Genomic DNA, 56,891 nt, shown 5'->3' on the forward strand with positions numbered 1-56,891 from the left:
GTGCGCGTCGCCCAGCGGATCCTGGCCATGGCCGCCGCAATCTGGCACAACCACCGCACCGGCCAACCCGTCACCCGATCACTGACCGCCTATGACCACTGACCGTGTTCGGAATCACTCGTCTAGGCGCGCTCACCGGGAGGTCTCTTGCGTGCCAGGTGACCGGAGCGAATAGTGGGAACATCGCCCGTCTGCAGGGAGCCCGGCATGGTCCTTCTCGGCCGTAAGCTCCCCGAGGCCGCTCCCGAGCGGCGGCCCCGGGGCTCGGTGTTCGTGTCCTGGCTGACCACCACCGACCACAAGGTGATCGGGTACATGTACCTGATCACGTCGTTCGCGTTCTTCCTCCTGGCCGGCCTGATGGCCATGGTGATCCGCGGTGAGCTGGCCGAGCCGGGCCTTCAGCTGGTCAGCAACGAGCAGTACAACCAGATGTTCACCATGCACGGCACGATCATGCTGCTGATGTTCGCGACCCCGCTGTTCGTCGGGTTCGCCAATGTGGTCATGCCGCTGCAGATCGGGGCGCCGGACGTGGCGTTCCCTCGGATGAACATGCTGAGCTACTGGCTGTTCCTGTTCGGCGGGCTGATCCTGTTCGCCTCGTTCGTCTCCCCGGGCGGCGCCGCGAGCTTCGGCTGGACGGGGTACACGCCCCTGAGCAGCGCGATGCGCACCCCGGGCGTCGGCGGCGACATGTGGATCATGGGGCTGGTGCTGTCCGGCTTCGGGACGATCCTCGGCGGCGTCAACTTCATCACCACGATCATCGGGATGCGCGCCCCGGGCATGACGATGTTCCGGATGCCGATCTTCACCTGGAACGTGTTCCTGACCAGCCTGCTCGTGCTGATGGCGTTCCCCGTGCTCGCCGCCGCGCTGCTCGCGCTGGAGGCCGACCGCAGGCTCGGCGCGCACATCTACGACGCGGCCACCGGGGGAGCGCTGCTGTGGCAGCACCTGTTCTGGTTCTTCGGCCATCCCGAGGTCTACATCATCGCGCTGCCGTTCTTCGGCATCGTCACCGAGGTCATCCCCGTCTTCAGCCGCAAGCCGCTCTTCGGCTACTTCGGGATGGTCGGCGCCACCATGGTGATCGCGGGCCTGTCGATGGCGGTGTGGGCGCACCACATGTTCGCCACCGGCCGGGTCCTGCTGCCGTTCTTCTCCTTCATGTCGTTCCTCATCGCGGTGCCGACCGGGGTGAAGTTCTTCAACTGGGTCGGGACGATGTGGCGGGGCAACCTCACCTTCGAGGCGCCGATGCTGTTCTCCATCGGCTTCCTCGTGACGTTCCTGTTCGGCGGTCTGACCGGCGTCATCCTGGCCTCGCCGCCGCTGGACTTCCACGTCCACGACTCCTACTTCGTCGTCGCGCACTTCCACTACGTCGTCTTCGGGACGGTCGTCTTCGCGATGTTCGCCGGCTTCTACTTCTGGTGGCCGAAGATGACCGGGAAGCTGCTCCACGAGGGCTGGGGCAAGGTCCATTTCTGGACGCTGTTCATCGGTTTCCACACGACGTTCCTCGTCCAGCACTGGCTCGGCGCGGAAGGGATGCCGCGCCGGTATGCCGACTATCCGGCCGAGTTCACCACGCTCAACCGGGTCTCCAGCGCGGGCGCGTTCCTGCTCGGCGTCTCCACGCTGTTCTTCATGTACAACGTGTATCGGACGGCGCGCCACACGGCCCCGGTCGAGGCGGACGATCCGTGGGGTTACGGCAATTCCCTGGAATGGGCGACGTCCAGCCCGCCCCCGAGGCACAACTTCACCTCGATCCCGCAGATCCGCTCCGAGCGTCCCGCCTTCGACCTGCACCATCCGAAGCTTGAGGGGAGCCGGCCGGCGGTGGGGCGGAGCGAGTCCGGCGGCTAGGGGCCGCGCGGCCCGGAGGTGGTCCTCGCCGTGGTCGCGGCATTCCTCCGTCCGGTGAGCCATTGGCCGGATCGGGCCATTGACCTGCCCGGTTGCCATAACGCAAAGGCAACAATCTGCACTGGTGAGACAAATCAGGCGAGTGTTTCGTCGGTGCGTGCGCTACTTTCAGCGCCACGCCGCGGTGACCTGTGTCACAGTGGCGGCGCACGGATCGCCGTGGACGAGGGCGGCGCCGGCACTGGGGAGGCGTGATGACCCGGCGAGCACGATCGGTCAGGACCAGGATCGTCATCCTGCTCGTCCCGCCGATCACCGCGCTGGTCGTGCTGTGGGTGTTCGCCGCGGGCACCACGCTCGGCGACACCCTGCGGCAGACGCGGTCCCGGACGTTCACCGACAAGGTCATCCGGCCGACCGACGCGATGATCGGCGCGCTGCAGGACGAGCGGCGGATGTCGCTGTCCTACCTCGGCGACGACTCCACGATCGGCCGGTCCGGCTTCGACGCCCAGCGGGCGATGACGGACCGCGCGAGGGCGGCGTTCCGCCGGTCGGCGGCGGACCCCTCCGTCCGCGGCGCGGCCCGGCCGGAGACCCGGCGGCGGATGGTGGACCTGGCCGCCTCCCTGGGCGAGCTGGGGTCGGTCCGAGACTCGGTCGACCGGCGGCTGATCAACCGCGCGCAGGCCCTCGGCCGCTACACCGCCTTCATCGACCTCGCGGCGGAGATCTACGACGAGACCCGCTCCCCCGACGAGCGCATCGTCCGCGACACCCGCGTCCTCGGCACCCTGGAGCGCGCGAGGGAGAACCTGACGCGCGAGGACGCGCTCATCACCGGCGCGCTGGCCGCGGGCAGGCTGACCGAGGACGAGCACCGGCGGCTGGTGGAGCTGTCCGGGACGCGCGAGTTCCTCTACGGCGACTCGGCCGGGGCCCTGGCGGACGCCGACCGCCGGCGCTACGAGGCGATCATCGCCGGGCCGGAGTTCACGCTGTTCCGCCGGCTGGAGACCCGGCTCGTCCAGTCCGGCCCGACCGACGGCCGCCCGCCGGTCGACGTGGGGGCCTGGCACACCTCGACGGAGTCGGTGAACGCGCAGCTGGCCGGGCTCTCCTCGCGCATCCGCACCGCCACCGCCGCGCGGGCCGCGCAGCAGGCGGACGCCGTGCTGCTCCGGCTCACGCTCGCCGGGGGCCTCGGGCTCCTCGCCGTGGTGGTCGCGATCGTCGTCGCGGTGCGGACCGGGCACCGGCTCGTCCGGGAGAGCCGCGACATCGCCGGCGCGGTCGCCGCCTTCACCCGGGACCGGATCCCGGAGATCACCGAGCGGGCCCGCCGCGGGGAGGACGTCTCCGACGAGGAATCCGAGCCGCGGCCGTCGTTCGCCGTGACCGAGATCGGCAGGATCGACGCGGCGTTCACCGAGGCGCGCCGGGCCGTCGTCCGGGCGACGACGGGCGAGGCGGCCGCGCACAAGCGCCTCAACGACGTGTTCGTCACCCTCGCCCGGCGGAACCAGTCCCTGCTGCAGCGGCTGCTCGGCCTGCTCGAAGGCATGGAGCGCGACACCGAGGACCCCGACGCGCTGGAGGCCCTCTTCGAGCTCGACCACCTGGCGACCCGGATGCGGCGGCACGCCGAGGGCCTGGTCATCCTGTCCGGGCGGCCGTCCGGGCGGAGCTGGCGGCACCCGGTCCGGCTGATGGACGTGGCGCGCGCGGCGGCGTCGGAGGTCGCGGACTACACTCGGGTCGAGGTCGTGCCGATGGGGCGGACCGCGCTGTCCGGCCGCGCGGTCGCCGACACCATCCACCTGCTCGCCGAGCTGATCGAGAACGCCGCCGTGTTCTCCCCGCCGACCACCCGGATCCGGGTGACGGGCGGCGAGGCCGCGCACGGGTTCGCGATCGAGGTCGAGGACCGCGGGCTCGGGCTCGCCCGCGAGGAGATGGAGCGGCTGAACGGCCTGCTCGCCACCGACCCCGAGCTCGACTTCGACGACTCGGTGCGGCTGGGGCTGTTCGTCGTGGCGCGGCTCGCCGCGCGGCACGGCATCACGGTGACGCTGCGGCCCTCGTCCTACGGCGGGGTCGTCGCGATCGTCCTCATCCCGCACGCGCTGATCGTGGAGCCGCCGGACGCGGGGGAGGCGGACGGCTCCGGCGAGCACCGGGCGCTGGTCGCCGTGTCCCGCACCGCGGAGGCGGTCGGGGACGGGCACCCGCGGGCGCCCGCCGTCCGGCCGGGGCCCCCCGCCGCCGAGCGGCCCGCCCTGGAGAGCGGCCGGAGCGAGGCCGGGGACGGGCCGGCCGCCGGGGGCGAGCCCGCGCTGCCCAGGCGGCGGCGGCAGCAGAGCCTCGCCCCGCAGCTCCGGGAGGAACCGCAGGAGCCGCCCGCGGAGTGGGGCGACCGGGCGCCGGAGGCCGCCGGGCGCCTGCTGTCGAGGATGCAGAGCGGCTGGCTCCGCGGCAGGGCCGACGAAGGGCCCCAGCCGCCGCCGGGCCCCGGCGGTGAGTGATGACCGGGGAATCCGACGACCTGTGGGTCGACGAGCAGGCCGGACCTGTCGTGCGGCCGTTCGCCGTCGCCCGGGGCCGCACCCGGCAGCGCGGCGCGACCCTCGACCTCATCGCCGTGGTCGTCACCGCCGAGGTGCCGATGCCGGATCCGTGGACGCTCGGAACCGAGGACGAGCGGATCCTCGAAATGTGCATCCGGCCGCGGGCGGTCGCCGACCTCGCCGCGGACCTGGCGCTGCCCGTCGGCGTCGTCCGGGTGCTGCTGAGCGACCTGCTGGACCGCGGGCTGGTGAACGTGCGGATGCCGGCGGTGTCCCGGACCGGGACCGCCGACCCGCGTCTTCTCAAGGAAGTGATCGATGGTCTCCGTGCGCTGTGACCCGACCCGGATGAAGGCCCTCCTCGCGGGCGCCGCGCTGCTCGCCGCGCTGGGCGCCGCCGGCTGCGGCTCCTCCCCGGACGGCCTGCTCACCACCGACGCGCCGGGGGTGACCCGGGAGCCCTGCCCGCACGCGGTCAACAAGGACCACGGCTGCATCTACCTCGGCACCCTGTCCGACCTGACCACCGGGCCGTTCACGGCGATGGGGGTCCCGATCACCAAGGTGCAGCGCGCGTTCTGGGACCGCGTGAACCGGCAGGGCGGCATCGGCGCCTACGACATCGACGTCGTCACCTACGTCCGCGACAACCACTACGACCCGCGGGTGCAGGTGAGCGCCTACAACGAGATCAGGGGCAAGGTGCTCGCGCTGGCGCAGACCCTCGGGTCGCCGGCGACCGACGCGATCCTCGGCCGCCTCCGCGCGGACGAGATGATCGCGCTGCCCGTCTCCTGGACGTCGAAGTGGGAGTTCGAGGACAACATCCTGGAGTCGGGGGCGTCCTACTGCTTCGAGGCGATGAACGGCGTCGACTACGGAGCCGACCACTTCGGCGCCAAGAGCGTGATGGCCGTCCACTACTCCGGCGACTACGGCGACGACGCGGCCGCGGGCGCGCGGATCGCCGCCGAGGCGCGCGGCCTGTCCTTCATCGACGTGCCGACCGTCCAGGGGGCGCCCGGCAAGAGTGCGGCGGCGCAGGAGGAGGCCGTGCGCGCCATCCTCGCGCGCGACCCCGACCTGGTCGTCCTGACCACCAGCCCCGCGGACGCGGCGGCCATCATCGGCGCGACCGTCCGGCGCGGCTACCGGGGGAGGTTCATGGGCGACAACCCGACCTGGGCCAAGGGCCTCCTGCGCGACCCCGCCATCGGCGCGATGAAGGAGCGCTACCTGCAGGTCGCCCCGTGGAAGCCGTTCGCGGCGGACTCGCCCGGCCACACCGCGATGCGGCAGGCGCTCGGCCGGGTCGAGCCGGACGACTCACTCACCACCGGGTGGGTGGTGTCCTACCCGCTGAAGGCCGCGCTGGAGCGCGCGGTCGAGGCCGAGGACCTGACGCGCAAGGGGCTGCTCGCGGCCGTCCGCGGGATCCGGCACGTCGACTACGAGGGCATCCTGCCCGGCGTGGCGGGCAACTCCGCCGGCTCGCCGGACGCCTCGGCGTTCCGGCAGTCGGTGATCGGCCGGCCGGACGAGCACGAGTTCACCGGCATCAAACCGATCACCGACTTCGCGGCCGGGCCGACCGCCAAGGCCCACCGCCTGGACGGCCCCTGCTACAGCGCCGGGTGACCCGCGCCCCGGTCACTTACCGGAGCGGATGCGGTCGACGGCGAGCTGCGCGACGCGGACGGCGGCGCCCGGGTTGAGGCGGGCGCCGCGCCAGGCGATGCGGCCGTGCGCGGGCGCGACGATGAGGGCCTGGTTCCTGGCGACGCCGCGCATGATGTCGCGGGCCAGCCTCTCCGCCGTGTAGAGGCGCGGGGACGCCTTCGCGATGTCGCCCGTGGCGTCCCCGCTCAGCGGCGTCTCGGGAAGGTCCGGGTTGACGTTGTGCAGCAGCGGGGTGTCGACGAAGCTCGGGCACACGACGCTGACCTTGACGCCGCGCCCGGCGGCCTCGGCGCGCAGGCCGAGGGACAGCCCGACGACGGCGTGCTTGGTGGCGGTGTAGGGGATGCCGATCGGCATCGGGACGAGCCCGGCGAGCGAGGCGGTGTTGACGATGTGGCCGCGGCCCTGCTCCAGCATGATCGGGTAGGCGGCGTGGACGCCGTGCACGACGCCCTTGAGGTTGATGTCGATCGCCCGGTTCCAGTGGTCGAGCGTGAGCTCCTCGGCGAGCCCGCCGATGGCGATGCCGGCGTTGTTGAACACCAGGTCGAGCCGCCCGTTGTCGGCCTTGACGCCCTGGTAGAGGGCGGCGACGGCGCCGGCGTCGGTGACGTCGAGCGCGGCGGGCACCGCCTTGCCCTTGCCGAGCGTGTTCAGCCTGCCGGCCACCTGGGCGGCGCCCTCGGCGTTGATGTCGCCCACCACGACGGTGTCGCCGCGCGCCACCAGGGACGTGGCGATCGCACGGCCGATGCCGGACGCTCCTCCGGTCACGATCGCGATGCTCATTGCGCGCTCCGCTCGGATGAACCGCGGGACCGGGCTCGGGGGGGAGTGAACCCGGCCCGCGGCAGCTAATTGGATTTGTCGTGTAATTGCGGGATTCTATGGGGTGGCGCTCGGCGCCGGATACTCACGCGGCGACGGAGCGGCGCTGTCCCGGCTCGTCCCAGATGCCGAAGGCCTTCCACACCCGCCGGTTCACCGGGTCGATCACGCCCAGCTCTGCCATCAGGTCGCGGATCTTGCCGACCGAGTTGGCGATCTCCGCCTGCGACGCCTCGTTCTTGTAGGCCGCGCGGACGACGTCCTTCGGGATGCCGAAGTGCCGCACCATCGGGCCGGGCGGGGACAGCATGATCCGCGCCATCACGCCGAGCACGACCGGGGTCGCGGCGCCGAGGAGCCGGCGGCGCAGCGGGCTCATGTTCGGCACCCGGTGCTTGAGGTAGTGCCGGGCGAAGGAGATGTGCCGGGCCTCCTCCGCGATGTGGATCTTCATGATCGTCTCTTCGAGCGGGTGCTTGATGTGCCCGCCCTTGAGGGACTTGCGCTGGACGTAGTCGATCGGGTCCTCGCCGCCGAGCACGAACACGAAGAACATCTCCGTGCTGATCAGCGGGATCCACGGGGCGGCCTGCGCGACGAAGCTGAGCGAGCGCGGCATGCCGCGGACCGGCATCTCCGTCCGGTTCACGAACTCCTGGAACATCATCCCGTGATGACATTCCTCGGTCGTCTCGTGGTAGACGTACCGGAACTCCGGGCGGCCGTTCGGCAGCCGGTAGGCGTAGTTCAGCAGCCCGCGCTTCAGCAGGTTCTCGAACTGCAGGCCGATCTTCATCGCGGTGGCGACGCGCCACAGCCCGATCTGCGCCTGGGTCTCCGGCGGCTGCGCCTGGTACCAGGCGGTCTCGCCGAGCCGGTCGAACGGCGGCAGCACCCAGCGGGGGTCGTTCTTGTCGACGACGAACTCGGGATCGTCCCAGGGGATGTCGGCGTAGGCCTCCCAGTGCTTCTCCACCGACGCCTTGTTCAGGCGGTCGATGACGCCGAGGTACGACTTCTTGTCCTTGACCTGCTCGCGGACCTCGTCGGCGAGTTCGGTGGGGGCTTTCGGCATGTGAGGCGCTCCCTCGGGGGTGGTGCGGCGGCCTGGGCCGGCTAGGTCTGGGGGTCCGGTCTGCCCTGCTCGGGGACGATCAGCTGGGCGACGTCCTTGACCTGACGCAGCACCGCGGCCTGGTGGCCCTCGGCGTCGTCGTCCAGCGCGTTCTGTATCGAGAGGCCGACGAACATCGCGAACACGCCGCGCAGCATGGTCGGGACGAAGTCGGGCGGAAGGGTGTTGTCGGGGAACAGCCGCTCGAACGTCTCCAGGATCACCTCGAGGATCCGCTCGTTCAGATCGCGGCACAGGGGCCGCAGCTCGTCGTCGGTGCGGGCCGCCACGGCCAGTTCCGTGAGCGCCTTGGCCGGACGGCCGCGGAACACCTCCCAGAGGAGGTCGAGCGCGCCCGACACGTTGCGCCGCTCCGGCGGGAGCACCGCGAACGCGGTCTCGTACGCCAGGCGCTGCGCCTCCAGCAGGTGCTCCAGCGCGGCGGCGACGAGCACCATCTTCGTCGGGTAGTGGTGCTGCTGCGCCCCGCGCGACACACCGGCCCGCCGCGCCACCTCCGTGGTGGACGTCCCGGACCAGCCGAGGTCCACCAGGCACTCCATGGTGGCCTCCAGGAGGCGGGCCTGCGTGCGCGACCTGCGTTCCTCCTGCGTCCGGCGGCCGGACGGACCGCGCCGATGACGTCGGCGGCTGCTCACTGACACGCCTCCGACGGTACGAGCGCGGAAACAAGCAAGCAAGCCTGCATGTATGTTGCCCCCGTCACAATTGGACATCGAGTCTTATTGATCTCCGTGTACCGCAGCGGACGTATCCGGGCGGGCCGCGATGCGTCCGGGGGAGCAGGGCGGGTGCCTCTCCTGGCCCGACGACGTACCCCCGACCGCGGGACGACGATCCCGGGCATGGGAAACGCAGCAGAGGCAAGGCAAGCGATCGGCGAGGGCGCGGCGGCCACCGAGGGCGGCGCCCGCACCGTCGGACTCACCAAGGTGTACGGGACCGGGACCACGGCGGTCCGGGCCCTCGACGACGTCACCGTGGAGTTCCCGGCCTGCCGGTTCACCGCGATCATGGGCCCGTCCGGCGCCGGCAAGTCCACCCTGATGCACTGCGTCGCGGGGCTGGACGACGCGACGTCCGGCAAGGTCTACGTCGGCGGCCAGGAACTCGGCGCCCTGACGGACCGCCGCCTGACCCGGCTCAGGCGGGAGCGGATCGGGTTCGTGTTCCAGGCGTTCAACCTGCTCCCCACGCTCACGGCGCACGACAACATCGTGCTGCCCCTGACGCTGGCGGGCAGGAGCCCGGATCAGAAATGGCTGGACACCGTCGTCCGCGTCCTCAAACTGGGGGACCGGCTGGCGCACCGTCCGTCCGAGATGTCGGGCGGCCAGCAGCAGCGGGTGGCGCTGGCGCGCGCACTCGTCACCCGCCCGCAGATCGTGTTCGCGGACGAGCCGACCGGCAACCTCGACTCGCGCACCGGCGCCGAGGTGCTGGCGCTCCTTCGCGACGCCGTGGACGACCTCGGCCAGACGGTCGCGATGGTCACCCACGACCCCGTCGCCGCCGGGCACGCCGACGCGGTGGTGTTCCTCGCCGACGGCCGCGTCGTCGACGTCATGGAGGGCCCCACGCCCGACCGGGTGCTGGACCGCATGCGAGGGCTGGGGGACCACCGATGATCGGGCTCGTCTTCAAGGAACTGTGGGGGCGCAAGCGCCGGATGGCCGGCTCCCTGGTGGCGGTGTTCCTGGGAGTGACCTTCCTGAGCGGGACGCTCGTTCTCGGCGACACGCTCGCGGCGAGCATCGACGGCTACGTCTCCAGTGCCTACGGCAGGACGGACGTGACCGTCCAGAACGAGACCAGGGTGAGCGACGCGCCGTGGGGCGGGCGCGGGCAGATCGACGCGTCCGTCCTGGACAGGGTGCGGAAGGTGAACGGCGTCGCGAACGCCGAGCCGACCATCGAGGGATCGGGCCAGCTGCTCGCCAAGGACGGCACGACCATCCAGTCGCGCGGCCCGCGGACGGCCGGCAACTGGATGACCGACCCGAAGCTCAACCCCTACCGGCTCGCCGAGGGCCGCGCGCCCCGCGCGCCGGACGAGGTCGTCATCAACAAGATGTTCGCCGACGAGGGAGACCTGAAGGTCGGCGACCGGACGGCCGTGCTCACACCGGAGAAGGTGCCCGTGACCGTCGTCGGCGTCAGCATGTTCGGCGACGAGGAGGCGTTCGGCGAGACGTCGTTCACGGCGTTCTCCCTGGAAGGCGCCCGCCGGTACGTCGCGAAGGGGACCGACCGCATCACCGGCGTCGCCGTCCGCGCGGAGGACGGCGTGAGCCAGGACGAGCTGGCGTCCCGCATCAGGCCCGTCGTGCCCGCCGGGGCGGAGGCCGTCACGACCGAGGCGCTGGTCGAGGAGGGCATGAGCCTCGTCCAGAACGGCTTCCTTCGGGTGTTCCGGGTCGTGCTGGCCTCGTTCGGCGGGGTGGCGCTGCTCGTCGCGGCGTTCAGCATCCACAACACGTTCGCGATCACGGTCGCGCAGCGCACCCGCGAGTCGGCGCTGCTGCGCGCCCTCGGCGCCGGGCGCCGGCAGGTCCTCACCATCGTCGGCTTCGAGGCGCTGGTGATCGGCGGCGCCGCCACGCTCGCCGGGCTCGCCGGCGGGATCGGGTTCGCGGCGCTGCTCCGGCAGCTGTTCACGCGGTTCCGGATCGGGATCGAGATGGAGGGGCTCACGGTCGCGGCCACCTCGGTCATGATCGCGGTGCCGGTCGGGCTGCTGGTCACCCTGGTCGCGGCGCTCGGCCCCGCGCTGAAGGCGTCCCGGACGCCGCCGCTGGCCGCGCTGCGCGAGACCGCCGCCGAGGCGTCCCGGCCGTCGGAGACCCGCGTCATCGTCGGCGGCGTCTTCGCCGCGGTCGCGATCGGCACCGTCGTGTTCGGCGCGGTCACCGAGCAGATGGCGATGGCGGCGGCCGGCGCCGTGGTGACCGTGGTGTCGATGGTGGTGCTCGGTCCGGTGGCGGCCCGCCCGGTCGCGATGCTGATCGGCGGTCCCGCGGCGCGGCTGCGCGGCGTCCCCGGGACGCTGGCGCGCGACAACGCGTCCCGCAGCCCGGCGCGCACGGCCGGCGCCGCGACCGCGCTGATGATCGGCGTCGGGGTCGTGACCCTGATGACGGTGTTCATCGGGTCGCTGCGGGCCTCGCTGGAGGACGGCGTCGCCGGCTCGTTCAAGGGCCCGATCGTGGTGGACTCCGGCGGCAACGAGACCGGAGGGTTCAGCACGTCCCTCGTCCAGGAGGCGGCGAAGCTGCCGCAGGTGAGCGACGTCGCGGGACTCGGAACCGGCAGCATGCGGATCGCGGGCGACGCGTCCACCGTCAGCGTGGCCGACCCGTCCAGCCTGCGGCGCGTCCTCGACCTGGACGTCACCGCGGGAGGCTTCGGCGGCGCCGGCACCTTCGCCGTGTCGAAGAAGGCCGCGGACGACCACGGCTGGCGCGTCGGCACCGCGGTCGGCGTGACGTTCGAGGACGGCGCCTCGCAGAAGCTCACCGTGGGGGCCGTCTACGACAACACCGACCTGACCGGCGACTACCTGGTCCCGCGCACCGCATGGAACGCGCACACCAGGCAGCCGCTCGACACCAGGGCGTTCGTCGAACTGAAGCCCGGCGCGTCGGTCGCGTCCGCCCGCCAGGCCCTGGCGGCCGTCGCCAAGCCGTACGGGGCGCCCGACATCGAGTCGCGGGACGAGTTCGTCGCCGCCCAGACCGAGGACATGGCCGGCTTCATCTCGGTCGTCTACGGGATGCTCATCCTCGCCATCGTCATCGCGCTGCTCGGCATCGCCAACACGCTGTCGCTCGCCGTCCACGAGCGGACCCGCGAGCTCGGCCTGCTCCGCGCGGTCGGCGGGACGCGCCCGCAGATCCGGTCGATGGTCCGCTGGGAGTCGGTCATCGTGGCGCTGTTCGGCACCGGCGGCGGCCTCGGGCTCGGGGTGTTCCTCGGCTGGGGCCTCGGCGCCGCGCTCGGCAACCCGTTCGCGCCGCCCGCGGTGCAGCTCGCGGTCATCGCGGTGGTCGGCGCGATCGCCGGAGCGCTCGCCGCGATCCGGCCCGCCCGGCGCGCGGCGCGGTCGGCGATCCTGTCCGCGATCTCCGCGCCGTGACGCGTCCGTCCCCGTTCCCTCCCGCCCGCGGAGGGGACGGGGCGCGTCCAGGCCCGGTCACAGGGGCCCGGGCCTGTCGCGCGTGTCGCGGGCGCCTCCCCGTTATGGTGTGTCCATGCAGGTCAACCAGTCGGGCAAGCTGACCAACGTCTGTTACGACATCCGGGGGCCGGTCCTCAAGCGCGCCAAGCAGCTGGAGGCCGAGGGGAACAACATCCTCAAGCTGCACATCGGCAACCCGGCCCCGTTCGGGTTCGAGGCCCCGCCCGAACTCCTCCAGGACATGATCCGCAACCTGCCGGACGCGCACGGCTACAGCGACTCCAAGGGCATCCTGCCCGCCCGCCGCGCCATCGTGCAGCGCCTGGAGGACGACGGCGTCCCGGGCGTCGACGTCGAGGACGTCTACCTCGGCAACGGCGTCTCCGAGCTCATCGTGATGACCCTGCAGGCGCTGCTCAACGACGGCGACGAGGTGCTCATCCCGGCCCCCGACTACCCGCTGTGGACGGCGTCGGTCTCGCTCTGCGGCGGCACGCCCGTCCACTACCTGTGCGACGAGGACGACGGCTGGCAGCCGAGCCTGGACGACATCGAGTCCAAGATCGGCGACCGGACCCGCGCCCTCGTCATCATCAACCCGAACAACCCGACCGGCGCCGTCTACTCGCGCGAGGCGCTGTCGCGCATCGTCGAGGTCGCCCGCCGCCGGAACCTGATCGTCTTCGCCGACGAGATCTACGACCGGATCCTCTACGACGGCGCCGAGCACGTGCCGATCGCGTCGCTGGCCCCCGACCTGCTGTGCCTCACCTTCGGCGGCCTGTCGAAGAACTACCGCGTCGCGGGGTTCCGGGCGGGATGGGTGGTGCTGTCCGGGCCGAAGGAGCACGCCGAGTCCTACATCGAGGGCCTCGACATCCTCGCCAACATGCGGCTCTGCCCGAACGTCCCCGGCCAGCACGCCATCCAGGCGGCGCTCGGCGGCCACCAGAGCATCGACGACCTCGTCCTGCCGACCGGACGCCTCGGCGAGCAGCGCGACCGCGCCTGGAAGCTGCTGAACGACCTGCCGGGCGTGAGCTGCGTGAAGCCCGAAGGCGCCCTCTACGTCTTCCCGCGCCTGGACCCGGAGATGTACCCGATCGAGGACGACATGCGTTTCGCCCTCGACCTGCTGGAGCAGCAGAAGCTCCTCGTCGTCCAGGGCACCGGGTTCAACTGGCCGTCCACCGACCACTTCCGCGTCGTCACGCTCCAGTACGCCGACGACCTGGAGGACGCCGTCGGCCGCATCGGCGAGTTCCTCAGCACCCGCCTCCGCTGACGCCGGCCCGGTTCAGCCCTTCTCCGCGGCGGCGTCCAGTCGGCGGAGGGCTCCGCGCACGACGTCCGGGTCGGTCGTGGCCCAGAACGGCGGCAGCGAGTTCTTCAGGAAGCCGCCGTAGCGGGCCGTGGCGAGCCGCGGGTCGAGGACGGCGACGACGCCGCGGTCGTCCATCGACCGGAGCAGCCGCCCGGCGCCCTGCGCCAGCAGCAGCGCGGCGTGCGTCGCGGCGACCGCCATGAACCCGTTCCCGCCGCGCGCCGCGACCGCCCGCGACCGCGCCGACGACACGGGGTCGTCGGGCCGCGGGAACGGGATGCGGTCCATGATGACCAGCTGCAGCGACGGGCCGGGGACGTCCACGCCCTGCCAGAGCGACAGGGTGCCGAACAGGCAGGTCCGCTCGTCCTCGGCGAACCGCTTGACCAGCAGGGACGTGGAGTCCTCGCCCTGGCAGAGCAGCGGGTGGGTCAGATGGTCCTTCAGCTCGTCGGCGGCCTGGCGCGCCGCCCGCATCGAGGAGAACAGGCCGAGCGTGCGCCCGCCCGCCGCCTCGATCAGCTCGGTGATCTCGGTCAGGTACGCGTCGGGGAGGCCGTCGCGGCCGGGCTGCGGCAGGTGCCGCGCGACGTACAGGATGCCCGCCTTCGGATGGTCGAACGGCGAGCCGACGTCCAGCCCGGACCACACGACCTCGGTCTCCTCGCCCTTCTCCGTCGCGGTCTGCGCGAGGCCCTCCGCGGCGGTCTTGGCGTCGCGCGGCCCGCTCTCGTCCAGCGGAGGCAGGCCCCACTGGCGGGCGAGCGGCTCGAACGACCCGCCCAGCGTGAGCGTCGCCGACGTCAGGATCGCGGTGCGCTGCTCGAACAGCGTCGTCCGCAGCAGGCCGCCCACACCGATCGGCGCCACATGCAGCGCCGGCGGCCTCTTCGGACGCCCTTCCTGGACGAACGGCTTCTCCAGCCACACCACGTCGAAGCGCTGCGCCATCTCGGGCTGGAACGCCTCCAGCATCCGCACGGCCGTCTCGTGCATCTCCTCCAGCGACGACCGCGCCGCCTTGCGCGCGGCCATGTCGCCGGGGTCGGCGTCCTTCTTCTCCGGCCCGAGCGCCGTGATGCACGCGTGCGCGGCGTCCCGGACGGCGGCGAGCGTGTTGCCGAGCGCCGGCGGCAGGACGTCCATGCGTCCGGCGGGCATGTCCTCCAGAAGGAGGCCGAGCCCTTCGGCCGACTCCTTCATCCGGTCGGCGATGCCCTCCTCGATGAGGCGCCCGCAACGCCGCGCCGCCGTCTCCACCCCGGCCGCGCTCAGATCGCCGGTCGCGACCGACGTGACCCGGTCGACCAGCTCGTGCGCCTCGTCCACGATCACCACGTCGTGCTCGGGCAGGACCTGGAACTCCTCCAGGGCGTCGATGGCCAGCAGCGCATGGTTGGTGACCACAATGTGCGCCTCGCCCGCCTCCGCCCGCGCGAGCTCCGCGAAGCACTCGGTGCCCTGCGGGCACCGCTGCGCACCCAGGCACTCCTTCGCCGTGACGGCGACCTGCCGCCACGCCTGCTCGCTCACCCCCGGCACGAGCTCGTCACGGTCGCCGGTTTTGGTCTCCTCGGCCCACTCGTTCAGCCGCTTGACCTGCCGCCCGAGCGTGGAGAGCTGCTGCGGGTCGAACAGGCTCGGCCCGCCGTCCTCTTCCTCGGGCACCCCCGTCTGCACCCGGTGCAGGCACAGGTAGTTGCGGCGGCCCTTGAGGATCGCGAACTCGAGCTCCGTGCCGAGCATCGGCCCGAGCGCCTCGGCGAGCCTGGGCAGGTCGCGGTCGACGAGCTGCCGCTGCAACGCGATCGTCGCGGTGGAGACCACCACGGTCGTCTTGTTCTGCACGGCGTACCGGATCGCCGGGACGAGGTAGGCCAGCGACTTGCCCGTCCCCGTGCCGGCCTGGGCGGCGACGTGCTCGCCGGACTCGATCGCCTTCTCCACAGCCCGGGCCATGCTCACCTGCCCCGGGCGCTCGGCGCCCCCGATGGACGTGACGGCCGTGGCGAGAAGGGTCGCCATGTCCGGAATCTGGGTATCGCTGTCGGTCAGCAGATCAGGGGCGGGCACGTCGCCCAACGCTACCGCCCCCGGCCGACACCCGCGCCCCGGTAGCCCGCAGTCGGCGCCGCCGGTTTCCGCCGCTTCCCGCCGGTCCGGAGTTATCCACAATCGCGGGACCGCGCTCGGGCGGCGCACCGCCCCTGCGAGTGTCGAGCCATGACACCCCTGGTGATCCGCTCCGCACAGGACGCCATCGCGGCCGTCCCCTACCTGCTCGGCTTCCACCCGTCCCGCAGCCTCGTCGTGATCGGCTTCGAGGGCCGTTCCGGCGGCACGTGCGCGATCCGGCTCGACTTACCGTCCGGCGGCGCCGGCCGGGTGGCCGCCCTCCTCGCCGCGAACGGCTTCACCCGCTCCCTCGTGCTCGGCTACGGCCCGGCCGGCGAGGTGGCCGCGGCCGCGACCCCCATGCGCGCGGCGCTGGCGGCCGCCGGCGTCCCCGCGGCCGAGGCGATCCGCGTCGCCGAGGGCCGCTGGTGGTCGCTGACGTGCGACGGTGACTGCTGCCCGCCCGAAGGCACCCCGTACGACATCTCCGCCAGCGCCGTCGCCGCCCAGGCGACCTTCGCCGGCCACGTGGCCCTCGCCGACCGCGCCGAGCTCGTCGCGTCGGTCGCCCCGCTCCGCGACCCCGCGATGCACCGGGCCACCGAGCGCGCCGAGAAGCGCCGCCTCGCCCGCCCCCGCGGCGACGCCGAGGACGACCTCGCCTCCGTCCTGGCCCTGCTCGCCCACGTCCGCACCGGCATCCGCCCGACCGACGACGAGGTCGCCTGGCTCGGCCTCCTCCTCACCGACCTGCGCATCCGCGACGAGGCCTGGATCCGCATCGACGAGGACGCGCCCGCCGCCGACATCGCCTTCTGGCGCGACATCGTCCGCCGCGTGCACGAGAACCACGTCCCGGGCCCCGCGTCCCTCCTGGCCTTCGCCGCCTACACCGCAGGCGACGGCGGCCTCGCGAACGTGGCCCTGGAACGCGCCCTCGACGCCGACCCCGCCTACTCCATGGCCGTCCTCCTGCGAGAGGTGATCCACGCAGGCATCCCCCCGTCCAAGCTCCGCCTGGGCATGAACCCCGACCAGCTCGCGACGGCCTACGACACCCACACCCACCGCAAGGCCGGGTAACCCGAGCCTCCACACGGCCCGTGTAGGCGTGCCGCGCTCGGAGGCGGCGTCCTGCCCGTCAGCTCGTTCAGGACACCCCGGTCCGCGCCGGTCGGGGAGGGCGGGTCAGGGGGCGACGGCCTGGCCGGGGGTGCCGGGGTCTATGCGGCGGTCGCGGTTGCGCTCGTTCCAGGCGCGCATGCGGGGCGGGTAGCCCACGATCTGGACGTCGTAGATGGGCAGGCCGAGGTCGCGCGCCACCTTGGCGATGACCTTGGGGGAGCCGACCCGGCGGCGGGTCCACTCGCCGTCGTGGGCGATCGCGACCGCCGTGGTGTCGGTGGCGAAGGTCTCCGGCTCGACGAAGAACTCCACGCCCTGCCGCGACCGGGCGAACGCGATCAGGGCCTCGATGTCGGAGTCCGTCGCCTCACGGTCGAGCCTCGTCACCGTGGGTCCGCGATGCCTGCGGATCCCGAACCGATCCCGGAACCTCATCGCCCATCCCGTCGCCTGTGCCGCCGGATTGTGGTGTACGACGATAACGACACCCGCGCGGCACGGGTTCCCGACACAGCGGCGGCATCCCCGGCGAGCAGGGGGCCGAGCCTTAGACTTGCGGCCTTGGGGGATCATCATCGGGGGGATCGATGGACGGGCTGGACCTCGTCCGGCGGGGGGCCGCCGCCGTGCTCGCGGCCTCGCTGGCCGGGTTACTCAGCACGCTCACCCCCGCTCCGAAGCAGGCCGGGCTCGTCGCCGCCACGAGCGCGGCCCCGGAGCGCCGGCCGGCGAAGCCGGCGAGGCCCACGGCCCCGCCGAAGCCGCCGCCTCCCGACTGCGCACGGGCGAAGTGCGTGGCGCTGACGTTCGACGACGGGCCCGCCGAGAGCACCGGCGAGCTCCTGGACATCCTGGCCGCCCGCCATGTGAGGGCGACGTTCTTCCTGATCGGCGAGAACGTCGCGGAGCATCCCGAGCTCGTCCGGCGCGAGGCCGCGGAGGGGCACGAGGTCGCCGACCACAGCTACACGCACGCCGATCTCGGGCACGCGTCGCGCAAGGAGATCCTGTCGGAGCTGAACCGCACGCAGGACGCGATCCGGCGGGCGTCCGGCGTCACCCCGGTCATGCTCCGGCCGCCGTACGGGTCGACGTCCGGCCGGCTGAAGAAGATCACGCGGAGCCTCGGGCTGGCGCAGGTGATGTGGACGGTCGACCCGCTCGACTGGGAGCACCGCGACACCCGGCACGTCGAGAAGACGGTGCTGAAGGCGGTGAAGCCCGGCTCCATCGTCCTCCTGCACGACATCCATCCGACGACGGTGAAGGCCGTCCCGAGGATCGTCGACGAGCTGGCCGGACGCGGCTACGTGTTCGTCACGGTGCCGGAGCTGTTCGGCGGCCGCCTGACCCCAGGGGAGGAGTACGTCCAGCTGAATTCAGGGGAGCCTCAGGGTCTTCCCTGATACCTCGGCGGCCCGCGCCCGCCGAGCATGAGAGATATGAACAGCAGCTACGCGGCGGGGGATCTGCGGGTCTCGGACGCCGAGCGGGAACCGGTCATCCAGAACCTCCAGGACGCCTACGCCGAAGGGCGCCTCGATGAGGACGAGTTCGACATGCGCGTTCAGCTGGCGATGACGGCCAAGACGCGGCGCGACCTCGGCGCGGTCACCCACGACCTGGTGCCGGCGCCGCGCAAGCAGCCGGCCGCCGGGGACGGGGAGCCCCCGACGGGCGAGGACAGGATGCTCGCCGCGGCGGCCCACGTCGTCGCCGTCCCCACGCTGTTCGTCGGGCCGCTGTTCCTCATGCTGCTGAGCGGCAAGCGGTCGGAGTACGTCCGCAGGCAGGCCGCCGAGGCGGTGAACTTCCAGGTGACGCTGCTGCTGCTCACGATCGTCACGTTCGGGATCGGCGCGGTGGCGTACGCGGTCGCGTGGGTGCTGTCGGCGATCGCGGCCGTGTTCGCGGTGACCGGCAACACGTTCCGCTACCCCTGGATCCTGCGCCTGGTGAAGTGACCCGGCACGCCCGGCCGAGGGAGCCGGGCGCCCTTTCTGGTTTGTCGGCGGGTGCCTCCGGGGAAGTGTTGACGTGGCCGCTCTGTACGCGGTTCCGTCGCTCCAGGAGATGAATAGACGCCGATGTGTACGCCCGTGGCTTTATTCCCCTGCCTACCTGTGACTCCCCTAACGTCCGAGTTATGTGGACCGTGCATGGGATGATCGATTAACTAGGCGAGGGAGGGGCAGCAGATGACGGAGCTTGCGGTCAGGGGCGATCACCAGCGGGCGGTGGAGGCGCTCCGGAGGTCCTACGCGGCGATCCCGGCGGGCACGCCGGTGCGGCTGGCGAAGCGGACCTCCAACCTGTTCCGGTGGCGCGACCCCTCGGAGGCTCCCGGGCTGGACGTGTCCGGGTTCGACAAGGTTTTGACCGTCGACGCGGACGAGCGGACCGCCCAGGTCCAGGGCATGACGACCTACGAGGACCTGGTCGACGCGACGCTCCCGCACGGGCTGATGCCGACCGTCGTCCCGCAGCTGAAGACCATCACGCTGGGCGGCGCCGTGACCGGGCTCGGCATCGAGTCGACGTCGTTCCGGGACGGGCTGCCGCACGAGGGCGTCCTGGAGTTGGAGGTCCTCACCGGTGACGGGCAGGTCATCACCGCGACCCGCGACAATGAGCACGCCGACCTGTTCTACGGTTTCCCGAACTCCTACGGAACGCTCGGCTACAGCCTGCGGTTGAAGATCGAGCTGCGTCCCGTCCGCCCGTACGTCCGCCTCCGCCATCTGCGGTTCGGCGACGCGGCGGAGTTGGCCCGCGTCATGAGCGAGATCACCGAGACCGGGACGTTCGAGGGCGAGTCCGTCGACTTCATGGACGGCGCGGTCTTCGGCGCGAACGAGCAGTACATCACGCTCGGCTTCTTCGCCGATTCGGCGCCCTACACGTCCGACTACACCGGCCAGGGCATTTACTACCGGTCGATCCAGGAACGGTCGGTCGACTTCCTGACGATCCGCGACTACATCTGGCGCTGGGACACCGACTGGTTCTGGTGCTCGGGCGCGTTCGGCGTTCAGAACGCGGCCGTCCGGCGTCTCTGGCCGGACAAGTACAAGCGCTCCGACGTGTACCGCAAACTGGTCGCCTACGACCGTCGGTACCACATCGTCGCTCGCGTGGAGCGTTGGCGCGGCCTGCGCCCGCGCGAGGACGTCATCCAGGACATCGAGGTGCCGACCGAGCGGCTCCCGGAGTTCCTGGAGTTCTTCCACGACAAGGTGGGCATGAGCCCCATCTGGCTGTGCCCGCTGCGCGCGAAGGAGCGGTGGCCGCTGTACCCGCTGGACGTCGGCCGCTCCTACGTGAACGTGGGGTTCTGGGGGACGGTGCGGATCCCGCCCGGCCAGATCCCCGAGTACCACAACCGGCTCATCGAGCGGAAGGTCGCGGCGCTCGACGGCCACAAGTCCCTCTATTCCACCGCCTTCTACGGCCGGGACGAGTTCTGGCGGTACTACGACGGTGAGACCTATAGGCGGCTCAAGGGGACGTACGACCCCGGCGAGCGGCTACTGGACCTCTACGACAAGTGCGTGCGCGGACGCTGACCAAGCGCCCGCCGGATCGGGGGAGCCCGCCGCCGGTGGCCACCGCCGCCCGGCCCGGGACGGAGAGACAGGAGGAAGAAGATGACGCTGGCCAAGGTCTTCCAGCGGCTGGCCGGGGCTGAGGCGCCAGTGGAGTTCACGGCGTACGACGGTTCACGGGCGGGGGTTCCCGGCGCCGACATCCGGTTCGACGTGCGCTCGCCCTACGCGGTGTCGTACCTGCTGCACTCGCCGGGGGCGCTCGGACTCGCCCGCGCCTACGTCACCGGCATGATCGACGTCAACGGCGACATGATCACCGCGCTGACGACGATGCAGCAGGTGCTGAGCGACGTGACGGCGGCCGACAAGGCGCGCATCGCCGGTGCCGTGATGGGCGACCCGCTGCTGCGCGGCGCGATCTCGCGCCGGCTGGACCCGCCGCCGCAGGAGGCGCCGTTCAGCCGGATCCCGTCGTGGCTGCGGCACTCCAAGAGGCGTGACGCGCGGGCGATCTCCCATCACTACGACGTGTCCAACACCTTCTACGAGTGGGTGCTCGGCCCCTCCATGGCCTACACGTGCGCGTGCTACCCGCGTGAGGACGCGACCTTGGAGGAGGCGCAGTGGGCCAAGCACGACCTCGTCGCCAGGAAGATCGCGCTGCAGCCGGGGATGCGGCTGCTGGACGTCGGCTGCGGCTGGGGCGGCATGGTGATGCACGCCGCGAAGGAGTACGGCGTCAAGGCGCTCGGCGTCACGCTGTCCAAGCAGCAGGCCGAGTGGGCGCAGAAGGCGATCGCCGACCGGGGCCTGTCCGACCTCGCGGAGGTCCGGCACATGGACTACCGCGACGTGACCGAGACCGGCTTCGACGCGATCAGCTCCATCGGCCTCACCGAGCACATCGGGAAGGCGAACCTGCCGGCCTACTTCTCGTTCCTGTACGGCAAGCTGAAGAAGGGCGGGCGGATGTTGAACCACACCATCACCCGTCCGGACAACACGGCGCCGTCCCGCAAGGAGAACGGGTTCATCAACCGGTACGTGTTCCCGGACGGTGAGCTGGAGGGCCCCGGCTACGTCCAGATGCAGATGAACGACGCCGGGTTCGAGATCCGCCACCAGGAGAACCTGCGCGAGCACTACGCGCGGACGCTCACCGCCTGGTGCGAGAACCTCGACGAGCACTGGGACGAGGCGGTCGCCGAGGTCGGCGAGGGCACCGCCCGCGTGTGGCGCGTCTACATGGCCGGGTGCGTGCTCGGATTCCGGCAGAACTGGATCCAGCTGCACCAGACGCTGGGCGTGAAGCTCGACGACGACGGCGACAGCCACATGCCGCTGCGTCCCGACTGGGGATCGTGAGGGCGGGCGCTCCCGCATCAGTGACGGGCCGGCCGGAACGTTCCGGCCGGCCCGTCGCCGTTCAGCCCGCGCGCTCTCCCGCACCGCGCCGCTGAGGACGTAGGTGCCGTAGAGCTCCTGGACGTCCAGCAGGGGCGGATGCCTTCTCCTCGGCGGGGTCAGACGGCGAAGAGAAGGGCGGCGCTGGCGAGCACGATCACGGCGGTCGCGAAGTGGATGCCGAAGGCGACCGCCCTGGTGCCGCCGTTGCGCAGCACGATGAGGGTGTCACCGAGCGGCGCGACGGTCGCGACCAGCATGTACCACGCGGCGGCATGGGCACCCGCGAAGACGATCAAAGCCAGGCCGATCAGGCCGAGCGTGAGGTCGCGCAGCCCTTTGATCTCCAGGTAGGCGGCGTCGCCGTCCGGCTTCGCGGGGACGCCGTATCCGGCGGCCGCCGCCTGGGGCGCGGTGAGGAAACGGGCGCCGATGAAGACGACGAAGAGGACGAGCACGACGGCGAGGCCGTAGGCGACGGGAACGAGCATCAATATCTCCAATTTCTAGCACTGCTAGGAACAGGATCGACGCTAGCATAGCGAGGAAAGAAGTTCTAGCGCTGCTAGGATTCAGCCATGACGATCCAGGGACGCCGGGAGCGCGAGCGCGCCGAACGGGAACGACTGATCATCTCGGCGGCGCGGGAGCTGGCCGAGACCGAGGGCTGGGACGCGGTGACGACCCGCCGCCTCGCCGCGGAGATCGAGTACAGCCAGCCCGTCCTCTACAGCCACTTCAAGAGCAAGGACGCCATCATGGCGGCCGTCGCCGTCGAGGGCTTCGCCGAGCTCGCCGCCGCGCTGCGGGCGGCGCGCGCCTCGTCCACCGACCCGGCGCGGGTCCTCGCCGGGGTCGCCAGGGCCTACGCGGATTTCGCCGAGCGCAGGCCCGCCCTCTACGACGCGATGTTCACCCTGGCCGTCGACCTGCCGTTCGCGAGCCCCGAGGCGCCCGAAGCCCTGCAGGCCGGCTTCGGCGAGATACGCGAGGCCGTCCGGCCCTTCGCGGGCGGGGACGACCTGGAGGCGCTCACCGAGACGTTCTGGAGCGGCCTGCACGGCCTCCTGACCCTGATGCGCAACCGACGCCTGCGCCGCGAGGAGCACGACGTGCGCCTCGCGGTCCTGCTCCGGCGCTTCTCGGCCTGACGGGCCGACCGTCAGCCGTCGTCGCCGCGGCCCACGGTCATGGCCTTGATGAGGCCCTCCGAGGTGAACGCGACCGTCACCCGGGCGCCGTCGGGCGCGGTGCCGTCGACGGTGTCGGCGGACATCCTGATCCGGAAGCCGTGCCCTTCCAGGAACCCGAGGACGACGCGGCGGGGATCGCCGGGGAAGACCTCGGCGGCCGTCATCAGCACCCGCGGCGCGGTGATCGGGTCGAACCCGGCCGCGGGGAGCGAGGGGTCGTCGAGATGGAAGTAGAACGAGCCCTGCCCGTCGTTCACGCGGCAGCTGTGGACGCCGTTGCCGCCGAGCACCGCGGCGGCCGCGATGGCCATGGTGGTCGCCGCCTGATGGGGGTTCGGGAACCCCGACAGGTCGAGACCGCCGGACAAGAGTTCCGGGATCTCCTGCCGCTCGCCGTAGCCGCGGACGGCGCGCAGCGGGGCGATGGCGGGCGAGTCCTGGTCGAAGTGCGGGTTGTCCCACGCCCACTTCCACGTCCGGCTGACGTGGGAGTAGCTCCCGAGGAACGTCATGCCGTGGAAGGTGCGGCCGCCCGTGCTGAGGGTCCGCTCGTCGAGGTCGAAGGAGGTGTAGCCCTCCCCGAGTGCCTTGATGAGGACGTCCTGGCGGTGGATCGCGGCGGCCGAGCCGTAGGCGCCGAACGCCTCGAACTCGGGGCTGTAGACGCTGAGGCCCGTGAGGAACTCGGACCAGAACCTGGCGCCGCGCCCGTCACCCCGGCCGCGGTGGATGTCGCGCAGGCGGTGCGCGGCGCTCTCGGAGCCGACCTCCAGCACCGCCCGGCGGAACCAGGCGACGGCCGCGTCCTCGTCCCCGGCTTCGGCGAAGTGCACGCCGAGGCAGAGAGCGGCTCTGGGGTGCCGGAGATCGGCGGCTCGCCGCCACGCCTCCAGCTGCCCGGCCTTGTCGCCCCGGTCCTCGCGCACGAACCCGAGGTTGAACGCGGCGCCGCCGTTCCCGCGTTCGGCGGCGCGGGAGTACCAGGTCTCGGCGGCGTCGAGGTCGCCCTTCCCGTCGTTGTCGTACAGGCGGCCGATGTTGAAGGCGGCCTGGTCGGCTCCGAGGTCCCATGCCCGGCGGTAGAGGCGCATCGCCTCGTCCCGGTTCCCGTCGTTCTCGGCGAGGACGCCGAGGTTCAGCGGGCCGCCGGAGTGGCCGCCCTCCGCGGCCTGCCGGTACCACCGCTCGGCCGCGGCCCGGTCGCCCGCCTGCTCGGCGGCGTGGCCGGCCTCGAAGGCGCTCGGGGCGTACCCCTGGCCGGCCGCCCGCCGCCACCACTCCAGCGCCCGGTCGTCTTCGCCCCGGCCGGACGCGAGCATGCCGAGCTCGTGGGCGCCCCCCGGGTGGCCCGCCTCGAACGCCCGCCGGAACAGGTCCTCCGCGTCGTCCGGGTGCCCGGCCTTCTGCGCCTCCAGACCATCCTCGTACAGGTCGATCGATTCCGCCGGGTATCCGCTCATGGGCGCGCGCCTCCGCTCGAATGGGTCACAGACCTAGAGATCGACGCCTCCCGCCCGCGCCGGGTTCCCCGCGAGTGGCGGAATGCATGGACGGGAGGGGCCACGGGTGGTAAGCCCGGGTTTGACGGGCGGGCGTCGCGGCGCCCACGGAGCCGCTGGAGTCCTCATGGAACACGACTACGTCATCGTCGGAGCCGGGTCCGCGGGCTGCGCCCTGGCCGCGCGGCTCTCCGAGGACGCCTCCGTGACCGTCGCGCTCCTGGAGGCCGGCGGCCCGGACGACAAGGGCGAGATCCACATCCCGGCGGCGTTCCCGAAGCTGTTCAAGACCGAGTGCGACTGGGACTACAGCACGGCTCCCCAGGCCGGGCTGGACGGGCGCGAGCTGTACTGGCCGCGGGGCAGGATGCTCGGCGGCTCCTCCTCGCTCAACGCGATGATGTGGGTGCGCGGCCATTACGACGACTACGACGACTGGGACATCCCGGGCTGGTCGTACGAGGACGTCGTCCCGTACTTCAAGCGCGTCGAGGGGCGCGCCGGCAGCAACGCCGGCGACGTGTACGGGACGTCCGGCCCCGTCACGATCTCCGAGCAGCGCAGCCCCAACCCGACGACCCGCGCGTTCCTCGACGCGTGCGCCGCGGCCGGCCTGAAGCGGCGGCCCGAGCTGAACGGCCCGTCCAACGAGGGCTACGCGCTCACCCCCGTGAGCCAGAAGCGCGGCAGGCGGTGCAGCGCCGCGGACGCGTACCTGCGTCCCGCCCGCAAGCGCCCGAACCTCACCGTCGTCACGGGTGCGCAGGTGACGCGAATCCTCGTCGAGGACGGGCGCGCGACCGGCGTCGAGTACGGCGGGGAGCGCGTCACGGCCCGCCGCGAGGTCGTGCTGTCGGCGGGCGCGGTCGGGTCGCCGCACCTGCTCATGCTGTCCGGCATCGGCGATCCGGAGCAGCTGCGGAGCGCCGGCGTCGAGCCCGTCGCGGAGAGCCCGGGCGTCGGGCGGCACCTCCAGGACCACCTGTCGGTCGCCGTCCTGCGGCACTGCCCCGAGAAGATCACGCTCGCGGACGCCGGGTCGCTGCGCGACGTCGCCCGCTACCTGATCGCGCGGCGCGGGCCGCTGACGTCCAACGTCGGGGAGGCGGTCGTGTTCACCAAGAGCGATCCCTCCCTGCACGCGCCGGACCTCGAACTGATCTTCGCGCCGGTCCCGTACATCGCGCACGGGCTCACCCCGCCGGCCGAGCACGGCGTGACGGTCGGCGTCGTCCTGCTCCAGCCGGAGTCGGCCGGGCACATCGCGCTCGCCTCCGCCGACCCCGCCGCGCCGCCGGTGATCGACCCGGCCTACCTGTCCCGCGATGACGACCTGCGCCGCCTCATGGTCGGCGTCCGGCGCGCCGAGGAGCTGCTCGCCGCCGACGCGCTGAAGCCCTATGCCGCCGACCCCATGGAGCCCTACACGGGCGCGGAGGACGAGGAGGCGCTGGCCCGCTACGTCCGGGGGCACGCCGAGACGCTGTACCACCCGACCGGTACCTGCCGGATGGGGACGGGCGCCGACTGCGTCGTCGACCCTGACCTGCGCGTCCGCGGCGTCGAGGGGCTCCGGGTGGCCGACGTGTCCGTCCTGCCGCAGATCACCCGCGGGCACACCAACGCCCCCGCGATCATGATCGGGGAGAAGGCGGCCGACCTGATCAGGCGGACAGCCACCTGACGACGCGCGCGTTCACCTCGGCCGGGGCGTCCACCTGGAGGAAGTGGCCGGCGTCCGGGACGAGGGCGGCCTCCGACCCCGGCGGGAGCGCCGCCCGGACGGCGTCCAGATCCACCAGGTCCGCTCCGATGCAGCCGTCCTCCGCCCCGTGCAGGTACAGGACGGGACGCTCGCCCACCTCGGTCGCCGCCCGCTGCTCGGCCGCGTACCGGTCGACGAGCCGGGACGGGTCGAGCATGGCGCGGTAGTACCCGATGGCCGCCGCGATGTTGGCGGGCGTGCGCAGGCAGTCCATGGCGCGGTCGACGTCCGCGGACCGGTCCCGGCCGTCGTCGGGGGACCAGTCGCGCCACAACCCCTCGACGAACGCGCGGTTCAGCGCGGCCTCCGCGAGCGGCGTCTGGAACACGAAGATGTAGAACGACCGCCTGAGCTGCTCGTAGTCGAGGAACGCGTTCGCCATCACCGAGACGGGCGGGACGGACATCACGACGGCCTTGCGCCAGCGGTCCGGGGCCGCGTTCACGGCGCCGTAGGTGGCGAACGCGCCCCAGTCGTGGCCGATGACGACCGCGTCGGAGCCGCCGCCGAGGGCCTCGTGCAGGGCGACGGCGTCGGCGGCGAGGGCGCCGCTCTGGTAGGCGCCGTCCTCCGGGACGGATGTCGGGGCGTAGCCGCGCATGAACGGCGCCACGGCCCGGTACCCCGCGGCGGCCAGGTCCGGCATGAGGTGCCGCCAGGAGTGCGCCGAATCGGGGAAGCCGTGCAGGAGCAGCGCCAGCGGTCCGTCCTGCGGACCCGCCGCGAGGTATCCGAAGTCGAGCCCGTTCGCCGTGACAGATCCGGTCGTGATGTCGCCCATGTCCGCCTCCTCGGTTCGCGGCGAACGGTACCGGGGGTCCGGAGGGCGATGGGTATCGGAGTGGTCATTCTTCGGATACCGGCGTCTGATTATCTATTTACAGCGGAATCCGTAGTCACTTAGCATCAATGCAACTGGATCGATCGCAGCAAGGGAAGCGTGATGACGGAGCCGGACGTGACTGGCCAGCGGCACGACGCGATGCAGAAGGCGGCGCGCGACCACCTGTGGATGCACTTCGCGCGCCACTCGGCCTCCCAGGGCGGCGACGAGATCCCGGTGATCGTCCGCGGTGAGGGGCCCTACATCTACGACTCGGCGGGCCGGCGCTACCTCGACGGGCTGTCCGGGCTGTTCACCGTCCAGGCCGGCCACGGGCGCGAGGAACTGGCGCAGGCCGCCGCCAAGCAGGCCGCCGAGCTGGGATTCTTCCCGCTGTGGTCGTACGCGCACCCGAAGGCCGTCGAGCTGGCCGAGCGCCTCGCCGGCCTCGCGCCCGGCGACCTGAACCGCGCGTTCTTCACCGCCGGCGGCGGCGACGCCGTCGAGAGCGCGTGGAAGCTCGCCAAGCACTACTTCAAGCTCACCGGCAGGCCGGGCAAGCACAAGGTGATCAGCCGCGCGGTCGCCTACCACGGCACCCCGCACGGCGCGCTGTCGATCACCGGGCTGCCCGAGCTGAAGGCCCCGTACGAGCCGCTCGTGCCGAGCGGGTTCCGGGTGCCGAACACCAACATCTACCGGGCCGCCGAGCATCGCGACGACCCGGAGGCGTTCGGCCGGTGGGCCGCGGACCGGATCGAGGAGGCCATCGAGTTCGAGGGCCCCGATACCGTCGCCGCCGTGTTCCTGGAGCCCGTGCAGAACGCCGGCGGCTGCTTTCCGCCGCCGCCCGGGTACTTCCAGCGCGTCCGGGAGATCTGCGACCGGCACGACGTCCTGCTGGTGTCGGACGAGGTCATCTGCGCGTTCGGGCGTCTCGGCGCGATGTTCGGCGCGGAGCGGTTCGGCTACACGCCCGACATCATCACGTTCGCCAAGGGCGTCACCTCGGGGTACGCGCCGCTCGGCGGGATGCTGGTGGCCGACCGGCTCTTCGAGCCGTTCAAGAGCGGGGCGGAGATGTTCGCGCACGGCTACACCTTCGGCGGGCACCCGGTGTCGGCGGCGGTCGCCCTGGCCAACCTCGACCTGTTCGAGCGCGAGGACCTCAACGGGCACGTCCGGCGGCACCGGGACGCCTTCCGCGGCACGCTGGAACGGCTCCGCGACCTGCCGATCGTCGGGGACGTCCGCGGCGACGGCTACTTCTACGGCATCGAGCTCGTGAAGGACCAGGACACGCGCGAGACGTTCGACGACGAGGAGTCCGAGCGGCTGCTGCGCGGGTTCCTCGACAAGGCGCTATACGAGGCGGGCCTGTACTGCCGCGCCGACGACCGCGGTGACCCGGTCGTCCAGCTGGCGCCGCCGCTGATCTGCGACCAGGGGCATTTCGAGGAGATCGAGCAGATCCTCCGTTCCGTCCTCAAGGAGGCATGGACCCAAATTTGAGCAGGATGTCCGGGCTCGGCCGTGCGCCGGGCCCGGGACCGCTACTGTGAGGCGTGTCACCGTCCCGATCAGTGTGCGCTTGCGGCTTTACTTTGAGAGGCTGCCTGTAAACCGAATCGGGTTCGGAAATGACGAGGTGGTGGGCAACGTGCTCAAGGTCGAGGACATCAACCTGACCGATTGGGAGTTCTGGAAGCGGCCGCACGACTACCGGCACGAGGCCTTCAAGGTTCTGCGGCGGCACACGGACCTGGTCCTGTTCGAGGAACCCGACATCGTCATCGCTCCGCAGGGGCCCGGCTACTACGCGCTGACCCGGCACGCCGACGTCGTCGAGGCCTCCCGGCGCCCGCAGGACTTCTGCTCGGGCAGGGGCGCCATCAGCATCCCGGACCTGCCCGGCGACATGCACGAGTACTTCGGCTCGATGATCAGCATGGACGACCCCCGGCACGCCAAGATCCGGCGGATCGTGTCCCGGGCGTTCTCCCCGCGGATGATCCAGCGGTTCGAGGACCAGGTCGAGGCGGTCGCGGGCCAGATCATCGAGAGCGTCGCGACCGGCGGCGGCACCGGGGACTTCGTCGCCGACGTCGCCGCCCGGCTCCCGCTGAAGATCATCTGCGACATGATGGGCATCGCCGAGGAGCAGTACACGACCGTCCTGGACGCCACCAACGTCATCCTCGCGGGCAACGACGCGGAGTTCATCCCGTCCGACGACCCCGAGAAGCTCGCGATGGCGCTGCTCGGCGCGGGCGAGACGCTGAAGGGCCTGGTCGAGGAGCTCGGCCGCAGGCGCCGCGCCGAACCCACCGACGACCTGACGTCCGCCCTGGTCAACGCCAACATCGACGGCGAGTCGCTGACCGACCAGGAGCTCGGCTCGTTCTTCATCCTGCTCGTCGTCGCCGGGAACGAGACCACCCGCAACGCCATCGCGCACGGCCTCGACCTGTTCACTCGCAACCCCGACCAGCGGGCCCTGCTCACCGAGGACTTCGAGGCCCGCGTCCCGGGCGCGGTCGAGGAGATCGTCCGGTACGTGTCGCCGGTCATCTGGATGCGCCGCACCGCGACCCGCGACACCACGCTGAACGAGCACGAGATCAAGGAGGGCGACAAGCTCATCCTCTACTACTGGTCGGCCAACCGCGACGAGTCGGTCTTCACCGACCCGGAGAGGTTCGACATCCTGCGCGACCCGAACCCGCACGTCGGCTTCGGCGGACCCGGGCCGCACTTCTGCCTCGGCGCCCACCTGGCCAGGCGCGAGATCACCGTGATGTTCCGCGAGCTGCTGCGCCGGACGCCGGCCATCCGGGCGTCCGGCGACCCCGACCGGCTGGAGTCCAACTTCATCAACGGGATCAAGCGCCTGCCCTACTCGATCTGACCTCGCCGGCAGGCGCGCGTCCTGCCCGGGGCCTCGGCCCGTGCCGAGGCCCCGGGGCGGTGCCCGCTAGCGCAGCTCGCGCTTGAGGATCTTGCCGGTGGCGGTCATCGGCAGCTCGTCGCGGAACTCGACGATCCGCGGGTACTTGTAGCTGGCGAACTGCTCCTTGCCCCACGCGACCAGCTCGTCCTCGGTCACGGTGGCGCCCGGCGTCCGGATCACGTACGCCTTGACCTCCTCGCCGTGCGAGGGGTGCGCCACGCCCACGACCGCCGCCAGCGAGACCTCCGGGTGGGTCATCAAGACCTCTTCCAGCTCCCGCGGGTACACGTTGTACCCGCCCCGGATGATCATGTCCTTGGAGCGGTCGATGATGGAGTAGTAGCCGTCCTCGTCCCGGCGGGCCACGTCACCGGTCCGGAACCAGCCGTCCTTGATGGACGCCCCGGTCGCCTCAGGCCGGTTGTAGTAGCCCTTCATGATGTTGTGGCCCCGGATGGCGATCTCGCCGGGCCCCTCGCCCTCGATCTCCTTCCAGTCGTCGTCGATCAGCTTCATCTCCACGCCCCAGACGGGCAGGCCGATCGAGCCCGGCTTGGTCGGGCGGTCCGGGCGGTTGAACGAGGCCACCGGCGACGTCTCCGACAGGCCGTAGCCCTCCAGGACGTCCACGTCGAACTTCTTCTTGATCCCCTTAAGGACCTCCATCGGCAGCGCCGACCCGCCCGACACCGCCACCCGCAGGTTCTCCCGGATCGTCGCGATGTCCTCCTCCGACGTCTCGTCGGTCAGCAGCCCCCAGTACATCGTCGGGACGCCCGCGAAGATGTTGACCTTCTCCTTGACCATCAGCTCGACGGCCTGCTTCGCGTCGAACCGCGCCTGCATGACGAGCGTCGCGCGCCGGTAGAGACCGACGTTCATCACGCACGTCTGCCCGAAGATGTGGAAGAGCGGCAGCGTCACCAGCGACGTGTCGTGCAGGGTCCGGTAGAAGAGCGTGTCGTCCACCATGGTGTTCATCAGCAGGTTGCTGTGCGTGAGCTCGGCGCCCTTCGGCTGGCCGGTCGTCCCGCTGGTGTAGATGATGACGGCGGTGTCGTCCGGCTCCGTCCGCGCCGTGTCGAACGTGCCGGGCTTCCCGGCGAGCGCCGCCCAGAACAGCTCGGCGCCCTCGATCGGGGACTCGGCGGCGGACGGGTCGGCCGGCAGCAGGAAGAAGTGCTCGCACCCCTCGGCCTGCTCGAAGCCCGCGTGCCCCATCTCGCCGAGCGGCAGTTCCGGCGTCCCCTCGAAGCAGAAGAACGCCTTCGCGTCGGAATCGCCCAGGTGATAGGCGATCTCCCGGGGCTTGAGCAGGACGTTCAGCGGGACGACCACCGCGCCCGCCTTGAGCGCCCCGAAGTAGACCATCGGGAAGTACGGGAGGTTCGGGCTGGACAGGGCCACCTTGTCGCCCGGCTTGATGCCGCGCTCCCGCAGCAGGTTCGCGACCTGGTTCGCGACCGATTCGAGGAACGAGTAGGAGAGCCGGAGATCGCCGAACACGACCGCGTCGCGGTCGGGCGTTTCCCTGGCGGCGTCCTCCAGCAGCACGGACAGGTTGAGCATGGCACTCCTCGCGCGGAAAGGTGACCGGCCGGTTAGTTACCGACGAGTCTATGAACCGTTCCGCGATCCTGCCGCACCGGACACCGATACGATGTGCCGTTTCATCGAGAAAGGCTGCGGGATCTTGATCATCTTCGGCTGGCGGGTGGTCTTCTTCACCCTCACCCGGGGCGTCTTCCACTGCCCCGACTGCGGCGGCGACCGCGAATACCGGCGCCGGCAGGGACGCAACTTCTTCACGCTGTTCTTCATCCCGGTCATCCCGCTGACCAAGGCGGGCGGCGAATTCGTCGAATGCGACACGTGCCACGGGCGCTGGAACACCGGCGTCCTGAACGTGCCGACGACCGCGCAGCTCGCCCAGATGCCCGCGATGCTGCTGCGCATGGCCATCGCGCAGGTGCTGCGCTCCGGCGACTACACCGACGCGGCCGCGCGCACCCGAGCGGTCGCCGTCGTCCAGCAGGCGGGGGACACCGGCTACGGCGACGCCGCGCTGACGGCCGACCTCGGCCGCCCCTTCGACGAGGTCCGCGTCGAGATGGCCCGCGCCGCCTCGGCCCTCGCCCCCGAGGCCCGGGAGAGCATCCTGCGCGCCGCCGCCGAGATCGCCCTGGTCGACGGCCCGCTGACCGCCTCCGAGGAGGAGACCCTCGCCGCCGTCGGCGCCGACCTGGAGCTGACGCGCGTCCAGGTGACCGGCGTGGTCTCCATGGCCCGCCAGCAGTCCGGACACTGATTCCCGGCGGGAGGGCTTGCGGCTGCGCTACTCTTGATGTATGTCAGCCAGGCTGCTCCTCGAAGGACCACGTTGACGATCTGACGTCAGCGTGGTGGCCCCTCCTTGCGAGGGGCCGTTTCATGTCGGCGGACGGCCACGACCCAGATAGCAGGAAAGCGGAGTCTGAAGCGTGAGCAGCGACGAGCACTACGATCCACGGGCGGTTCAGGACAAGTGGCAGGCCCGCTGGGCGGAGCTCGACCCGTTCCGGGCGGACGAGGAGGACCCCGTCCGGGAGCGCCGCTACGCCCTGGACATGTTCCCCTACCCCAGCGGTGACCTGCACATGGGGCACGCGGAGGCGTTCGGCATCGGCGACGTCCCCGCCCGCTACTGGTTCCAGCGCGGCTACAACGTCCTGCACCCGATCGGCTGGGACTCCTTCGGCCTGCCCGCCGAGAACGCCGCCATCAAGCGCGACTCGCACCCCGCCGAGTGGACCTACGCCAACATCGAGACGCAGGCCGCCTCGTTCCGCCGCTACGCCCCGTCCTTCGACTGGACACGGCGCCTGCACACCTCCGACCCCGAGTACTACAAGTGGACGCAGTGGCTGTTCCTGCGCTTCTACGACCGGGGCCTGGCCTACCGCAAGGGCGGGCACGTCAACTGGTGCCCGAAGGACCAGACCGTCCTGGCCAACGAGCAGGTCGTCGGCGGGCACTGCGAGCGCTGCGGCGCGCTGGTCGAGAAGCGCGTGCTGACCCAGTGGTACTTCAAGATCACCGAGTACGCGGACCGGCTGCTGGACGACATGGCGCAGCTGGAGGGCAAGTGGCCCGAGCGCGTCCTGCTGATGCAGCGCAACTGGATCGGCCGCTCCACCGGCGCCGACGTCGACTTCGTCATCGAGGGGCGCGACGAGCCCGTCACCGTCTACACCACCCGCCCCGACACGCTGTTCGGCGCCACCTTCATGGTGGTCGCCGCCGACGCCGAGCTGGCCGAGGAGATCTGCCACCCCGACCACCGGGCCGCGTTCGAGGCCTACCGCGAGGAGGTCTCCCGCGAGAGCGAGATCGAACGGCTGTCCACCGAGCGTGAGAAGACCGGCGTGTTCCTGGGCCGCTACGCGGTCAACCCGGTCAACGGCGAGCGGCTGCCGGTCTGGGCGTCCGACTACGTGCTGGCCGAATACGGCCACGGCGCGATCATGGCCGTCCCGGCGCACGACCAGCGCGACCTGGCCTTCGCGCTGAAGTTCGGCCTGCCCGTCCGCGTCGTCGTCGACACCGGCCTGCCCGACCCGGCCGAGACGGGCGTCGCCACCCCCGGCGACGGCGCCGTCGTCAACTCCGGCCCGATCGACGGGCTGACCAAGGCCGACGCCATCACCCGCATCACCGAGATCCTGGAGGAGCGCGGCACCGGCCGCGCGTCGGTGAACTTCCGGTTGCGCGACTGGCTGGTGTCCCGGCAGCGGTTCTGGGGCTGCCCCATCCCGATCATCCACTGTCCGTCATGCGGCGAGGTCCCGGTCCCGGACGACCAGCTGCCGGTGAAGCTGCCCGAGGGCCTGCGCGGCGCCGACCTGGCGCCCAAGGGCACCTCGCCGCTGGCCGCCGCGACCGACTGGGTGAACGTCGAGTGCCCCAAGTGCGGCGGCGCCGCCACCCGCGACACCGACACCATGGACACCTTCGTCGACTCGTCCTGGTACTACTTCCGGTACTGCTCGCCGGGCTACGAGGGCGGCCCGTTCGACGTCGAGCAGGTCCGCAAGTGGATGCCGGTCGACCAGTACACCGGCGGGGTCGAGCACGCCATCCTGCACCTGCTGTACAGCCGGTTCTTCACCAAGGTCCTGCACGACATGGGCATGGTCGACTTCACCGAGCCGTTCACCCGGCTGCTGAACCAGGGCCAGGTGATCAACCAGGGCAAGGCGATGTCCAAGACGCTGGGCAACGGCGTCGACCTGGGTGAGCAGATCTCCGAGTTCGGCGTGGACGTCGTCCGGCTGGCGATCCTGTTCTCCGGCCCGCCCGAGGAGGACATCGACTGGGCGGACGTGTCACCGCACGGCATGTCGAAGTTCCTGTCGCGCGTCCACCGCATCGCCTCGGAGGTGACCTCCGCGCCGGGCGTCGACGTCACCTCCGGCGGCACCGCCCTGCGGCGCGTCACCGCCCGCACCGTCGACGAGGTCACCACCCTGGTCGAGACGCAGCGGTTCAACGTGGCGATCGCGCGGATCATGGAGCTGGTCACCGCGACCCGCAAGGCCATCGACTCCGGCCCCGGCGCCGCCGATCCGGCCGTCCGCGAGGCCGCGGAGACGATCGCGGTCCTGCTGTCGCTGTTCGCGCCCTACACGGCCGACGAGGCGTGGGAGCAGCTGGGGCGCACCGCCCCGGTGATCCGCGCGGGCTGGCCGTCCGCCGACCCCGCCCTGCTGGTGGAGGAGTCGGTCACCTGCGTCGTCCAGGTGGCCGGCAAGGTCCGCGACCGCCTGGAGGTGCCGCCCGGCATCGCCGAGGAGGAGCTGGAGCGGCAGGCGCTGGCCTCGGTCAAGGTCCAGGACGCCCTGGGCGGCGCCGACATCGTCAAGATCATCGTCCGCGCCCCCAAGATCGTCAACATCGTCCCGAAGCGCTAGACGAAGCGGCCGCCGGACCTCCGGCGGCCGCTCTCCGTCACATCTTGCGGAGGACCGCCACGACCCGTCCGAGCACGGACGCCTCGTCGCCGGGGATCGGCTCGTAGGCGGAGTTCTGCGGCAGCAGCCAGATGTGGCCGTCGTCGCGGCGCTTGAACGTCTTCACCGTGGCCTCGCCGTCGATCATGGCCGCCACGATGTCGCCCTGCTCGGCGACCGGCTGCTGCCGGACGACGACCCAGTCACCGTCCGCGATCGCGGCGTCGATCATCGAGTCACCGGTGACCTTCAACAGGAAGTGGGTGCCCTCACCGACGAGCTGCTTGGGCAGCGTGAACACGTCCTCGACGGCCTCCTCGGCGAGGATCGGCCCACCTGCGGCGATGCGCCCGACCAGCGGCACGTACGCGGGCGCGGGCTGCGCCGGGGCCGGCTCGTAGGGCTCCTCGTCCGTCCGCACCGGCGTCGCCCCCGGCACCCGCACCTCGACGGCGCGCGGCCGGTTGGGGTCGCGGCGCAGGAAGCCCTTGCGCTGGAGCGCCCGGAGCTGGTGCGACACGCTGGAGGTGCTGGTGAGCCCGACGGCCTCGCCGATCTCGCGCATCGAGGGCGGGTACCCCCGGCGCTGCACCGAGTCGCGGATCACCTCCAGCACCATGCGCTGCCGCTGGGTCAGGCCCGTCTCGTCCATCGGCCCGTCGGGCAGCTCCCGGACCTTGCTCATCGCTAGTCGCCTCCCGGGCGCCTCGATCCGTCACTCCTTGTCATGGCACGCTACCGCGTCCAGGCCTAATGATCAAACAATTGTTCGAAGAGGCGCTCGCTTTTTTCCGGCACCCCCTGATAGAACATCGTACAGACGTTCGATCGAAAATGCATTCGACGTCATGGAGGGGAGAGATGTCTGGTTCACCCCACAGTGACCGAGCCCCGATCCGCCTGACCCGCCGAGGCCGCGCCGTAGTGATCGGCTTCGCCGCCACGGTGACCCTCGTCCTGCTCTGGCTCACCGTTGGCCCCGGCGCCTTCGCCGGCTCCCGAGAAGACAGCGAAAAGCCCGGCCCGACACGAACGGTGGTCGTAGAACCCGGCGAAACCCTCTGGGACATAGCCTCCGCCGCCGACCCCGACAACGACCCCCGCGTGGTGGTCCAACGCATCATCGACCTCAACGGCCTGTCCGGCGACCCCACCGTCCACCCAGGCCAAGAACTACACCTCCCCACCAGCTGACCCCGCCACGTCGGGTGACCCCATCCCTCGCTGGCAACGCCTTGTGCCGCCGGCCGCTCGCCGTCCCCGCCGCACCCCCCAGAAGTGAACCGCCCGCGCACACGCGCACCCGCTCGACCGGCGCCGCCTCGCCCCCGCCCCGCCTCCACTTCTCCTGGCTACCCCTACCGCTTGCGCGCCGCACAACGGTCAGTGACGGCCGCACCGCCTGAACGCGCTCGGGACGCCGCCGGGCTCGAAAGCTGGGCTCAGGGTCGCTGTCTGTGAACCGCCCGCCAGTCCGGCCATCTACGCCAGCCGTCCGTGGGTGGCGCACCGAGGCCGCGGGGGTGTTGAGCGGGCGGCGCGTACGGGGGCTCGCGGTGGGTAGTGCTGAGGGCCGGGCCGTGGGGGACGTGGGGTGGCCTCAGGTGGCAGATGGACGGCCGGAGGGGTGGTGGAGGAAGGGGGCGTGAGGCTTCCGGGCGGGCGGGGGATTAGAGGGGTTTGTGACGGTGAGGTGGGGGTTTGGGGACGGGGGGTGACGACACGCCCGGCGGGAAAAAGGGGAGGTCGGAGGTGACCTGCGCGGACGTGGCGGATGGGGCTCGGGAGGCGCCGGATCAGGTTGCGAACGCCTGCGGCGAGCCGTACGGTTGACCACAACATCTAGTAGTCACATCGATGTAGTTACCTATATATGGCACTCACATCGGTGTAACTCGTTTACGTCAGGGGAGGGATGCAACGTGCACTGCCCGTTCTGTCGCAACCCTGACACCAAAGTGATCGACAGCCGTTCGACCGACGACGGGGGCGCCATTCGGCGTCGCCGGTCGTGCTCGGAATGCGGCAAGCGATTCACGACGCAGGAGAATGTGCTCGTGATGGTGGCCAAGCGCAGTGGGGTCACCGAGCCGTTCTCCAGAGAAAAGATCATCGCCGGGGTGCGCAGGGCCTGCCAGGGCCGCCCGGTCGACGAGGATGCGCTCGCGAAGCTGGGGCAGCGGGTCGAAGAGGAGATCAGGTCCTCCGGCTCCGCGGAAATCCCCTCGCACGAGATCGGCCTCGCCATCCTGGGGCCGCTCGGCGAACTCGATGAGGTCGCCTATCTGCGATTCGCCTCGGTCTACCGGAGCTTCGAATCGCTGGACGACTTCGCCAAGGAGATCGAGACACTGCGGAAGGCCTCCTCGGGGGAGCCCGGCCCGTCCCGGTAGGGGACGGGCCCGGAAACACACAGCAGCACACGTAGAAGGCGCCTCCGGGCGGGCATGGCCCGCGCGGCGGCGGGGTTGTTCCTGGACAGGGCCCGGCGGGAGGGCCCGAGAGGGGGAAGGTCATGACGGAGACGGTGAGCGGCTCGGCGGCACGGCGCGGCAAGGGGGGCCGCAAAGGGCTGAAGGTCGAGCGCATTTTCACCACGCCCGGCGTGCATCCGTACGACGAGCTGCGCTGGGAACGTCGTGACGTCGTCATGACCAACTGGCGGGACGGCTCGGTGAACTTCGAGCAGCGCGGCGTCGAGTTCCCCGACTTCTGGTCGCTGAACGCCGTCAACATCGTCACGTCCAAGTACTTCCGCGGCGCCGTCGGCACGCCGCAGCGGGAATGGAGCCTGAAGCAGCTCGTCGACCGCGTCGTCCGGATGTACGTGGAGACGGGTCTGCAGGAGGGCTATTTCGCGTCCGAGCAGGACGCCGAGATCTTCGACCACGAGCTGAAGTACGCCCTCGTCCACCAGCTGTTCAGCTTCAACTCCCCGGTGTGGTTCAACGTCGGCACGAAGTCCCCGCAGCAGGTAAGCGCCTGCCTGCCCTATGCGTCGCTGGTGAGCACGCCCGCAGGCCTGATTCCGATCGGCAGGCTCGTCGAGGACGACATGGTTGGCACCAAGGTTTATGACGCCTCTGGGCTGACACGTATCGTCGCCACCAAGGCCAACGGTCGCAAGGATGTCCTGCGGATCCACACGAAGGCCGGTTACAGGCTGGACGTCACCGCCGACCACCTCGTCTGGAAGGCGACCGGCGACGGCACGGGCAGCTTCGTCCGGGCTGGCGAGCTCAAGACCGGTGACCTGCTCGAATGGCACCGGCGGGACGCCTTCGGCGACGCGGAGATCTCGCCTCGCGAGATGTCGGAGGCCGCGCTCGCGGGCTGGCTGCAGTCCGACGGGTTCGTGGGCCGCTACGAGACCGGGACAAACCGGTCGCTGACCATCGAGGCCATGACGGTGACCGACGCGGAACTGGAGTGGGTCGGCCGTCACCTGAACGCGGTGTTCCCCGGTGTCCACCGCCACGAGCGCGCCGTCGAGACACAGGACGCCGACCTCGACTGCCGCCGTACCCGGCTCTACGGCAAGGCCCTGGAGGAGTACGTCGGCGAATGGGGGCTTCTGGCCCGGGGTGTCGACATGGTCGTCCCAGAGCGGCTCTTCACGGCATCGCTGCCCACTGTCGCCTGCTATCTGCGCAGCATCTTCCAGGCCGAAGGGTTCGTGTCCGAGCGCGAGTCGTCCACGGTCGTCGAGGTCGACATGATCTCTGAGCAGCTCATCCGGGGGATGCAGCGGCTCCTGCTGCGCTTCGGCATCTTCTCCCGCGTGGGCGTCAAGAAGCCGAACCGCCCGGAACAGAAGCCGTGCTGGACGCTGCGCATCCAGAACGCCGGGGATCGCCGGATCTTCGCGGACGAGATCGGCTTCATCGATCCCGTCAAGGCGCTCAAGCTGGACAAGGGGTTCGAGAAGCCGGGACGTCCCGCCAAGCCCACCAAGCGGCTGGAGATCGCGAACATCGAGCAACTCGGCACCATGGAGGTCTACGACATTCAGACCGAGAGCGGTGAGTTCCTCAGCGACAACATCCGGGTGCACAACTGCTTCATCCTGTCGGTGGACGACACGATGGAGTCGATTCTCGACTGGTACAAGGAAGAGGGCGTCATCTTCAAGGGCGGTTCCGGGGCCGGCCTGAACCTCTCCCGCATCCGGTCCAGCAAGGAGCTGCTCTCCTCCGGCGGGACGGCCAGCGGCCCGGTGTCGTTCATGCGCGGCGCCGACGCGTCCGCGGGGACGATCAAGTCGGGCGGCGCGACCCGCCGGGCCGCCAAGATGGTCGTCCTGGACGTCGACCACCCCGACATCGAGGAGTTCATCGAGACCAAGGCGCGCGAGGAGGACAAGATCCGCGCGCTGCGGGACGCCGGGTTCGACATGGACCTCGGCGGCAAGGACATCGGCAGCGTCCAGTACCAGAACGCCAACAACTCCGTCCGGGTGTCGGACGAGTTCATGCACGCCGTCGAGTCGGACGGCGAGTTCGGGCTGCGCGCCCGGATGACCGGCGAGGTCGTCGACACCGTCAAGGCCAAGGACCTGTTCCGGCTGATGGCCAAGGCGGCGTGGGAGTGCGCCGACCCGGGCATCCAGTACGACGACACGATCAACGACTGGCACACCAACCCCGAGACCGGGCGCATCACCGCGTCCAACCCGTGCTCGGAGTACATGAGCCTGGACAACTCGTCCTGCAACCTCGCCAGCATCAACCTGCTGAAGTTCCTCACCGACGCGGGCACGTTCGACGTCGCGAAGTTCGTGAAGCTCACCGAGCTGATCATCACGGCGATGGACATCTCCATCACCTTCGCCGACTTCCCGACGGAGAAGATCGCGCAGACGACCCGCGACTACCGCCAGCTCGGCATCGGCTACGCCAACCTCGGGGCGCTGCTCATGGCGACCGGGCACGCCTACGACTCCGAGGGCGGGCGGTCCCTCGCGGCGGCGGTCACGTCGCTGATGACGGGCGTCGCGTACCGGCGCTCGGCGGAGATCGCCGGCGTGGTCGGGCCGTACGCGGGGTACGCGCGCAACGCCGAGGCGCACAAGCGCGTCATGCGCAAGCACGCCGCCGCCAACGACGGCATCCGGACGCTGGACGCGATGGACAAGGCGATCCACGCCGCCGCCGCCAAGCAGTGGGCCGACTGCCTGAAGTCCGGCGAGAAGCACGGCTACCGCAACGCCCAGGCCAGCCTGCTCGCCCCGACCGGGACGATCGGGCTGATGATGGACTGCGACACGACCGGCATCGAGCCGGACCTCGCGCTGATGAAGTTCAAGAAGCTCGTCGGCGGCGGGTCCATGCAGATCGTCAACCACACGGTGCCGCGGGCGCTGGAGAAGCTCGGCTACCAGCAGGAGCAGATCGAGGCGATCGTCGAGTACATCGCCGAGCACGGCCACGTCGTGGACGCCCCCGGCCTGCGTCCCGAGCACTACGAGGTGTTCGACTGCGCGATGGGCGAGCGGGCGATCAGCCCGATGGGGCACGTCCGGATGATGGCGGCCGTCCAGCCGTTCCTGTCCGGCGCGATCTCCAAGACCGTCAACATGCCGGAGCAGGCCACCATCGAGGACATCGAGAAGGTGTACTTCGAGGGCTGGCGGCTCGGGCTGAAGGCGCTGGCGATCTACCGCGACAACTGCAAGGTCGGCCAGCCGCTGTCCGCCGCGGGCAAGAAGGCCGAGTCCGCGGAGGCGCCGGCCGAGGTGGTCGCCCGTCCCGTCCGCAAGCGGCTGCCGAAGCAGCGTCCGGCGACGGTCACGCGCTTCTCCGTCGCGGGCGCCGAGGGGTACATGACGGCGTCCTCCTACCCGGACGACGGCGTCGGCGAGGTCTTCCTCAAGCTCGGCAAGCAGGGCTCCACGCTCGCCGGCGTGATGGACGCCTTCTCCATGGCGATCTCCATCAGCCTGCAGTACGGCGTCCCGCTGGAGACGTGGGTGGAGAAGTTCACCAACATGCGGTTCGAGCCGGCGGGCATGACCGACGACCCCGACATCCGCATGGCGACCTCGGTGATGGACTACATCTTCCGCCGGCTGGCGCTGGACCACCTGCCGTACGAGGAGCGCGCGGGCCTCGGCATCTTCACCGCCGAGGAGCGCGCGATGCAGGCCAACGGCGAGGACCCGGCAGCCCTGCACGCCGAGGACGAGGTCGACCACGAGTCGCTGGCGCAGTCCGCCGAGATCGCCCGTCCGGCGGCGCCCGCCCCGGCCCCGGCCGCCGAGGCGCACTCGTCGATGGAGGTCATCGAGAGCCGCCAGGGCCGCACCGCCGACGCGCCGCTCTGCCTCACCTGCGGGACGAAGATGCGCCCCGCGGGCAGCTGCTACGTCTGCGAGGGCTGCGGCTCCACCAGCGGCTGCAGCTGACGGAGAACGCCCGGCTCGGGTGAACTGCCGGAGTGAAGAGGGGAACCGGCCACGGTCGGTTCCCCTTCGGCATGTCAGAGTTGGTCGTTCCGGCGTGGCCGTTGAAGATGCCGCTGAAGACTAGGATCGGGTCATGCCCTTGACGGTGGACGACGTCGACCGGTTCGAGTCGGCGAGGCCCCGCCTTGAGGCCATCGCCTACCGTCTCCTCGGCTCCGCGCATGAGGCACAGGACGCCGTGCAGGAGACGTTCCTGCGCTGGCAGGCCGCCGACATCGGCGCCATCGAGGTCCCCGAGGCCTGGCTGACGAAGGTACTCACCAACCTGTGCCTCAACCAGCTCGCCTCCGCGCGGGCGCGCCGGGAGACCTACGTGGGGCGATGGCTCCCCGAGCCGCTGCTCGCGGGGGACCCGATGCTCGGTCCGGCCGACACCGCCGAGCAGCGCGAATCGGTGTCGTACGCCGTCCTCACCCTCATGGAGCGCCTGCCCCCGGCCGAGCGCGCCGTCTACGTGCTGAGGCAGGCCTTCGACTACCCGCACCGGGAGATCGCCGAGATCCTCGACATCACCGAGGCCGCCAGCCAGCAGATGTTCCACCGTGCCAAGAAGCACGTCGCGTCCGGCAGGGCCCGCAACGACATCGACGGGGCCGCCGCTCGCCGGATCGTCGAGGAGTTCCTCTCGGCCGCCGCCAGCGGGCGGACCGAGGAGCTGGTCCGCCTGCTCACCGGGGACGCCGTCTCCATGGGCGACGGCGGAGGGAAGGTCCCGGCGCGCACGAAGGCGTTCGAGGGAGCGGCCTCGGTCGCGAAGTTCCTGCTGGCCCTCTTCAGGTCCGACGAGGCGACGCGCGCCGTCGTCGGCGGCACGTCCGACGTCTACGCGTGGGTCGCCAACGGCGAGCCCGCGGCCGTGGCCGTCGTGGACGGCCGGGTCGTCGGCATCCTCTGCCTGGAGGTCACCGCCGACGGCATCACCGCCTGCCGTACCCAGGCGAACCCCGACAAGCTCGAACGCGCGACCGCGCAATGGGCGGCGGCCGACCATGGGGAACCCCTGCTCAGAGTGTGACGCGCGTCATACCCGTTTCCTGTCAGCGATCGGCGGGCCATCCGGTTCAAGGGGCGAACTCGAACCCGAGAGCGAGGAGCCGACGATGAAGGTGCTGGTGGCAGGAGCGACCGGAGCGATGGGCAAGGAACTCCTGCCTCGCCTGGTCGATGCCGGAAACAAGGTGTTCGCGATGGTCCGCAGCGACTCCGCCGAGGCCGAGGCGGCGCGGCTGGGCGCGGTACCGGTGATCGCCGATGCGCTCGATCGCGCCCAGGTCGAGGCGGCCGTGCGCAAGGCGGACCCAGAGGTGATCGTTCACCAGCTGACCGCCATCGGGCGCATCGACACCCGCCGTTTCGAACGCAGCTTCGCCGCGACCGACCGGCTGCGGATCGAGGGCACCGACAACCTGCTCGCGGCCGCACGCGCCGTCGGAGTGCGACGGTTCGTCGCCCAGAGCAACGGCGCGTTCACCTACGCCCGGACCGGCGGGCCGGTGAAGAGCGAAGAGGACCCCCTGGACCGCTCACCGGTCGCTCCGATGGCCTCGATGATCGCCGCGATCGAGCACCTGGAGAAGGCGGTGCTGGACGCCGGCTGGACCGAAGGGATCGTGCTGCGCTACGGCGCGTTCTACGGACCCGGCACCTCCATGGCGCCGGGCTCCGAGCAGCTCGAGATGATCCGCAAGCGGAGGTTCCCGATCGTCGGGGACGGCGGCGGGGTGTGGTCGTTCGTCCACATCGCCGACGCCGCGGAGGCCACGCTCGCGGCGGTGGAGAACGGCGGCCGCGGCGTCTACAACATCGTCGACGACGACCCCGCCCCGGTCGCCGAATGGCTGCCGGCGGTGGCGGCGATGCTGGGCGCGAAGAAGCCGATGCGCGTACCGCGGTTCGTCGGACGGCTGGCCGCCGGAGAGGCCGGCGTCGTCCTCATGACCGGACTGCGCGGCGCGTCGAACGCCAAGGCCAGGCGTGAACTGGGCTGGCACCCGGCACACCCCACCTGGCGTGAAGGCCTCCAGGCCGCCGGCGACGCCTCACCCCACTGACCGGTGGTGATCCCGACCGTACGGGCGTGCCTGTGCGGAGGCGGGTCAGGTGGAGGGGTCCTTGTCGTCGCCGCGCTTGATCGGCTGGGTGGTCGCGGCGCGGCGGCGCTGGGACTTGCGGCGGCCCGCCACCAGCACGTCGTCCTCGGTGTCGGCTGTGTCCTTGCCCGCGGGGTCCTTGCCCGCGGTATCGGTGCTCTCCGGCAGCGCCTTCGGCTGGTCCTTCGGCCGGCGCGGCGACTTCGGCCGCTTCGCGGGCTGCATCTCGGCCTGGCGCAGCGACTCGACGAAGCTGGCCGCGTCGTTGTCGTCATCGTCGTCGGCGGGGCGCCGCGTGCGCCGTCCCATGATCCATTGGTCGAGGGTCAGCCGCCCGCCGCCGCCCGCCGCGAACACCAGGCTGGCCATGCCCAGGGCCACGACGAGCTCGTAGCCGTTCTCGACGGTCGTGCCGTCCACCATGAAAAGGCCCTGGTCCGCGTGGACGAACACGAACGCGCCGGCCATGTCGATGAACAGCAGGGCGCCGGTGACGGGCAGGCCGAGCCCGGCGATCAGCGCGGCGCCGCCGAGCAGCTCGACGAACGCCGAGTAGACCGCCGCCGCGGTCGGGAGCGGGACGCCGAGCGTGTCGAACGAGCGGCTCGTCGCGGTGACGCCCGCCTCGATCTTCTGCCAGCCGTGCGCCATGAAGACGACGCCCACGCCGAGCCGTGCGAGGACTGCCACGACGTCGTACAGCGGCCGAGAGCGCATGCCGTCGTCTCCTTTGCGCGTGGATATGGCCCTGTTTCGACGGAGAGTATGACGGCCTTCGTGCGAAAACCGCGAACACCGCAGGTCAGAGCGGTCGCGGAGGCTCGGTCAGCGGTCGCCGGAGACCTTGGCGAGGGACGCGGCGACGGTCTCGCAGACGTGCTCGATGGTTTCGATTCCATCCCGCATCGTGGTGCCGCGTTCCGAAATGACGGCGAGCAGGAGGGTGCGGCCGGCGTCCCGCACGATGCCGATGCTGTTGACCGTCCAGCGGCCGCCGTGCCTCTCCCGGGGGAGCCAGCCGTTCTTCAGCTCGGCGCTGGACCCGGCGGCGCTCACGCCCCACGCCTGCTCCGGCGTCACGTCCCCCATCAGGCGGCGGACATATCGGCGGTTCGCCGAACGGAGCGAGCTTTCGTCCGATGTCAGCGCGGTCAGCAGCCTGACCTGGTCGGCGGCGCTCGTCGTGGTGGAGCCCCAGGCCGTGCCCGGCCCGGGTTCGGTGTCGCGCAGGCCCAGCTTCCGGTTGGCGGACGCCAGGCCGTCCGCGCCTCCGATCGATCGCCACAGGGCGGAGGCGGCGGCGTTGTCGCTCACCTTGATCGCGCGCTCGGCCAGCGCCTTCTCGCTGGAGGTAAGGGTGCGCTTCTCGCGCTGGGCCTTCAGAAGGAGTGCGATGACGATGTCGACCTTGACGATGCTCGCCGTCGCCGTCCGCAGGCTCTTCCCGTAGGTGTAGGAGAGGCCGGTGGTCAGGTCGCGCGCCGACACCGACAGGGTCCCGGGCCGCTCCGCGAGGTACCTGCCGAGCCTGCGCGTGAGTACGTCGCGCTGGGACTTCGTGAAAACGGGCGTTGTCGGCCGCTGCCTCGGGGTCGGTGTCGTCGTCGCGGTCATCGTAGGGGCGCTGACCGTGGGGACGGCGGCCGGTTCGCGGACGATTCTCGCCGAGCCCGCCGCGAGAATCGCGGTGCCCACGAGCATCGCCGCGGCGAGAAGCCATGCGAGCCTCATGGGCGCGCGCCTGTCTCGGGATACATGATCCGGAGTGTTGTGAGCGGCGCGTTGCCCCTCTGTTACCACCCTTGCGCGGACAGGTCACGCTGGTGAGATGCCAGGTGGTTCGATCTGGCCGACGATGAGAAGCTCAGGACATGATGGCTTCTCGCCAGCTCGAATACTTCCGGGCCGTCGCACGCGAGCTGCACTTCACGCGCGCGGCTGAGGAACTGCAGATCGCGCAGCCCGCGCTGTCCCAGCAGATCCGCAAGCTCGAACGGCAACTCGGCATCGCCCTGTTCGACCGGAACAACCACCGGGTGGAGCTGACCCCGGCGGGAGCCGCGCTGCTGGAGCACGCCGAGCGGATCCTGTCCGACATCGCGGCGGTCGAGGACGAGATGCGCGGCTGGGCGGAGGGGACGCGCGGCCGGATCCGGCTCGGCGGCGCCCGCGGGCTGACCGCCAGGCTCGCCCGCCTGCTGGCGGAGTTCTCCGGCGAGTTCCCGGCGATCGAGGTGGAACTGCGGGAGATGAACACGGAGGAGATGGTCGCGGGGCTCTACGGAGGACGGCTCGACGCGGCGACCGTCGTCCGGCTGCCGCCGCAGGAGGAGGGGCGGCGGCTCGAATCCCTCCCGCTCGGGGAAGAGCCCCTCGTCCTCATCACCGCGAAGTCCGCGCCGCTGGCGGCCAGGTACCGGGTGCCCGTCGCCGCCCTGGACGGTGTCGACCTGGTCTGCTACTCGTCCGGGTCGGTGATACGCGAGATCGTCCTGTCGGCCCTCGCGGACGCCGGCGCGACTGCGCGCATCCGGTTCGAGACCGGGGAGTACAGCACCGCTCGCGCCATGGCGAGCGTGGGGCTGGCCGCCGCCGTCGTGCCCCGTTCCGTGGCCGAGGAGCCGGGGCAGGCCGTCGCCATCGTCCGGCTCGACCCGGAACCGACCTGGGCCCCGTCGCTCGCCTGGTCCGCCGGACGCCGTGCGGGCCCGGCACTGGCCGCGTTCATCGACTTCGTGAAGCGCCGCCCGGACCTCGCCTCGATCGGCCCTTGAACGCGACCGCCCAAACGGTCATAGGTTTGAGATATGACCAAGAGCCCTGTGAAGTCTTGGACTTCTGACTCCGCCCGCGATCAGAATCGTTGTGATTCCAAGACGGACCTCGCGGATGGAGTACGACATGAATCGTGGTGAGCGCGGCGCACGCGAATACGAGGGCGTGATGGGGCAGAAGCCGGAGGAGGCGCTCGGCGACGTGCTCCGAGCGTCCCCGCAGATGTTCGAAGCGGTCATCGATGGCGCGTTCGGCGGGGCCCTGGCCCGTCCTGAGCTCAGCCGCCGGAACCGCGAGATCGCGACGGTCGCCATGATCGCCGCGATGGGCGGTGCCGGCGGGCGGCTCGCCGGCCACGTGCGCGGGGCCCTCCGGCAGGGCGTCGAGGCGTCGGAACTGCTGGCCCTCTGCGAGCACGTCTCGGTTTATGCGGGCTTCCCGCGCGCGCTTGACGCGCTCGCCGTGGTCAACGATGTCCTGGAAGAGCACGGGATCGCGAACCCGCCGCAGTTGCACCGCGTCCGGCTCGCCGACCATGAGACCGTCGTCGCACAGAAGGGCGACCGCGGACCGGCGGTGATCCTCTCGCACTCGCTCGGCGTGGACTGGCGCATGTGGGAGCCGATCATGGAGCGGCTGTCCGACGGCCGCCGGGTCTTCGCCTACGACTTCCGCGGGCACGGTGCGGCCGCCGGCGCGCCCCGTCCGTTCACCATGGACGGCCTGGCCGCCGACATGCTCGGCGTCCTCGACGCCTTCGACGTGGAACGCGCGCACGTCGTCGGCCTCTCGATGGGCGGCGGCATCGCCCAGACGGCCGCCGTCCGCGCACCCGGACGCGTGGCGTCGCTGGCGCTGCTCGCGACCACCGACCACGCCTTCGAGGCGTTCGAGGTCCGCGCCCGCTCCGGCGAGGAGGACGGGATGGAGGCGCAGATCGTCCCGACGCTGACGCGCTGGTTCACGCCGGCCGCACTCGCGACGAACCCCTGGGGCGTCCGGTACGCCCGAGAGCACATCCGGCGCTTCGACTCCGCCGACTGGGCCGCGGCCTGGCGCGCCTTCAAGGGCCTGGACGTCCAGGGCCGGATCACCGGGCGGGACTTCCCGACCCTGGTGCTCGCGGGCGAGCTGGACGCCTCGACGACCCCGCAGATCATGTCCGGCATCGCCGAGCACGTCCCCGGCTCGACGTACCGGGAGCTTCCGGGCACTCCCCACATGCAGACCCTCGAACGCCCCGACCTGGTCGCCGCGGCTCTCGACGAGTTCCTCCCGGCCGACCGCTAGGCGTCGGCCGCAGGGGCGTCGGTCGCTCGGGGGAGGCGCATGACCCGCGTGGGGGAGGCGCCCCCGGGCGGTGAACGCGAGGCTTCGGCTCATGAGTGAGATGCCTGCTGTGTCGGGGGCCGTCGGGCCGAGGTGGAGCACCGCACGGCGGCTCGCCGGGTACGGTGCCGCCGCGTCGCTGTCGCTGTACCTGGCCGTCAAGATCGTCTGGGTCGTGGTCGCGCTCCTCGGGCATGCTCCGGCCGATTTCGGTAACGCGGACTGGATCGTCCTCAACACGGTGACGGTCGGCATGTCCGCGACAGGAGTCGCGCTGGGGCTGGTCCTGGCGCACCGGTGGCAGACCCCGGCCGCGCCACTGGTCGTCCTCGCGTGGATGGGCAGCGGGTTCCTGATCCCCCTCCTGCCCTACGGACTGCTCAGCGCCCTCCTGGGCGCGGCCGGGGTGAAGACCGGCGGCGACGAGGGAGACTCGGGCGGCGATGCGGCGCCGTCCTGGGAACTGCTGCTGATCGGCATCGGATTCACCGGCATGGCGGTGGGGCTCGCCGTCGCCCTCCCCATCTACATGCGCGAACGCTGGCCGGCCGCCTTCCTCGGACGTCTCGCCGCCCGCGGACCGGCGACCGTCCGCCGCGTCCGCACACTCACCGCCGTCACCGCCATACCCGTCGTTCTCTGGACGTACTGGTCGCTGGGCGGAACGCGCGGCCTGGATCCCGCCCACCACGACCTCGTCGACCTCAACGCCCGGCTCCTGCTGGCGAACTCCGCGCTCTGGGCACTCCTCGGGGTCGGGAGCATCTGGGCCATCGCTTCCGCCCGTCCGAACATGCCGGTCTGGCTGCCGATGGCGCTGGGCTTCGTCGCCTCGGGCTCCCTGTTCGCGTGGAGCTCCTGGAAGCTCGCGGTGGCGGTTCTCCGTCCGGGCGACTACGCGGCCGCCGAGTACCCGGCCGTCACGCTCGTCCAGCACGGCCTCGCCATCGCCGGCGGCGTCCTGATGATGACGGCCCTGACGAGCTACGTCAGCGCGTGCGACCGCGAGGCTTGAGGGGCGTGGCGGGCATGGCCGGCGCCGGGATCGGAGCGCCGTCGTAGCCGCGCACGGTGCCGAACCGGTCGCCCGCCATCCAGTCCTCGCGGGCCCGCGCGATCTCCTCGCCCGTCCGGGCGACGAAGTTCCACCACATGACGAGCTTCTCCTCGAACGGCTCACCGCCGAGCAGCAGGAAACCGCTCTCGCCGTCGGCCCTCAGCGGCAGTTCCCGGCGCCCGGACCCCAGGTACAGCATCGACCCCGGCTCGACGCGCATCCCGTCGACCTCAGTGATGCCGGACATGGTGAGCGCCGCGTATTCGAAGTCCGGTTCGACGGGCAGCCGCACGTCGGCTCCGTCGTCCAGGGCGATGTCGGCCCCCATGATGGGGGTGAACACCGTGCCGGGCGATGCCGCCCCGGCCAGGCCACCCAGGATGACGGTGCCGCGGAAGCCGGGACCGTCCACGACGGGCAGGTCGGCGTGATGCTCGAACGCGGGCTCGGTATGGCGGTGCGAATCCGGCAGCGCAACCCACAGCTGAGCCCCGTGCAGGATCGGGCCGTGCCCGCGCGGCGACTCCTCCGAATGCGCGATGGCCCGTCCCGACGTCATCAGCCCGAGCTCTTTCGGCCGGACGGTCTGCAGGCTGCCCAGGCTGTCGCGGTGCAGCACCTCACCGCCGTGCAGCCAGCTCACCGTCTGCAGGCCGATGTGCGGATGGGGCGGCACCTGCATCCCGGGCTCGTCGGTGATGTCGTCCGGTCCGTAGTGGTCGACGAAACACCACGCGCCCACCATGCGCCGCCCCAGGCTGGGCAGCAGCCGCCGGACGACCGTGCTCTCGCCCAGCGGCACCCGCCGCGGCGGCAGCAGCTCATGGACCGGCCGCCCCGGCACCCGGTCCCGGCCCCCGCATTCGACCGGCTTGGGCCGGACATCAAGATTGCTCACCGAACCGCCCTCCCGAGACGCCACCCCCCTCAACGATGCCCCACCCGCCCTCCCACCGAACCACCAGCCCGCCGCGTCCCCGACGACGTCGCCGACCGAACAGGCCGTGTAGGCGCTGGTCGGTCAGGTGGGTGGGATGGGGAAGGGGTGGGCCCAGGGCTCGTTGTCGATTTCCAGGGTGTTGATCAGTTGGCTGATGGTGCGGTACCAGCCGGAGAGGACGAGGAGTTCCAGGAGCTGGGGCTCGTCGTAGTGGTCGGTGAGGGCGTCCCAGGTGGTCTGGGACATTCGGGCGGAGTCGTGTAGTTCGTCGGCTGCGCTGATCAGGAGGCGCTCTTTGGCGGACCAGGGGGCCGGGTCGCCCGACACGGTCGCCGTGATCTGCTCGGGGCCGAGGCCGGTGGCCTCGCCGAACGTCGCGGCGTGGACGCCCCACTCGTACTCGCAACCGGCGCGGGCGCAGGTGCGGTGGATGACGATCTCGCGGTCGCGGGCGGGCAGGCTGCCGTGGGCGAGGAGTCCGGCGCCCAGGACGCGCATCCGGGACGCCAGTTCCGGGGCGCGGTGCAGGGTGCGGAACAGGACGAGCGGGTCGTGCGCCACGTTCGGCGGCATCCACTTGGCCAGGGCGGTGGCGATGTCCGGTGAGTACGGGGGGTCGAGCGGGGCGATGCGCGGCATGACGCTCCTCGGGTGCTTCGGTTTTAGAAGCAGTGTGCTGCTTCGAAAACCGAAGCGCAAGGGGGTGGCAGGTCAGGGCGTGTCGTCGTCGAGCGACTCGGCCCACCGGTCGGACCACCGCGACAGGGGGCGGAGCGCCTCGTGGGCGTCCCGGCCCAGGCCCGTCAGGGCGTACTGGTTCTCCGGGGTCTGGTGGACGAGACGCGCGTCGATCAGTTCGAGGAGCCGCTGCCGCAGGACGCTGGACGACATGTCGTCACAGCGCTGCTGCAAGGCGCGAAAGCCGAGGGGCGCGTCCCGCAGTTCCCAGATGATGCGCAGCGTCCACCGCCGGCCGAACAGATCGAGGGCGGCCATGAGCGGACGCCCGCCGGCCGAGCCACGGACAGGCCTTCCCGGTCTTGACATGCCCCCTCCGATCCGTCGATTGCCCGAACCCTAGCGCCCACCCGCGCCCCGATACCCGCCCGCGTGAGGGTGGCTGGGTGCGTGGGGTGGTCGGTGATGTGGTGGGGGTCGGGGGTGGGGTGTGGAAGAGAGGGCGAGGCGGCGGGGTTCACTTGTACGTGATGCACGGTGAGTACAAGGTTCCCGGCGGCAAGCTCGTCGTCGCCGATGTCGATGTCGTGGACGGGCTACTGCGATCCCCCAGGATCAGCGGGGACTTCTTCCTGGAGCCGGACGAGGCTCTGGAGACCATCAACGCCGCCCTGGAGGGGCTTCCGGCTGGGCTTGACGCGCGGGCGATCGGCGGGCGTGTGCAGGCGGCCCTGCCGCGGGAGACGGTGATGCTCGGCATCACCGCCGAGGCCGTGGGGATCGCGGTGCGGCGGGCCGTCGCGCGCGCGTCGGACTGGCGCGACCACGACTGGCGGCTGATCCACGAGGCGCCGCAGGGGCCGGCCCTGCACATGGCGCTCGACCAGGTGCTCGCGGAGGAGGTCGGTGCGGGACGGCGCCCGCCGACGCTGCGCGTCTGGGAGTGGGCGTCGCCGGCGGTGGTGATCGGCAGTTTCCAGTCGCTGCGGAACGAGGTCGACGCCGGGGCGGCGGAGCGGCACGGGGTGGACGTCGTCCGCCGGATCAGCGGTGGCGGGGCCATGTTCATCGAACCGGGCAACACCATCACCTACTCGCTGTACGCGCCGGAGACGCTGGTGGCGGGCATGTCGTTCGCGGAGAGCTACGCGTTCCTCGACGACTGGGTGCTGGGCGCGCTCGGCGAGCTCGGGATCAGGGCCTGGTACCAGCCGCTGAACGACATCACCTCCGACCAGGGCAAGATCGCGGGTGCGGCGCAGAAGCGGCTCGCCGCGGGCGCGGTGCTGCACCACGTGACCATGGCGTACGACATCGACGCCGACAAGATGCTCCAGGTCCTGCGGATCGGGCGGGAGAAGGTCTCCGACAAGGGGATCGCCAGCGCGGCCAAGCGCGTGGACCCGCTGCGCCGGCAGACCGGCCTTCCCCGGGAAGAGATCATCGACCGCATGATCGGCCATTTCCGCACGCGGTACGGCCTGACCCAGGACCGGGTGAGCGACGACGAGCTGCGCCTGGCCCAGAAGTACGTCACCGACAAGTTCAGCACGTCCGACTGGACCGCCCGGGTTCCCTGACCTACTCACTGCCCGCATTTCGCCTCGTTCGCCGTACTCGGACGGTCGTCGAGCAGGTCGCCTACCCGGCCGGGGCGTCGGCGGTTGCGGCCTGCGACCGCCGACGTGGTCGTCTGGCCGGTGGTCGTGGTGGGGCGGTGGTGGCTTTCTGGGTGCTGCCGGGCTATCAGGCGCCAGGCGACCCCGGCGGCGATGACGTAGCACGCGCCGATCAGGGCGAACGCGATGGTCGCACCGGTCGTCCAGCCGGAGGACGCGCCCAGGACCGCGCCGATGGCCGCGATGCCGATCAGGGTGCCGATCTGGCGGCCGGTGTTGAGGACGGAGCCGGCGACCTCGCCGTTCTGCGGGCCCGCGGCGTCGACCGTGACGGCGGTCATGGCGGGGGAGACGAAGCCGCCCGCGATGCCGGTCACCGCGAGGGCCGCACCGGTCGCCCAGTACGGGGTCGCGGGGGTGATGCCGGTCAGCGCGAAGGAGACCGCCGCGGCGACCAGGAGCGCGACCGTGAGCAGCGGGCCGTTCGGGATGTGTGCGGAGAGGCGCGCGAACGCCAGGTTGCTGAGCGGGATGAAGATCGTCAGCGGCAGGATCTGGAGCCCGGCCCTGAGCGGGCCGGCGCCCGCGGCGTGCTGGAAGTACAGCCCCGCCAGGAAGAGCGTTCCGTAGAACGCCGCGTTGAACAGGAGCCCCACGGCGTTCGCTCCGGTGAAGGGCGGGTCGCGGAACATGGTCCACGGCATGACGGTGATGCGGGCGCGGCGCTCGCGCAGCGGGAGGAGCAGGGCGGTCGCCAGCGCCACGCCGGCCGCCGCGAGGACGGGAGGCGAGCCCCATCCCTGGTGCGGTCCTTCGATCAGCGTGTAGCTGAGCGCGGCGAGCCCGGCGACCAGCACGGCGTGGCCGGGGACGCCCAGAGATGCGGGGCGGCCCGGGGCGGCGGTGATGAAGCGGCGGGTCAGCACCATGCCGGCGATGCCGAACGGCAGGTTGATCAGGAAGATGCTCCGCCAGCCGAAGGCGCCGACGAGGACGCCGCCGGCCGTCGGGCCGAGCGCGAAGGACGCGGACACGATCGCCGACCAGATCCCGAGCACGCGGGTGCGGCCGCGGGGGTCGGGGAACTCCCTGAGGAGCAGCGCGAGGGAGCTCGGCATGAACAGCGCGGCGCCCACGCCCTGGACGAGCCTGGCGGCGATGAGCACGTCGATCGCCGGTGCGAGCGCGGCGGCCAGCGACCCGGCGAAGAACACCGCCATGCCCCACAGGTAGACCTTCCGCGCTCCCAGCCGGCCGGCCAGGCCGCCGGCGAGCATCAGCAGTGCGGCGAACGTCAGGACGTAGCCGTCGACCGCCCAGGTGAGCCGGGCCAGTGACGCGTCCAGCCGCTGCTGGATCGTCGCCCCGGCGATCTGCATCACCGTGGCGTCCACGCTCGCCATCACGAATCCCGCGGCGAGGGCGGTGATCTTCATGGCGCGGGAGCCGTTCGTGGCCATGATCAATCCTTCCGTTAAGCGGACCGGCGGCGTCCGCTTCGACGGAAGCTAGCGTAAGCGGACCGCTCCTGTCCACTTGAATCGGACTGTAAGCGTCCGCTTATGACTAGGATCGCGTTCATGGAGGGCACCAGGAGCGCCGTGGACCGGCTGCTGGACGACGGTTCCGGCCGCAGGCCGCGCGCCGACGCCCGGCGCAACCTGGAGCGTCTCGTCGAGGCGGCGCGGGAGGCCGCCGGCGAGATCGGCGGCGAGGTCACCGCGCACGAGATCGCCCGCCGCGCCGGGGTCGGCGTCGGCACGTTCTACCGGCGGGTCAGCACGCTGGAGGCGCTTCTCGAGGCCGTCCTGGCCGAGGTCCTGGGCGAGATCGTCGAGAAGGGCGACGAGGGGCTCGCCGATCCCGACCCGTGGAAGGGCTTCTGCGACTTCGCCGCGTCCTACACAAGGCTCCGGAACGAGCTGTGCGACATCAGCGAAGCCCTGGGCGGCGTTCTGGGAGAGGCCCGCACGGAACTGCGCGAACGTATCCGCATGCTCGTCGAGCGGGCCCAAGGCGCCGGGGCCATGCGGGCGGACATCGCGTGGCAGGACGTCGCGTTCCTGCTGGTCTCCGTTTCCACCGGGGACCACACGGTCGGCCTGCACGCGGGCGAGCACCAGTGGGACCGCAACCTGCGCATCGTCCTGGACGGCCTGCGCACACCCGAGCCGGCGCCGCTCCCCGGTGCACCGCCCACCGAGGCCGGTTGAGGCCGCGTTGTGCGAGGCCGCCGTGCGGAGCGGAACTCGCCGCCCCTGCCGTGCGTCATCCTTCCATGGCAGGTCGCGGGGCCGTGCGACTGCCTCTAGGTTGGTGACATCGATCGATGTTGAGGAGCGTTCATGTCGATGCAGAAGGGCGCCAACACCGCGGTGCCGGTCCCCTCGGTACGGGTCGAACTCGGCTGGCAGGGTGGGCCCGGCGTGCCCGACGCGGACGCGTCGGCGCTCCTGGTCGCTGAGACGGGCCGCGTGCGGTCGGACGACGACTTCGTCTTCTACAACCAGCCCGCGCACGCGTCCGGGGCCGTCCGGCACGAGGGCAAGCAGCAGGGGCCGACCGTCCTGGACGTCCTGTCGGTCGACCTGAACCGCGTCGAGCCCGCCATCGACAAGATCGTCATCGCCGCGTCCTCGGACGGCGGGACGTTCGGCCAGTTCCAGGGCCTGTACGTGCGCGTGGTGGACGCGGCGGCCGGAACCGAGGTCGCGCGGTTCGACAGCCAGGGCGCCACGTCCGAGACCGCGTTCGTGCTGGGCGAGCTCTACCGCAGGCAGGGCGCGTGGAAGTTCCGGGCGGTCGGCCAGGGCTATGACTCGGGGCTCGCGGGCCTGGCCACCGACTTCGGGATCTCGGTCGACGACCCGGGCCGGGCCGCCCCGCCGCCTCCGCCCGCGCCCCCGCAGCCGCAGGCCCCGCCGCCCCCGCCGGCGCAGGAGCAGTACGCGCCGCCCCCGCCCCCCGGTGGCCAGTACACGCCTCCGCCGCCTCCAGGCGGTCAGTACGCGCCTCCGCCGCCTCCGCCCGGTGGCCAGTACGCTCCTCCGCCGCCCCCTGGCCAGTACCCGCCGCCGCCCGGCCAGTACACCCCGCCTCCGCCGCCCGAAGGGCAGTACGCTCCTCCGCCCCCTCCGCCGGCGGCCCCCCAGCAGCCCCAGCAGCAGGGCGGCAAGATCTCGCTGACGAAGAACGCGCCGTCGGTGTCCCTGACCAAGCACGGCGCGACGTCCGGCCACATGCGCGTCAACCTGAACTGGAGCGCGCGCGAGGGCGTCGCGAAGGGACGGCTCGGCAAGCGCCGCCGCGGCGTCGACCTCGACCTCGACCTGTGCTGCCTGTGGGAGTTGCAGGACGGCCGCAAGGGCATCATCCACGCGCTCGGTGACATGGGCGCGCTGAACCGCGCTCCGTTCATCCAGCTCGACAAGGACGACCGCACCGGGGCGATCGATTCGGGGGAGAACCTCCACATCAACCTCGACCACACGGCCGATTTCAAGCGGATCCTGGTGTTCGCCGAGATCTACGACGGCGCCGACGACTTCCGCGGCCTGGACGCGGTCGCCACGCTGTTCCCGGTGAACGCGGCGCCGATCGAGATGCGCATGAACGACTGCATGGACGCGTCCCGGGACGCGGTCCTGGCGCTCATCGAGAACGTGAACGGCGAGCTGGTCGTGCGCCGTGAGGGCCGCTACGTCCTCCCGCCGCCCGGCCGCCCGCGCTGGGGCAAGATGACGGTCGACCAGGCGTACGGGTGGAACCTGGAGTGGGTCGCCTCGCGGGGCAAGGACTGACCGCCCGGCGACGACTCATCGCGCGGAAGGGCTGACCGCGCGCCGCGGCTACGCGGCCTTCAGGTGTTCGGCGAGCTTCTTGTCGCGGGCCACCCTGACGAGCGCGGCCGTGAGCCGGGCGAGATCCTTGTCCGGCACCTTCGCGGCGAGCTCGTCGGGGTCGGCGGGCAGGCCGAGCCGTTCGGCGCCCTTCTTCACCTGCTCGTCGATGTAGGGGCGCAGCCACGGCCAGATGGCCTGCGCCTCACGGCAGAAGATGTCGACGCCCGTGGGGCCGATGCCGGGGAACTCCTTGAGCAGGTCGGCCGCCTTCTTGCGGTCGCGCTCCGCCGCTATGGCGAGCCGCCGCAGGTCGCCCTGGTACCTGTCCTGGACCATCTCCGCCATGTCGCCCAGCCGGGAGGCGGTGCTCTCGTCGTAGCGGACGTAGTGGCCGCGTCCGAGCGCGTCGACACGCTGCTGCCAGGTCAGCCTGGCCATCCCGCGCGCCGTCCCGCCTCCGGCGTCGAACAGTTCGCGCGCCGCGGACATGGCGATGTCGGACGAGATGCGGGCGCTCAGCAGGTTCGCCAGCACCAGCAGCTTGAAGAGCGCTGCCGGCTGGTCCTTCAGCGGTATGCCGGCTTCTTCGGCGAACGTACCGCCGGACTCGTGCATCAGCTTCTTGACGACGGCATCCATGGCATGTACCTCCTGTGCTGCCGCCTACCCGAGCCGGTGCGGATGACTCATCGCACAGGCGCGAGGCGGTTTCACAAAAGGCTGAGCTGCCCTTCACCCGCGAGCGGGTCACGGTGCTTCTTCAGGTGGCGCCAGGCTGGAAGGTCGTCCATGTAAGACCACGAAAGCCTGTGGTGGGGAGTAGGTCCGTGCTCTTGCAGAGCCTTCTGGTGGACGGGTGACGGGTATCCGGCGCTGTCGGCGAACCCGTAGCCGGGGAATTCACCGTCCAGTTCTGCCATGAGCCGGTCACGGTGGACCTTCGCAAGGACGGACGCGGCCGCGACGGTGACCGACCTCTGGTCCGCCTTGATCTCGCACCGTACGCGCCAGGGACGGCTCAGGAAGTCATGTTTCCCGTCGAGAATGACGATGTCGGGCCGGACGGGCAATGCCTCCAATGCACGGACGGCAGCGCGCT

General features: G+C 71.2%; 47 protein-coding genes and 1 pseudogene (1 of these 48 running past the window's edge). 30 read left to right on the forward strand and 18 right to left on the reverse strand.

The genetic code is table 11. The features are described from left to right. The 5 genes and pseudogenes from ABGB11_RS28795 to ABGB11_RS28815 form a co-directional block, all read left to right on the forward strand. A pseudogene (locus ABGB11_RS28795) lies at positions 1-102 on the forward strand (IS982 family transposase); the annotation flags it as partial. Between the two features lie 105 nt (positions 103-207). Then, positions 208-1,878 (forward strand): cytochrome c oxidase subunit I, encoded by a 1,671-nt coding sequence (gene ctaD / locus ABGB11_RS28800; protein ID WP_347637754.1) that lies wholly within the window; start codon positions 208-210, stop codon positions 1,876-1,878. Positions 1,879-2,132: 254 nt separating this feature from the next. After that, positions 2,133-4,403: an ATP-binding protein gene (locus ABGB11_RS28805; protein WP_347637756.1), complete on the forward strand. Its 2,271-nt coding sequence runs from the start codon at positions 2,133-2,135 to the stop codon at positions 4,401-4,403. After that, positions 4,403-4,783 carry a DUF742 domain-containing protein gene (locus ABGB11_RS28810; protein ID WP_347637758.1) on the forward strand — a complete coding sequence of 127 codons (381 nt, stop codon included), beginning with the start codon at positions 4,403-4,405 and terminating at the stop codon, positions 4,781-4,783. The genes ABGB11_RS28805 and ABGB11_RS28810 overlap by 1 nt, the downstream gene beginning before the upstream one ends. Continuing rightward, a complete protein-coding gene (locus ABGB11_RS28815) occupies positions 4,764-6,083 on the forward strand; it encodes an ABC transporter substrate-binding protein (protein ID WP_347637760.1) in 1,320 nt (439 codons plus the stop codon). Before ABGB11_RS28810 ends, ABGB11_RS28815 begins: the two co-directional genes overlap by 20 nt. A gap of 12 nt (positions 6,084-6,095) precedes the next feature. On the opposite strand, the gene ABGB11_RS28820 is transcribed toward ABGB11_RS28815, so the two are convergent. The 3 genes from ABGB11_RS28820 to ABGB11_RS28830 form a co-directional block, all read right to left on the reverse strand. Then, entirely contained in the window at positions 6,096-6,914 is an 819-nt protein-coding gene (locus tag ABGB11_RS28820; protein ID WP_347637762.1) for an SDR family oxidoreductase, read from the reverse strand. Positions 6,915-7,038: 124 nt separating this feature from the next. Beyond that, the gene (locus ABGB11_RS28825; RefSeq protein WP_347637764.1) at positions 7,039-8,028 is read right to left on the reverse strand and encodes a diiron oxygenase; all 990 of its coding nucleotides are present in this window, start codon (positions 8,026-8,028) and stop codon (positions 7,039-7,041) included. 41 nt (positions 8,029-8,069) lie between these two features. Next, a complete protein-coding gene (locus tag ABGB11_RS28830; RefSeq protein ID WP_347637766.1) occupies positions 8,070-8,732 on the reverse strand; it encodes a TetR/AcrR family transcriptional regulator in 663 nt (220 codons plus the stop codon). Between the two features lie 201 nt (positions 8,733-8,933). Between ABGB11_RS28830 and ABGB11_RS28835 the strand changes: the two genes are divergently transcribed. From ABGB11_RS28835 to ABGB11_RS28845, 3 genes are all read left to right on the forward strand, one after another. After that, complete coding sequence (locus tag ABGB11_RS28835) at positions 8,934-9,716, forward strand: ABC transporter ATP-binding protein (protein ID WP_347637768.1); 783 nt, start codon at positions 8,934-8,936, stop codon at positions 9,714-9,716. Next, positions 9,713-12,223 carry an FtsX-like permease family protein gene (locus ABGB11_RS28840; RefSeq protein WP_347637770.1) on the forward strand — a complete coding sequence of 837 codons (2,511 nt, stop codon included), beginning with the start codon at positions 9,713-9,715 and terminating at the stop codon, positions 12,221-12,223. Before ABGB11_RS28835 ends, ABGB11_RS28840 begins: the two co-directional genes overlap by 4 nt. 115 nt (positions 12,224-12,338) lie before the next feature. Next, the gene (locus ABGB11_RS28845) at positions 12,339-13,550 is read left to right on the forward strand and encodes a pyridoxal phosphate-dependent aminotransferase (protein WP_347637772.1); all 1,212 of its coding nucleotides are present in this window, start codon (positions 12,339-12,341) and stop codon (positions 13,548-13,550) included. 12 nt (positions 13,551-13,562) lie between these two features. Here ABGB11_RS28845 and ABGB11_RS28850 read toward each other — a convergent pair whose 3' ends face one another. After that, positions 13,563-15,614, reverse strand: coding sequence for an ATP-dependent DNA helicase (locus ABGB11_RS28850; protein WP_347637997.1), 2,052 nt, complete (start codon positions 15,612-15,614; stop codon positions 13,563-13,565). Positions 15,615-15,812: 198 nt separating this feature from the next. Here ABGB11_RS28850 and ABGB11_RS28855 point away from each other — a divergent pair, with 198 nt between their 5' ends. Next, positions 15,813-16,787, forward strand: coding sequence for a DUF4192 domain-containing protein (locus ABGB11_RS28855; protein WP_347637774.1), 975 nt, complete (start codon positions 15,813-15,815; stop codon positions 16,785-16,787). A gap of 105 nt (positions 16,788-16,892) precedes the next feature. Here ABGB11_RS28855 and ABGB11_RS28860 read toward each other — a convergent pair whose 3' ends face one another. After that, positions 16,893-17,264, reverse strand: coding sequence for a hypothetical protein (locus ABGB11_RS28860; RefSeq protein WP_250356966.1), 372 nt, complete (start codon positions 17,262-17,264; stop codon positions 16,893-16,895). A 152-nt stretch (positions 17,265-17,416) separates the two neighbouring features. Between ABGB11_RS28860 and ABGB11_RS28865 the strand changes: the two genes are divergently transcribed. The 4 genes from ABGB11_RS28865 (at position 17,417) to ABGB11_RS28880 (ending at position 21,742) form a co-directional block, all read left to right on the forward strand. Then, the gene (locus ABGB11_RS28865; RefSeq protein ID WP_347637776.1) at positions 17,417-18,235 is read left to right on the forward strand and encodes a polysaccharide deacetylase family protein; all 819 of its coding nucleotides are present in this window, start codon (positions 17,417-17,419) and stop codon (positions 18,233-18,235) included. Positions 18,236-18,271: 36 nt separating this feature from the next. After that, positions 18,272-18,793: a DUF1707 and DUF4870 domain-containing protein gene (locus ABGB11_RS28870; RefSeq protein ID WP_347637778.1), complete on the forward strand. Its 522-nt coding sequence runs from the start codon at positions 18,272-18,274 to the stop codon at positions 18,791-18,793. A 234-nt stretch (positions 18,794-19,027) separates the two neighbouring features. Next, on the forward strand, positions 19,028-20,395 hold the full coding sequence (locus ABGB11_RS28875; protein ID WP_347637780.1) for an FAD-binding oxidoreductase: 1,368 nt from the start codon (positions 19,028-19,030) through the stop codon (positions 20,393-20,395). A gap of 81 nt (positions 20,396-20,476) precedes the next feature. Beyond that, positions 20,477-21,742, forward strand: a complete 1,266-nt coding sequence (locus ABGB11_RS28880) for a class I SAM-dependent methyltransferase (RefSeq protein WP_347637782.1) — start codon at positions 20,477-20,479, stop codon at positions 21,740-21,742. 158 nt (positions 21,743-21,900) lie between these two features. Here the strand turns inward: ABGB11_RS28880 and ABGB11_RS28885 are convergent, their stop codons facing one another. Next, a complete protein-coding gene (locus ABGB11_RS28885) occupies positions 21,901-22,272 on the reverse strand; it encodes a DUF4267 domain-containing protein (RefSeq protein WP_347637784.1) in 372 nt (123 codons plus the stop codon). A gap of 87 nt (positions 22,273-22,359) precedes the next feature. Between ABGB11_RS28885 and ABGB11_RS28890 the strand changes: the two genes are divergently transcribed. Next, positions 22,360-22,932 carry a TetR/AcrR family transcriptional regulator gene (locus ABGB11_RS28890; RefSeq protein ID WP_347637785.1) on the forward strand — a complete coding sequence of 191 codons (573 nt, stop codon included), beginning with the start codon at positions 22,360-22,362 and terminating at the stop codon, positions 22,930-22,932. Between the two features lie 11 nt (positions 22,933-22,943). Here the strand turns inward: ABGB11_RS28890 and ABGB11_RS28895 are convergent, their stop codons facing one another. Next, positions 22,944-24,434 (reverse strand): tetratricopeptide repeat protein, encoded by a 1,491-nt coding sequence (locus ABGB11_RS28895; protein WP_347637787.1) that lies wholly within the window; start codon positions 24,432-24,434, stop codon positions 22,944-22,946. Between the two features lie 166 nt (positions 24,435-24,600). Here ABGB11_RS28895 and ABGB11_RS28900 point away from each other — a divergent pair, with 166 nt between their 5' ends. After that, the gene (locus tag ABGB11_RS28900; protein ID WP_347637789.1) at positions 24,601-26,157 is read left to right on the forward strand and encodes a GMC family oxidoreductase N-terminal domain-containing protein; all 1,557 of its coding nucleotides are present in this window, start codon (positions 24,601-24,603) and stop codon (positions 26,155-26,157) included. Here ABGB11_RS28900 and ABGB11_RS28905 read toward each other — a convergent pair. Beyond that, positions 26,138-27,019: an alpha/beta hydrolase gene (locus tag ABGB11_RS28905; RefSeq protein WP_347637791.1), complete on the reverse strand. Its 882-nt coding sequence runs from the start codon at positions 27,017-27,019 to the stop codon at positions 26,138-26,140. The genes ABGB11_RS28900 and ABGB11_RS28905 overlap by 20 nt on opposite strands. 177 nt (positions 27,020-27,196) lie before the next feature. Here ABGB11_RS28905 and ABGB11_RS28910 point away from each other — a divergent pair, with 177 nt between their 5' ends. Together ABGB11_RS28910 and ABGB11_RS28915 are read left to right on the forward strand one after the other, a co-directional pair. Beyond that, entirely contained in the window at positions 27,197-28,573 is a 1,377-nt protein-coding gene (locus tag ABGB11_RS28910) for an aspartate aminotransferase family protein (RefSeq protein WP_347637793.1), read from the forward strand. Between the two features lie 148 nt (positions 28,574-28,721). After that, positions 28,722-29,969, forward strand: coding sequence for a cytochrome P450 (locus tag ABGB11_RS28915; protein WP_347637999.1), 1,248 nt, complete (start codon positions 28,722-28,724; stop codon positions 29,967-29,969). A 66-nt stretch (positions 29,970-30,035) separates the two neighbouring features. Here the strand turns inward: ABGB11_RS28915 and ABGB11_RS28920 are convergent, their stop codons facing one another. Continuing rightward, entirely contained in the window at positions 30,036-31,580 is a 1,545-nt protein-coding gene (locus ABGB11_RS28920; RefSeq protein WP_347637797.1) for a long-chain fatty acid--CoA ligase, read from the reverse strand. 91 nt (positions 31,581-31,671) lie between these two features. Here ABGB11_RS28920 and ABGB11_RS28925 point away from each other — a divergent pair, with 91 nt between their 5' ends. Both ABGB11_RS28925 and leuS read left to right on the forward strand, forming a co-directional pair. Next, positions 31,672-32,319 carry a hypothetical protein gene (locus ABGB11_RS28925; RefSeq protein ID WP_347637799.1) on the forward strand — a complete coding sequence of 216 codons (648 nt, stop codon included), beginning with the start codon at positions 31,672-31,674 and terminating at the stop codon, positions 32,317-32,319. A 172-nt stretch (positions 32,320-32,491) separates the two neighbouring features. After that, entirely contained in the window at positions 32,492-34,960 is a 2,469-nt protein-coding gene (leuS, locus tag ABGB11_RS28930; RefSeq protein WP_347637801.1) for a leucine--tRNA ligase, read from the forward strand. Between the two features lie 37 nt (positions 34,961-34,997). Here the strand turns inward: leuS and lexA are convergent, their stop codons facing one another. Further along, a complete protein-coding gene (gene lexA / locus ABGB11_RS28935; RefSeq protein WP_347637803.1) occupies positions 34,998-35,684 on the reverse strand; it encodes a transcriptional repressor LexA in 687 nt (228 codons plus the stop codon). A gap of 239 nt (positions 35,685-35,923) precedes the next feature. Between lexA and ABGB11_RS28940 the strand changes: the two genes are divergently transcribed. From ABGB11_RS28940 to ABGB11_RS28960, 5 genes are all read left to right on the forward strand, one after another. Beyond that, a complete protein-coding gene (locus ABGB11_RS28940; protein WP_347637805.1) occupies positions 35,924-36,193 on the forward strand; it encodes a LysM domain-containing protein in 270 nt (89 codons plus the stop codon). Between the two features lie 728 nt (positions 36,194-36,921). Continuing rightward, positions 36,922-37,392, forward strand: a complete 471-nt coding sequence (gene nrdR, locus ABGB11_RS28945; RefSeq protein ID WP_075024362.1) for a transcriptional regulator NrdR — start codon at positions 36,922-36,924, stop codon at positions 37,390-37,392. A gap of 122 nt (positions 37,393-37,514) precedes the next feature. Next, positions 37,515-41,402: a vitamin B12-dependent ribonucleotide reductase gene (locus ABGB11_RS28950; protein WP_347637807.1), complete on the forward strand. Its 3,888-nt coding sequence runs from the start codon at positions 37,515-37,517 to the stop codon at positions 41,400-41,402. Positions 41,403-41,535: 133 nt separating this feature from the next. Beyond that, positions 41,536-42,477 (forward strand): RNA polymerase sigma factor SigJ, encoded by a 942-nt coding sequence (gene sigJ, locus ABGB11_RS28955; protein ID WP_347637809.1) that lies wholly within the window; start codon positions 41,536-41,538, stop codon positions 42,475-42,477. A gap of 85 nt (positions 42,478-42,562) precedes the next feature. Next, positions 42,563-43,513: an NAD(P)-dependent oxidoreductase gene (locus ABGB11_RS28960; RefSeq protein WP_347637811.1), complete on the forward strand. Its 951-nt coding sequence runs from the start codon at positions 42,563-42,565 to the stop codon at positions 43,511-43,513. A 45-nt stretch (positions 43,514-43,558) separates the two neighbouring features. Here the strand turns inward: ABGB11_RS28960 and ABGB11_RS28965 are convergent, their stop codons facing one another. Together ABGB11_RS28965 and ABGB11_RS28970 are read right to left on the reverse strand one after the other, a co-directional pair. Beyond that, positions 43,559-44,269, reverse strand: coding sequence for a DoxX family protein (locus ABGB11_RS28965; protein WP_347637813.1), 711 nt, complete (start codon positions 44,267-44,269; stop codon positions 43,559-43,561). Positions 44,270-44,377: 108 nt separating this feature from the next. Beyond that, complete coding sequence (locus ABGB11_RS28970; protein ID WP_347637815.1) at positions 44,378-45,283, reverse strand: serine hydrolase; 906 nt, start codon at positions 45,281-45,283, stop codon at positions 44,378-44,380. A 140-nt stretch (positions 45,284-45,423) separates the two neighbouring features. Between ABGB11_RS28970 and ABGB11_RS28975 the strand changes: the two genes are divergently transcribed. From ABGB11_RS28975 to ABGB11_RS28985, 3 genes are all read left to right on the forward strand, one after another. Next, positions 45,424-46,326 carry a LysR family transcriptional regulator gene (locus ABGB11_RS28975; RefSeq protein WP_347637817.1) on the forward strand — a complete coding sequence of 301 codons (903 nt, stop codon included), beginning with the start codon at positions 45,424-45,426 and terminating at the stop codon, positions 46,324-46,326. A gap of 127 nt (positions 46,327-46,453) precedes the next feature. Beyond that, on the forward strand, positions 46,454-47,617 hold the full coding sequence (locus ABGB11_RS28980) for an alpha/beta fold hydrolase (protein WP_347637819.1): 1,164 nt from the start codon (positions 46,454-46,456) through the stop codon (positions 47,615-47,617). 91 nt (positions 47,618-47,708) lie between these two features. Further along, the gene (locus ABGB11_RS28985; protein ID WP_347637821.1) at positions 47,709-48,671 is read left to right on the forward strand and encodes a hypothetical protein; all 963 of its coding nucleotides are present in this window, start codon (positions 47,709-47,711) and stop codon (positions 48,669-48,671) included. Here the strand turns inward: ABGB11_RS28985 and ABGB11_RS28990 are convergent. The 3 genes from ABGB11_RS28990 to ABGB11_RS29000 all read right to left on the reverse strand — a co-directional run bounded on the left by ABGB11_RS28990 (position 48,646) and on the right by ABGB11_RS29000 (position 50,649). Further along, positions 48,646-49,611 carry a pirin family protein gene (locus ABGB11_RS28990; protein WP_347637823.1) on the reverse strand — a complete coding sequence of 322 codons (966 nt, stop codon included), beginning with the start codon at positions 49,609-49,611 and terminating at the stop codon, positions 48,646-48,648. The two genes, ABGB11_RS28985 and ABGB11_RS28990, sit on opposite strands and share 26 nt — an antisense overlap. Positions 49,612-49,734: 123 nt before the next feature. Then, a complete protein-coding gene (locus ABGB11_RS28995; RefSeq protein WP_347637825.1) occupies positions 49,735-50,292 on the reverse strand; it encodes a carboxymuconolactone decarboxylase family protein in 558 nt (185 codons plus the stop codon). Between the two features lie 72 nt (positions 50,293-50,364). Continuing rightward, entirely contained in the window at positions 50,365-50,649 is a 285-nt protein-coding gene (locus ABGB11_RS29000) for a helix-turn-helix domain-containing protein (RefSeq protein WP_347637827.1), read from the reverse strand. Positions 50,650-50,861: 212 nt separating this feature from the next. Here ABGB11_RS29000 and ABGB11_RS29005 point away from each other — a divergent pair, with 212 nt between their 5' ends. After that, the gene (locus tag ABGB11_RS29005; protein WP_347637829.1) at positions 50,862-51,911 is read left to right on the forward strand and encodes a biotin/lipoate A/B protein ligase family protein; all 1,050 of its coding nucleotides are present in this window, start codon (positions 50,862-50,864) and stop codon (positions 51,909-51,911) included. A 5-nt stretch (positions 51,912-51,916) separates the two neighbouring features. Here ABGB11_RS29005 and ABGB11_RS29010 read toward each other — a convergent pair whose 3' ends face one another. Next, positions 51,917-53,410 (reverse strand): MFS transporter, encoded by a 1,494-nt coding sequence (locus ABGB11_RS29010; RefSeq protein ID WP_347637831.1) that lies wholly within the window; start codon positions 53,408-53,410, stop codon positions 51,917-51,919. A gap of 120 nt (positions 53,411-53,530) precedes the next feature. Between ABGB11_RS29010 and ABGB11_RS29015 the strand changes: the two genes are divergently transcribed. Beyond that, the gene (locus ABGB11_RS29015) at positions 53,531-54,163 is read left to right on the forward strand and encodes a TetR/AcrR family transcriptional regulator (protein WP_347637833.1); all 633 of its coding nucleotides are present in this window, start codon (positions 53,531-53,533) and stop codon (positions 54,161-54,163) included. 132 nt (positions 54,164-54,295) lie between these two features. Next, positions 54,296-55,750, forward strand: a complete 1,455-nt coding sequence (locus ABGB11_RS29020; protein WP_347637835.1) for a TerD family protein — start codon at positions 54,296-54,298, stop codon at positions 55,748-55,750. Between the two features lie 48 nt (positions 55,751-55,798). Here ABGB11_RS29020 and ABGB11_RS29025 read toward each other — a convergent pair whose 3' ends face one another. Both ABGB11_RS29025 and ABGB11_RS29030 read right to left on the reverse strand, forming a co-directional pair. Next, entirely contained in the window at positions 55,799-56,431 is a 633-nt protein-coding gene (locus tag ABGB11_RS29025) for an endonuclease (protein WP_347637837.1), read from the reverse strand. Positions 56,432-56,502: 71 nt separating this feature from the next. Further along, on the reverse strand, positions 56,503-56,891 hold the 3' portion of the coding sequence (locus ABGB11_RS29030) for a ribonuclease HII (RefSeq protein WP_347638001.1). The gene runs 361 nt beyond the window's last position; 389 of the gene's 750 nt are visible here — the last part of the coding sequence; the start codon falls outside the window, past its right edge; the stop codon is at positions 56,503-56,505.

This window comes from Actinomadura sp. B10D3, assembly GCF_039871695.1.
Classification (GTDB): domain Bacteria; phylum Actinomycetota; class Actinomycetes; order Streptosporangiales; family Streptosporangiaceae; genus Spirillospora; species Spirillospora madurae.

Bases quoted from the DNA above. Each gene is read 5' to 3' on its own strand.
- ctaD (WP_347637754.1), top strand. From the start codon at position 208: ATGGTCCTTCTCGGCCGTAAGCTCCCCGAGGCCGCTCCCGAGCGGCGG.
- ABGB11_RS28805 (WP_347637756.1), top strand. From the start codon at position 2,133: ATGACCCGGCGAGCACGATCGGTCAGGACCAGGATCGTCATCCTGCTC.
- ABGB11_RS28810 (WP_347637758.1), top strand. From the start codon at position 4,403: ATGACCGGGGAATCCGACGACCTGTGGGTCGACGAGCAGGCCGGACCT.
- ABGB11_RS28815 (WP_347637760.1), top strand. From the start codon at position 4,764: ATGGTCTCCGTGCGCTGTGACCCGACCCGGATGAAGGCCCTCCTCGCG.
- ABGB11_RS28820 (WP_347637762.1), bottom strand. From the start codon at position 6,914: ATGAGCATCGCGATCGTGACCGGAGGAGCGTCCGGCATCGGCCGTGCG.
- ABGB11_RS28825 (WP_347637764.1), bottom strand. From the start codon at position 8,028: ATGCCGAAAGCCCCCACCGAACTCGCCGACGAGGTCCGCGAGCAGGTC.
- ABGB11_RS28835 (WP_347637768.1), top strand. From the start codon at position 8,934: ATGGGAAACGCAGCAGAGGCAAGGCAAGCGATCGGCGAGGGCGCGGCG.
- ABGB11_RS28840 (WP_347637770.1), top strand. From the start codon at position 9,713: ATGATCGGGCTCGTCTTCAAGGAACTGTGGGGGCGCAAGCGCCGGATG.
- ABGB11_RS28845 (WP_347637772.1), top strand. From the start codon at position 12,339: ATGCAGGTCAACCAGTCGGGCAAGCTGACCAACGTCTGTTACGACATC.
- ABGB11_RS28850 (WP_347637997.1), bottom strand. From the start codon at position 15,614: ATGGCGACCCTTCTCGCCACGGCCGTCACGTCCATCGGGGGCGCCGAG.
- ABGB11_RS28855 (WP_347637774.1), top strand. From the start codon at position 15,813: ATGACACCCCTGGTGATCCGCTCCGCACAGGACGCCATCGCGGCCGTC.
- ABGB11_RS28860 (WP_250356966.1), bottom strand. From the start codon at position 17,264: ATGAGGTTCCGGGATCGGTTCGGGATCCGCAGGCATCGCGGACCCACG.
- ABGB11_RS28865 (WP_347637776.1), top strand. From the start codon at position 17,417: ATGGACGGGCTGGACCTCGTCCGGCGGGGGGCCGCCGCCGTGCTCGCG.
- ABGB11_RS28870 (WP_347637778.1), top strand. From the start codon at position 18,272: ATGAACAGCAGCTACGCGGCGGGGGATCTGCGGGTCTCGGACGCCGAG.
- ABGB11_RS28875 (WP_347637780.1), top strand. From the start codon at position 19,028: ATGACGGAGCTTGCGGTCAGGGGCGATCACCAGCGGGCGGTGGAGGCG.
- ABGB11_RS28880 (WP_347637782.1), top strand. From the start codon at position 20,477: ATGACGCTGGCCAAGGTCTTCCAGCGGCTGGCCGGGGCTGAGGCGCCA.
- ABGB11_RS28885 (WP_347637784.1), bottom strand. From the start codon at position 22,272: ATGCTCGTTCCCGTCGCCTACGGCCTCGCCGTCGTGCTCGTCCTCTTC.
- ABGB11_RS28890 (WP_347637785.1), top strand. From the start codon at position 22,360: ATGACGATCCAGGGACGCCGGGAGCGCGAGCGCGCCGAACGGGAACGA.
- ABGB11_RS28895 (WP_347637787.1), bottom strand. From the start codon at position 24,434: ATGAGCGGATACCCGGCGGAATCGATCGACCTGTACGAGGATGGTCTG.
- ABGB11_RS28900 (WP_347637789.1), top strand. From the start codon at position 24,601: ATGGAACACGACTACGTCATCGTCGGAGCCGGGTCCGCGGGCTGCGCC.
- ABGB11_RS28905 (WP_347637791.1), bottom strand. From the start codon at position 27,019: ATGGGCGACATCACGACCGGATCTGTCACGGCGAACGGGCTCGACTTC.
- ABGB11_RS28920 (WP_347637797.1), bottom strand. From the start codon at position 31,580: ATGCTCAACCTGTCCGTGCTGCTGGAGGACGCCGCCAGGGAAACGCCC.
- ABGB11_RS28925 (WP_347637799.1), top strand. From the start codon at position 31,672: ATGTGCCGTTTCATCGAGAAAGGCTGCGGGATCTTGATCATCTTCGGC.
- lexA (WP_347637803.1), bottom strand. From the start codon at position 35,684: ATGAGCAAGGTCCGGGAGCTGCCCGACGGGCCGATGGACGAGACGGGC.
- ABGB11_RS28950 (WP_347637807.1), top strand. From the start codon at position 37,515: ATGACGGAGACGGTGAGCGGCTCGGCGGCACGGCGCGGCAAGGGGGGC.
- sigJ (WP_347637809.1), top strand. From the start codon at position 41,536: ATGCCCTTGACGGTGGACGACGTCGACCGGTTCGAGTCGGCGAGGCCC.
- ABGB11_RS28960 (WP_347637811.1), top strand. From the start codon at position 42,563: ATGAAGGTGCTGGTGGCAGGAGCGACCGGAGCGATGGGCAAGGAACTC.
- ABGB11_RS28965 (WP_347637813.1), bottom strand. From the start codon at position 44,269: ATGCGCTCTCGGCCGCTGTACGACGTCGTGGCAGTCCTCGCACGGCTC.
- ABGB11_RS28970 (WP_347637815.1), bottom strand. From the start codon at position 45,283: ATGAGGCTCGCATGGCTTCTCGCCGCGGCGATGCTCGTGGGCACCGCG.
- ABGB11_RS28975 (WP_347637817.1), top strand. From the start codon at position 45,424: ATGATGGCTTCTCGCCAGCTCGAATACTTCCGGGCCGTCGCACGCGAG.
- ABGB11_RS28980 (WP_347637819.1), top strand. From the start codon at position 46,454: ATGAATCGTGGTGAGCGCGGCGCACGCGAATACGAGGGCGTGATGGGG.
- ABGB11_RS28985 (WP_347637821.1), top strand. From the start codon at position 47,709: ATGAGTGAGATGCCTGCTGTGTCGGGGGCCGTCGGGCCGAGGTGGAGC.
- ABGB11_RS28995 (WP_347637825.1), bottom strand. From the start codon at position 50,292: ATGCCGCGCATCGCCCCGCTCGACCCCCCGTACTCACCGGACATCGCC.
- ABGB11_RS29000 (WP_347637827.1), bottom strand. From the start codon at position 50,649: ATGGCCGCCCTCGATCTGTTCGGCCGGCGGTGGACGCTGCGCATCATC.
- ABGB11_RS29005 (WP_347637829.1), top strand. From the start codon at position 50,862: ATGCACGGTGAGTACAAGGTTCCCGGCGGCAAGCTCGTCGTCGCCGAT.
- ABGB11_RS29010 (WP_347637831.1), bottom strand. From the start codon at position 53,410: ATGGCCACGAACGGCTCCCGCGCCATGAAGATCACCGCCCTCGCCGCG.
- ABGB11_RS29015 (WP_347637833.1), top strand. From the start codon at position 53,531: ATGGAGGGCACCAGGAGCGCCGTGGACCGGCTGCTGGACGACGGTTCC.
- ABGB11_RS29020 (WP_347637835.1), top strand. From the start codon at position 54,296: ATGTCGATGCAGAAGGGCGCCAACACCGCGGTGCCGGTCCCCTCGGTA.
- ABGB11_RS29025 (WP_347637837.1), bottom strand. From the start codon at position 56,431: ATGGATGCCGTCGTCAAGAAGCTGATGCACGAGTCCGGCGGTACGTTC.